55 protein-coding genes and 2 pseudogenes are annotated in these 42,006 nt (G+C 41.1%); 17 read left to right on the top strand and 40 right to left on the bottom strand.

What is annotated here, in order from left to right; translation table 11 throughout:
* On the bottom strand, positions 1-122 hold a 122-nt coding region (locus H6G83_RS30620), incomplete at its 3' end, for a nucleotidyltransferase domain-containing protein (RefSeq protein WP_390823189.1).
* 530 nt (positions 123-652) lie between these two features.
* Here H6G83_RS30620 and H6G83_RS30615 point away from each other — a divergent pair.
* A complete protein-coding gene (locus H6G83_RS30615; RefSeq protein ID WP_190479145.1) occupies positions 653-958 on the top strand; it encodes a hypothetical protein in 306 nt (101 codons plus the stop codon).
* A gap of 70 nt (positions 959-1,028) precedes the next feature.
* Here the strand turns inward: H6G83_RS30615 and H6G83_RS30610 are convergent, their stop codons facing one another.
* From H6G83_RS30610 to H6G83_RS30570, 9 genes are all read right to left on the bottom strand, one after another.
* Complete coding sequence (locus tag H6G83_RS30610) at positions 1,029-1,253, bottom strand: hypothetical protein (protein ID WP_190479143.1); 225 nt, start codon at positions 1,251-1,253, stop codon at positions 1,029-1,031.
* A 141-nt stretch (positions 1,254-1,394) separates the two neighbouring features.
* Positions 1,395-1,607, bottom strand: coding sequence for a hypothetical protein (locus H6G83_RS30605; RefSeq protein ID WP_190479141.1), 213 nt, complete (start codon positions 1,605-1,607; stop codon positions 1,395-1,397).
* Positions 1,608-1,685: 78 nt separating this feature from the next.
* Positions 1,686-1,856 (bottom strand): hypothetical protein, encoded by a 171-nt coding sequence (locus H6G83_RS30600; RefSeq protein ID WP_190479140.1) that lies wholly within the window; start codon positions 1,854-1,856, stop codon positions 1,686-1,688.
* Between the two features lie 43 nt (positions 1,857-1,899).
* Entirely contained in the window at positions 1,900-2,220 is a 321-nt protein-coding gene (locus H6G83_RS30595) for a hypothetical protein (RefSeq protein WP_190479138.1), read from the bottom strand.
* Between the two features lie 95 nt (positions 2,221-2,315).
* On the bottom strand, positions 2,316-2,996 hold the full coding sequence (locus tag H6G83_RS30590) for a hypothetical protein (protein ID WP_190479136.1): 681 nt from the start codon (positions 2,994-2,996) through the stop codon (positions 2,316-2,318).
* Between the two features lie 50 nt (positions 2,997-3,046).
* Positions 3,047-4,867, bottom strand: coding sequence for a hypothetical protein (locus H6G83_RS30585; RefSeq protein ID WP_190479133.1), 1,821 nt, complete (start codon positions 4,865-4,867; stop codon positions 3,047-3,049).
* A 12-nt stretch (positions 4,868-4,879) separates the two neighbouring features.
* A complete protein-coding gene (locus H6G83_RS30580) occupies positions 4,880-5,602 on the bottom strand; it encodes a hypothetical protein (RefSeq protein ID WP_190479131.1) in 723 nt (240 codons plus the stop codon).
* Positions 5,603-5,754: 152 nt separating this feature from the next.
* Positions 5,755-6,150, bottom strand: coding sequence for a hypothetical protein (locus H6G83_RS30575; protein WP_190479129.1), 396 nt, complete (start codon positions 6,148-6,150; stop codon positions 5,755-5,757).
* Positions 6,151-6,160: 10 nt separating this feature from the next.
* Complete coding sequence (locus tag H6G83_RS30570) at positions 6,161-6,310, bottom strand: hypothetical protein (RefSeq protein WP_190479127.1); 150 nt, start codon at positions 6,308-6,310, stop codon at positions 6,161-6,163.
* Between the two features lie 163 nt (positions 6,311-6,473).
* Here H6G83_RS30570 and H6G83_RS30565 point away from each other — a divergent pair, with 163 nt between their 5' ends.
* Positions 6,474-6,635: a hypothetical protein gene (locus tag H6G83_RS30565; RefSeq protein WP_190479126.1), complete on the top strand. Its 162-nt coding sequence runs from the start codon at positions 6,474-6,476 to the stop codon at positions 6,633-6,635.
* Positions 6,636-6,783: 148 nt separating this feature from the next.
* Here the strand turns inward: H6G83_RS30565 and H6G83_RS30560 are convergent, their stop codons facing one another.
* The 3 genes from H6G83_RS30560 to H6G83_RS30550 all read right to left on the bottom strand — a co-directional run bounded on the left by H6G83_RS30560 (position 6,784) and on the right by H6G83_RS30550 (position 8,442).
* The gene (locus H6G83_RS30560) at positions 6,784-7,497 is read right to left on the bottom strand and encodes a hypothetical protein (protein WP_190479123.1); all 714 of its coding nucleotides are present in this window, start codon (positions 7,495-7,497) and stop codon (positions 6,784-6,786) included.
* Positions 7,487-7,906: a hypothetical protein gene (locus H6G83_RS30555; protein WP_190479121.1), complete on the bottom strand. Its 420-nt coding sequence runs from the start codon at positions 7,904-7,906 to the stop codon at positions 7,487-7,489. Before H6G83_RS30555 ends, H6G83_RS30560 begins: the two co-directional genes overlap by 11 nt.
* A 203-nt stretch (positions 7,907-8,109) precedes the next feature.
* Positions 8,110-8,442, bottom strand: a complete 333-nt coding sequence (locus H6G83_RS30550; RefSeq protein ID WP_190479120.1) for a hypothetical protein — start codon at positions 8,440-8,442, stop codon at positions 8,110-8,112.
* A gap of 15 nt (positions 8,443-8,457) precedes the next feature.
* Between H6G83_RS30550 and H6G83_RS30545 the strand changes: the two genes are divergently transcribed.
* The 5 genes from H6G83_RS30545 to H6G83_RS30525 all read left to right on the top strand — a co-directional run bounded on the left by H6G83_RS30545 (position 8,458) and on the right by H6G83_RS30525 (position 10,329).
* Positions 8,458-8,616, top strand: a complete 159-nt coding sequence (locus H6G83_RS30545; protein WP_190479117.1) for a hypothetical protein — start codon at positions 8,458-8,460, stop codon at positions 8,614-8,616.
* Positions 8,617-8,865: 249 nt separating this feature from the next.
* On the top strand, positions 8,866-9,129 hold the full coding sequence (locus tag H6G83_RS30540) for a hypothetical protein (RefSeq protein WP_190479115.1): 264 nt from the start codon (positions 8,866-8,868) through the stop codon (positions 9,127-9,129).
* 59 nt (positions 9,130-9,188) lie between these two features.
* Complete coding sequence (locus H6G83_RS30535) at positions 9,189-9,521, top strand: DUF5674 family protein (RefSeq protein WP_277876457.1); 333 nt, start codon at positions 9,189-9,191, stop codon at positions 9,519-9,521.
* Positions 9,522-9,694: 173 nt separating this feature from the next.
* A complete protein-coding gene (locus H6G83_RS35655; protein WP_242044955.1) occupies positions 9,695-9,889 on the top strand; it encodes a hypothetical protein in 195 nt (64 codons plus the stop codon).
* Positions 9,890-9,963: 74 nt separating this feature from the next.
* The gene (locus H6G83_RS30525; RefSeq protein ID WP_190479111.1) at positions 9,964-10,329 is read left to right on the top strand and encodes a hypothetical protein; all 366 of its coding nucleotides are present in this window, start codon (positions 9,964-9,966) and stop codon (positions 10,327-10,329) included.
* 183 nt (positions 10,330-10,512) lie between these two features.
* Here H6G83_RS30525 and darG read toward each other — a convergent pair whose 3' ends face one another.
* From darG to H6G83_RS30505, 4 genes are all read right to left on the bottom strand, one after another.
* Positions 10,513-11,586 (bottom strand): type II toxin-antitoxin system antitoxin DNA ADP-ribosyl glycohydrolase DarG, encoded by a 1,074-nt coding sequence (gene darG, locus H6G83_RS30520; protein WP_190479109.1) that lies wholly within the window; start codon positions 11,584-11,586, stop codon positions 10,513-10,515.
* 54 nt (positions 11,587-11,640) lie between these two features.
* Positions 11,641-12,276: a type II toxin-antitoxin system toxin DNA ADP-ribosyl transferase DarT gene (gene darT, locus H6G83_RS30515; protein ID WP_190479107.1), complete on the bottom strand. Its 636-nt coding sequence runs from the start codon at positions 12,274-12,276 to the stop codon at positions 11,641-11,643.
* 35 nt (positions 12,277-12,311) lie between these two features.
* Positions 12,312-12,503 (bottom strand): hypothetical protein, encoded by a 192-nt coding sequence (locus tag H6G83_RS30510; protein WP_190479105.1) that lies wholly within the window; start codon positions 12,501-12,503, stop codon positions 12,312-12,314.
* A gap of 352 nt (positions 12,504-12,855) precedes the next feature.
* On the bottom strand, positions 12,856-13,356 hold the full coding sequence (locus H6G83_RS30505) for a GNAT family N-acetyltransferase (RefSeq protein ID WP_190479103.1): 501 nt from the start codon (positions 13,354-13,356) through the stop codon (positions 12,856-12,858).
* A gap of 336 nt (positions 13,357-13,692) precedes the next feature.
* On the opposite strand from H6G83_RS30505, the gene H6G83_RS30500 reads away from it, so the two are divergent.
* Together H6G83_RS30500 and H6G83_RS30495 are read left to right on the top strand one after the other, a co-directional pair.
* Entirely contained in the window at positions 13,693-14,220 is a 528-nt protein-coding gene (locus H6G83_RS30500; RefSeq protein WP_190479101.1) for a hypothetical protein, read from the top strand.
* 74 nt (positions 14,221-14,294) lie between these two features.
* Positions 14,295-14,381: pseudogene (locus H6G83_RS30495) on the top strand (transposase); the annotation flags it as partial.
* Positions 14,382-14,444: 63 nt separating this feature from the next.
* Here H6G83_RS30495 and H6G83_RS30490 read toward each other — a convergent pair.
* From H6G83_RS30490 to H6G83_RS30480, 3 genes are all read right to left on the bottom strand, one after another.
* Positions 14,445-14,834 (bottom strand): MerR family transcriptional regulator, encoded by a 390-nt coding sequence (locus H6G83_RS30490; RefSeq protein ID WP_199328644.1) that lies wholly within the window; start codon positions 14,832-14,834, stop codon positions 14,445-14,447.
* Between the two features lie 115 nt (positions 14,835-14,949).
* Positions 14,950-15,525, bottom strand: coding sequence for a hypothetical protein (locus H6G83_RS30485; protein WP_190479100.1), 576 nt, complete (start codon positions 15,523-15,525; stop codon positions 14,950-14,952).
* 107 nt (positions 15,526-15,632) lie between these two features.
* The gene (locus tag H6G83_RS30480; protein WP_190479097.1) at positions 15,633-16,322 is read right to left on the bottom strand and encodes a hypothetical protein; all 690 of its coding nucleotides are present in this window, start codon (positions 16,320-16,322) and stop codon (positions 15,633-15,635) included.
* 240 nt (positions 16,323-16,562) lie between these two features.
* Between H6G83_RS30480 and H6G83_RS30475 the strand changes: the two genes are divergently transcribed.
* Positions 16,563-16,895 (top strand): helix-turn-helix domain-containing protein, encoded by a 333-nt coding sequence (locus H6G83_RS30475; RefSeq protein WP_313937452.1) that lies wholly within the window; start codon positions 16,563-16,565, stop codon positions 16,893-16,895.
* An 81-nt stretch (positions 16,896-16,976) separates the two neighbouring features.
* Here the strand turns inward: H6G83_RS30475 and H6G83_RS36080 are convergent, their stop codons facing one another.
* Positions 16,977-17,105, bottom strand: coding sequence for a hypothetical protein (locus H6G83_RS36080; protein WP_277876456.1), 129 nt, complete (start codon positions 17,103-17,105; stop codon positions 16,977-16,979).
* A gap of 57 nt (positions 17,106-17,162) precedes the next feature.
* Here H6G83_RS36080 and H6G83_RS30470 point away from each other — a divergent pair, with 57 nt between their 5' ends.
* The 3 genes from H6G83_RS30470 (at position 17,163) to H6G83_RS30460 (ending at position 20,687) form a co-directional block, all read left to right on the top strand.
* Complete coding sequence (locus tag H6G83_RS30470) at positions 17,163-18,749, top strand: hypothetical protein (protein ID WP_190479093.1); 1,587 nt, start codon at positions 17,163-17,165, stop codon at positions 18,747-18,749.
* An 86-nt stretch (positions 18,750-18,835) separates the two neighbouring features.
* On the top strand, positions 18,836-19,609 hold the full coding sequence (locus tag H6G83_RS30465) for a KilA-N domain-containing protein (RefSeq protein WP_190479092.1): 774 nt from the start codon (positions 18,836-18,838) through the stop codon (positions 19,607-19,609).
* Between the two features lie 31 nt (positions 19,610-19,640).
* Positions 19,641-20,687 carry a hypothetical protein gene (locus H6G83_RS30460; RefSeq protein WP_190479156.1) on the top strand — a complete coding sequence of 349 codons (1,047 nt, stop codon included), beginning with the start codon at positions 19,641-19,643 and terminating at the stop codon, positions 20,685-20,687.
* 371 nt (positions 20,688-21,058) lie between these two features.
* Here the strand turns inward: H6G83_RS30460 and H6G83_RS30455 are convergent, their stop codons facing one another.
* Together H6G83_RS30455 and H6G83_RS30450 are read right to left on the bottom strand one after the other, a co-directional pair.
* Positions 21,059-24,100, bottom strand: coding sequence for an NACHT domain-containing protein (locus H6G83_RS30455; RefSeq protein WP_242044954.1), 3,042 nt, complete (start codon positions 24,098-24,100; stop codon positions 21,059-21,061).
* A gap of 159 nt (positions 24,101-24,259) precedes the next feature.
* A complete protein-coding gene (locus H6G83_RS30450; RefSeq protein WP_190479089.1) occupies positions 24,260-25,006 on the bottom strand; it encodes a hypothetical protein in 747 nt (248 codons plus the stop codon).
* A gap of 313 nt (positions 25,007-25,319) precedes the next feature.
* On the opposite strand from H6G83_RS30450, the gene H6G83_RS30445 reads away from it, so the two are divergent.
* Complete coding sequence (locus H6G83_RS30445) at positions 25,320-25,562, top strand: hypothetical protein (RefSeq protein ID WP_190479088.1); 243 nt, start codon at positions 25,320-25,322, stop codon at positions 25,560-25,562.
* Positions 25,563-25,610: 48 nt separating this feature from the next.
* Here the strand turns inward: H6G83_RS30445 and H6G83_RS30440 are convergent, their stop codons facing one another.
* The 6 genes from H6G83_RS30440 to H6G83_RS30415 all read right to left on the bottom strand — a co-directional run bounded on the left by H6G83_RS30440 (position 25,611) and on the right by H6G83_RS30415 (position 33,081).
* Complete coding sequence (locus H6G83_RS30440; protein WP_190479085.1) at positions 25,611-26,303, bottom strand: hypothetical protein; 693 nt, start codon at positions 26,301-26,303, stop codon at positions 25,611-25,613.
* 140 nt (positions 26,304-26,443) lie between these two features.
* Positions 26,444-27,643 (bottom strand): esterase/lipase family protein, encoded by a 1,200-nt coding sequence (locus H6G83_RS35650; RefSeq protein WP_242044953.1) that lies wholly within the window; start codon positions 27,641-27,643, stop codon positions 26,444-26,446.
* Between the two features lie 201 nt (positions 27,644-27,844).
* Positions 27,845-29,758, bottom strand: coding sequence for an NACHT domain-containing protein (locus tag H6G83_RS30430; RefSeq protein ID WP_190479084.1), 1,914 nt, complete (start codon positions 29,756-29,758; stop codon positions 27,845-27,847).
* Positions 29,759-29,776: 18 nt separating this feature from the next.
* A complete protein-coding gene (locus H6G83_RS30425) occupies positions 29,777-30,781 on the bottom strand; it encodes a pentapeptide repeat-containing protein (RefSeq protein WP_190479082.1) in 1,005 nt (334 codons plus the stop codon).
* A gap of 37 nt (positions 30,782-30,818) precedes the next feature.
* Positions 30,819-32,912 carry a pentapeptide repeat-containing protein gene (locus tag H6G83_RS30420; protein ID WP_190479080.1) on the bottom strand — a complete coding sequence of 698 codons (2,094 nt, stop codon included), beginning with the start codon at positions 32,910-32,912 and terminating at the stop codon, positions 30,819-30,821.
* Positions 32,913-32,919: 7 nt separating this feature from the next.
* The gene (locus H6G83_RS30415; protein ID WP_190479078.1) at positions 32,920-33,081 is read right to left on the bottom strand and encodes a hypothetical protein; all 162 of its coding nucleotides are present in this window, start codon (positions 33,079-33,081) and stop codon (positions 32,920-32,922) included.
* Positions 33,082-33,246: 165 nt separating this feature from the next.
* Here H6G83_RS30415 and H6G83_RS30410 point away from each other — a divergent pair, with 165 nt between their 5' ends.
* Entirely contained in the window at positions 33,247-33,420 is a 174-nt protein-coding gene (locus H6G83_RS30410; protein ID WP_190479076.1) for a hypothetical protein, read from the top strand.
* Between the two features lie 163 nt (positions 33,421-33,583).
* On the opposite strand, the gene H6G83_RS30405 is transcribed toward H6G83_RS30410, so the two are convergent.
* Both H6G83_RS30405 and H6G83_RS30400 read right to left on the bottom strand, forming a co-directional pair.
* Positions 33,584-33,907, bottom strand: coding sequence for a hypothetical protein (locus H6G83_RS30405; RefSeq protein ID WP_190479074.1), 324 nt, complete (start codon positions 33,905-33,907; stop codon positions 33,584-33,586).
* A gap of 205 nt (positions 33,908-34,112) precedes the next feature.
* Positions 34,113-35,093, bottom strand: coding sequence for an aldo/keto reductase family protein (locus tag H6G83_RS30400; protein WP_242044952.1), 981 nt, complete (start codon positions 35,091-35,093; stop codon positions 34,113-34,115).
* 183 nt (positions 35,094-35,276) lie between these two features.
* On the opposite strand from H6G83_RS30400, the gene H6G83_RS30395 reads away from it, so the two are divergent.
* Together H6G83_RS30395 and H6G83_RS30390 are read left to right on the top strand one after the other, a co-directional pair.
* Entirely contained in the window at positions 35,277-35,585 is a 309-nt protein-coding gene (locus tag H6G83_RS30395) for an HNH endonuclease (RefSeq protein WP_190479072.1), read from the top strand.
* Between the two features lie 83 nt (positions 35,586-35,668).
* Positions 35,669-36,166: a GNAT family N-acetyltransferase gene (locus tag H6G83_RS30390; protein ID WP_190479070.1), complete on the top strand. Its 498-nt coding sequence runs from the start codon at positions 35,669-35,671 to the stop codon at positions 36,164-36,166.
* A gap of 134 nt (positions 36,167-36,300) precedes the next feature.
* Here H6G83_RS30390 and H6G83_RS30385 read toward each other — a convergent pair whose 3' ends face one another.
* The 9 genes and pseudogenes from H6G83_RS30385 to H6G83_RS30345 form a co-directional block, all read right to left on the bottom strand.
* Positions 36,301-38,640: a two-partner secretion domain-containing protein gene (locus H6G83_RS30385; protein WP_190479068.1), complete on the bottom strand. Its 2,340-nt coding sequence runs from the start codon at positions 38,638-38,640 to the stop codon at positions 36,301-36,303.
* 348 nt (positions 38,641-38,988) lie between these two features.
* Positions 38,989-39,195, bottom strand: coding sequence for a hypothetical protein (locus tag H6G83_RS30380; RefSeq protein ID WP_190479066.1), 207 nt, complete (start codon positions 39,193-39,195; stop codon positions 38,989-38,991).
* Between the two features lie 287 nt (positions 39,196-39,482).
* A complete protein-coding gene (locus H6G83_RS30375) occupies positions 39,483-39,929 on the bottom strand; it encodes a hypothetical protein (RefSeq protein ID WP_190479063.1) in 447 nt (148 codons plus the stop codon).
* A gap of 28 nt (positions 39,930-39,957) precedes the next feature.
* Positions 39,958-40,320, bottom strand: coding sequence for a hypothetical protein (locus tag H6G83_RS30370; protein WP_190479154.1), 363 nt, complete (start codon positions 40,318-40,320; stop codon positions 39,958-39,960).
* On the bottom strand, positions 40,320-40,667 hold the full coding sequence (locus tag H6G83_RS30365; RefSeq protein ID WP_190479061.1) for a hypothetical protein: 348 nt from the start codon (positions 40,665-40,667) through the stop codon (positions 40,320-40,322). The genes H6G83_RS30370 and H6G83_RS30365 overlap by 1 nt, the downstream gene beginning before the upstream one ends.
* Positions 40,668-40,684: 17 nt before the next feature.
* The gene (locus H6G83_RS30360) at positions 40,685-41,032 is read right to left on the bottom strand and encodes a hypothetical protein (protein WP_190479059.1); all 348 of its coding nucleotides are present in this window, start codon (positions 41,030-41,032) and stop codon (positions 40,685-40,687) included.
* 75 nt (positions 41,033-41,107) lie between these two features.
* Complete coding sequence (locus H6G83_RS30355) at positions 41,108-41,320, bottom strand: hypothetical protein (protein ID WP_190479057.1); 213 nt, start codon at positions 41,318-41,320, stop codon at positions 41,108-41,110.
* A gap of 19 nt (positions 41,321-41,339) precedes the next feature.
* Positions 41,340-41,495, bottom strand: coding sequence for a CopG family transcriptional regulator (locus H6G83_RS30350; protein ID WP_190479055.1), 156 nt, complete (start codon positions 41,493-41,495; stop codon positions 41,340-41,342).
* Between the two features lie 82 nt (positions 41,496-41,577).
* Positions 41,578-42,006 (bottom strand): annotated as a pseudogene (locus H6G83_RS30345) (hypothetical protein); the annotation flags it as partial.

Raw genomic sequence — 42,006 nt, 5'->3', positions numbered from 1 at the left:
TCCCGTGTAATCCGATGTAATTTCGCATCAATAGCCCACCCACCCTGCAACCACAGGGGCAGATTAATTTTGTCTGAAGCCGCAAATAACTGATGTATCAACTCAATGTGCAGATCATTCATCATGACGATAAGTTATAAGGTTGCCAAGGTGAAGGTATAGGCGTTGTCGAAAGCACCCCAGAAGCTGCCAACCTGATAGCTGTCTTGCTGCAACTGGGACAAGGCAATTCGCAATTCGCAATTCGCAATTCGCAGTTATTACCTTCAACTTAAAAGTGGAGAACAAAATATTGGGGTACATTTATCTTCTCAGCAATAACTTGGGAAACTAGTTGTACTAGAAGGGAAGCTCTTCTTCTTTAAGTGAATTGGTATAAGTTTATATACTAATTAATTCTCCATATCTTCACAATTGCGAATTGCGAATTGCGAATTGCGAATTGTTGTGACAGTGCCAGCACTCGAAAATCACCCGATTTACTGGTAAATTACAGTCAAGTATTTTAACGTGTTGGAATTTTGTTGTGTCGGTTTGTGATGTCCTGGGCTTGTAAGGTTTTTTGGTTGGTTTGGTTTCCATCGCTGTCTGAAGTTGATGTCACTGACAAGTTAAACATATTATATAATCCTCACAGGGGGATTATATAAATATGCGAACAGACAAGATAGCCGAAATAATACCAGCCGCGAATAAACAGGGATTTCTCAAACCAATCCGAGAACCTAACATTTGCTTCACCGACTCGCTCAACCAAGCTAACTTCTTGCTGTGGCTGTTAAATAACGCTGGTGAGAATGGTTTGTCTACCAGCCAGATTGCTCATAAGTCTGGATTGCACAAGAATACTTGCCGATGCTATTTGCGAGAGTTTATGCAAATAGGGCTGCTTGGGAAACAATTGAAATCGCCAGAGGATGCAGTCTGGTTCCTCAAACAGAAAATATCGGTTAGATGAGAAGAAAACCTTGCAGCAAAAGCCTTTCACGATGCTAGACAGAACGTCTGTCTAGCATCCCTTTTCTTTATCACCCAACCCAGGGCTTAGACCCGTTCCGATGCAGTTCCACTGCTATGTCAAAAGCTTTCCACTTTTGGGGGCAGCGTGAGACTTCGGCAAATTCTTTGATACTTGGGTTGGCCCTATGGTGCTGGTCAGTAATTAACGATAGTTTCTGCCAGTAGTAGATGATTAGTTCAGACAAAGAAAATTCGGTTTCTTTCATGCGATCGCCTAAATCGATATCCTTCACCTTGCCTCGAACAACTTCACAAAATTTGCTGTATCTACTAAAAAATAATACCGGACAGTTGCCCGGTACTTTTATTTTAGTTATTAGTAATTGCTATGGTGGTTCATCATTGTAATATTTTGTCATTTTGCCGATTCCTCATCAGTCTAGTAGTTCAATAGATAGTTGAACAGGTCTAACAAAAACTTCAACCGCATCGTTTTGTTGGTGAAATGTTTTGATATGGCTAGAAGCCTCATTAAAAGTTGAGTATCTAGAAGCTTCATCCACGTCTACAACAGGTTTTTCTTCACCTTCAAGGTAAAAGTGGTTATTCCCATTTTGCAAAACAAACTCAATCGTAGGATTAATCATTTTGCAACAAACTCCTTACTTTGTTACAGTCAGCATTTCTTGTTCACCATCAAGGATATTGTCATTGTCAGTACCCTTTTAATCAGACACAAACCTAGAAAATCCTTCTTCAGCCTGTCCGACATTCCGATACCCCCTGTCCTCACACTCCTGCCAATAGGGTCGCTTGCGCCGGACTATTGATACCCGTTGGAAAGGTCGAATAGGTTTAGCGGCGGTTTCTACTTTGACGATTTCGAGTAGTTGCATATTTGATTATTCTCCCAATAACTAATAAATTTAAGCTGCACATTTAACTAGAGGCTATTCCTACAGGATGTACTTGTTCCTTTGTTTCACTTTTAACTCCTATAAATATCATTTCCAGACCTTCGATTTGCTCGTAAACCATGCGAATTACTATTTGTGGGTCTGCGTGAATTTTACTAATATGCCCATTGGTCAATTCACAGTAAACCTCTGATACATATTGCATTGCTAGGCTATAGTCGTACAATTCACGCTTAACTTTCTCTAGATCCAAACATCCGTTTTCGTCACAGACAATATCTCTCCAAAAGTTGTCAAATTCTTTATCAACTTTTTGCTGTAACTCTTCGCTTATATGTTCCATCTTGATAAGTCCTTAAACTTCAGAAATTATTGGTCGCTACGGGAGTACTGTCATTGTCAGTACCCTTTTTCATCAAACTTAGTTCCTGACATTTATCAGGCATGGGTAAGCACTGGCATAGGCGACCAGTGTCCAGCCGAATAGACTGCCCGGTTAACTGGAGACTCTGCGGCGATCGCGTTTATTTTCTCTATACTAAGTTTGCGGTTTTTAGGGATAAATAATGTCCGACAGATGTAATCATAGTTAGCCAAATTATCTGCACTCACAATCAAAACAAACTTCATAATTGATAGGCTAGAAAAACCAATTTCTTTACTTTCCAAGTTTAAGTTCTGCCCAATCAACCATAAATAAGCACCAGCAGAATGTCCAATGCACAGATAAGTGACAACTTGGTCAGTGAGCCAACTTTTATAATCTTTATCTTGATTGAATTTATGGAAAAGAAAAGTGGCTTCTGTAATAATTAATAATTTTTTCCCCGTGATTTGTGCAAACTCAAGAAAACAACCCTTTACCCAGTTAAATAAATCTGTTAATGATGTCTCACTAATCATGCGGGTGAAATTTCGACGGCGGACAATATCAGCACAGTTATCGTAGTAGTTTTCTTTGCAATCGGCTTTCAAGTCTATGACATATACTGTTAATGAGGGTTGCTGCTGTTTAAGAGCTTTAACCCCAAAGGATGCTAGTAAATCCTTCCCAGTCCCAATTGAACCAGCAATAAATGTGTGATGTAGTTGTGATATTTGATTGAGGATATCTTGCATAGTTTTGTCCTTTGTTGTGTGCATGGTTAAAAAAGAAAGGCTTAGAAAATTTACCCATCAAATTTGTATCTTAGATGTGAATCTTTAAGTAATTTCTCAATCCCCACACGTACTAAGTCAGCTTGAGTTCCTGACAATTTCAACTCGTTGTGAATAAATTCATCAAGTGAGGATGCACTGGTGCGTTCCAATAATGCCAGCACTCTTTGAGACTCGCTTTTCGGTGCATCTGTTGTAGCTGTAGTTTCTGCTTGCAAAGAATCGTTAATCTTTGGTTCATCCAGAAATTTCTTGTTGTCTCGGTCATAACCGGAGAAGTTCTTTAATAGAGGCATCGGTATCCATTCATTGATGCCGCCGTAGTACACGGCTCGACCTACTGGTGACGAGGAGGCAATGTCCATGACTTGCGTTGACGTAATTTTGCGATCGCTCGGAATCAGTTGCGTGGCAATCATGGCATTGTAAGCGGGGACATTATCTGGATGAACCAGAGCCACAGATGTTAGTTGCGATCGCAGTCCCCCAGAAATACCCAAATCGTCAGTGTGGGGGTTCTGCACCACAATCCAAAAATGCCAACCAGAACTATCACCACATGAACAGTAGGAGACGATTTTATCTTTGAGCCAACCAATTTCACCCTTAGCATTCTTAAACTTGGAACAAACAGCCGTCCCTTCATCCAAAATAATTAGCTTATTCCCGGTGATTAACTGAAACTCGGCAAAACAATCTTTAACCCACTTGACTGCTTCGGCGGGTGACATCTCCAGAATCTTGGCCCGTTTTAAGGTGTCAACACGACCTTTAAAATAACCAGTTTCTTTCTCATCGCCTTTGGGGTCGATGTAAAAGATATGTATGCCAGGGTGCGATCGCTTAATTGCATCAATAGCATTGCTAATGGTGATGCCCTTGCCAGAACCAGGAACACCAACCCACAGCATATTTGTCACTTTCTTAGCAATATGCCCAATAAGGTCATACTGCACATGAGGCGTTTTGGTGTAAGTGGAGATTTCCGTGTTAACAATCGTAGTTGGGTTAGGCTCATGACTAGAAACTACTGTCCCCAATGATGGGTTAGAGGTAGAAGGCAGTTCAGCTTTTGGGGTTATAGTAACAGTCTTGTCCTCTAGTTGTTGATTGACACCATTTGGTAATTCAACAAATCTTGCAGGTGGGATACCAATATTGTGCGTTTGTGTCACTTGTTGAATGGATGTCACTTGTTGGTAATTTACACGCGGGTCAATTGTCACCTGAGCTAAATGCCCGGATAATTGGTCACGGGTTGGGAATTGTCCACGCAGCTGAATAAACCAATCCAACAACCAACGGTAAGCGTAAAACCTTTTTCCCGGCTCAACGGTGCTTAAGTCTTTACACAGCACATGAGATGATTGCTTGAGCATGGCGAACTCATATTTCTCCATTGGCTCCAGATGCAGCATCAAGTCAGCAATTTCATTTTTATTAGCAAAGTATTCGTCTCGTGCAACACTATCACCCATTGCCGAGAGGAACTCAAAAAAGTCACCCCGAATAAAAGGAACTGGGGCAAATTGATGGGTATCACTGAGGTCTTGCACCACTGACCAAAGATACCCAACACCAGCGACCACTGCACCGATAGGAGCAAGTGGGGAAGTGGCATAGCAAACTGCACCAGTAGCCGCCGTTGCCAAAGTGATGAACTTGGCAAGGTTCATACCGTTACGTTCATCTCTGGCGCGGACTAATAATTGGTCTTGACGTTCCTGTAACCAAGAGGCGATGTTACCAGCTTCCAAATACTCAATACTGGGATAATCGCCACGTAACAGTGCCGTCTCTTTAGTTCCTAGCATTGGTATTTGCTGTTCCATCGCCTCTGTCTCCTACTTAGTTAACTTCCAAATGTTGTAGCCAATTTCACCAGCCATCATTGAGGCACAGTTATAAGCAAAACAACCCAAGATTGTCATTGGGTTAGTGTATTGGAAGGGCCAGCGACCTACGAAAGTAGTAGTGATATCCAGTACCCAGAAAAATAGTGCGATCGCTCCTCCGGCGTTACGTTCTTTCATGCCGGCGCGTTTGTAATCCCCCCATAATGCCACTGTCAGGTCGATATTCCCAGAGGGTTTGCTGCCCAGAACATATTGCTTGGATTCTTCAAACTCGGATCTTGCTTGGATGGGGTCTTTACCACGCAGGGTTCTTGCTTCCATCACTTGAACTAACGCAGAGATGCCAAAACTGACCCAAAACAACAGATTGAATGGTAGCTGTAACCATCCACTCCAACCAATCCATTGGGTTTCAAACCAGGGAAAAAGGGGTTTTCCTTGAAACAAAACTTGCCAAACGCTATCAGTAGAAAGAAGTGTACCAATCCAAAAACCAATCGCGCCTACTAGTTTATATCCTGGTGTGCCTGGGGTGACGAATTGTGCAACGATGTATGAGATAAAGATAACTGGGAAAGAAATTAATGCGACAATCCATCGGGCTAAAATTTCTAGGTATTGGCCTAATCCTCGTTGCGGCGGTTTATTTTCTGGGCGTGGTGGGTATGAATCGGATTGTGACCCTTTATTAGTTGGCACTAGATTACTCATAATTTAACTTCAAGTTTGAGCAGAAATTTCGGTTAAAAGAGGCAGGGGAGCAGGGCGCAGGGTGCAGAGGGGAGAGGACAAGGGCGGTTCGGAGCTTCTGAGAAAAGGGGAAAGATTCTCTCCCTTGCCCCCTGCACCCTGCACCTTGTCTTCTACATCGGCGGCGAATCATTGCAAGCACCTCTAAATCGATACTTCCATTTCCATTGGCGTTCTTCGATTCGCCCAATGCACCTTCCTGTTGAGTCATAAACAAAAACCAGTTCATCTTCTAAATAACCTGTAGTATTGGGTCTAGGATTACGCTTAGGAGTGTCTAAATAATCTTGCATCCGCAATTTGCTAAAACTGGGGCTAACTCCTAACTCATTAATTTTTTCGGATGTTGCTGCCCTTTCTTCGGCTTTAATGCGCTCTAGTTCTTCGGATTGTTGAATGGTTGTGGCCGTGTTGTAAGTTTGAAATTGTGCTGGCAGTTTTGACAACCAAGGACTAGCGATTAAACCCATTCCAAATAATCCTAGTAGCGCCTGCTTTTGGTATTTCATAGCCCAAACTTTACGCTGGTTCGTACTGTTCTAAAATCTTTCCCAAGTTATCAACTGTGTTAGCAATTGGCTCTTGCTCAACTACAACTTGTTCAACCACAGGTTCTGGTTCTAGTTGTGGAGTTTCAAAACCGATTGCGTCTAATATGTGTCTTTCCATATTGATTAGTACGTTAATTTTGTTAACTGTTTAACTATCCAAATAAGTCGCCAAAACACCACATAAAACAGCATCAACAGTCTGAGCATCCAGTTCACCCCATACCGTAGAGGGGTTTTCCAAAACAACCAAAGGTGAACTATCTCATGAGCTAAATCAGACAGTGGCACAATATCACGCACAGGTATTTCGTACTCTAGGTTGTCGTAAGTCAAATGGTGTGCGTGATTGGATTTGCACCAAGGAAGAAGTACACAATTCTGTAGTGTTAATTGTTGGCACTGTTTTGATTTGGTTTTCCACTGCGGCGAATGTATGTAGGTGAGGTATTCACTTGAATACTTGCGTTTGCTCATCTGTTATCACTTGATTTGGTGTTGAAGCTTGCAGTACACGAATGCCTACAGATAGCCCAACACAGCTTATAAAGAAAATTATCGAAATCGCCCATTTGTACTTCTCCCAAAACTTACTCACGCTGTGGCTTGATTTGGAAGTCGTTTGAATAAGTGCTGGGTCAACAAACGTAAATCCTTTATCGTCTGGGGCTTTACAGACTTTTTTTCTTCTACTGGTAAACCTAACTCCTCACAGAATTTCAATGCGTCAAACTCTGGTGTAGCAGTTTGGGTCAGTGTTTGAATTTCGCTCTGAACTTGAGATGGAGTTTTTAGCCCATGCTCAGAGATGATTTTCTTCTTGGTTTCGGGGTCTTTGAGAATTTGGTAGATCAGCGTGATTTCCTCAACGCCTGCTTGAGTGCATTCTTGTAAATATTCAACATCTAGCTCTTGCAAAGTGTCTTCCAACAACTGTGTTTTAAAGTTGTGAATCGCAAATGCTTGAGCAACAGTTGTCCCCGCCGCAATCTCTAAAAATGCCCGGAACGTTTCACCCGATATGCCTTGAGCTTTCAATTGCTCAACTGTTTTATTGATGGCTTGAGTTTCTAAATTCGTCAGACTTCCTCCAGCCCCTAATAGTTTGCCTTGGTCTATCACTGTCTGGGCTAGGTTAAATAACTTCTCCAAGCGATCGCTTACCTCCACATCAAATTCTTCACCGTCTGGATCAATGCTTGGATCTGTTTTTGCTAACTCTTGCAACCCGGCAATGATTTTCTCCGGGGGATAGCTGGCGCTTAATAACTCAAACAATTCTTCACGGGTGAATTTGTTATCCGACATTTTGCGTTTCTCCTAATGTGTTTGATGTGAATGCTATTTGCTCTTGCTCAAACTTTGCGCGGCTGTACTCGGCTTTATTTGCTTCTACAATTGCTCCCACAAGAGCTTTCTTATCGATGCCTTGGGCAACATCTGCAAACAATTCGCCAATCTTCCCTACTACCCACACCTGATAGGGTGTGATTGGTGGTGAGCGTAAGTTCTTTTCAGTCGCAAAAGTATTCATCCTGACAAGTATTAACCTATACTCTGGAATGATTTGAGCTACCCCTGTCCAGCGTTCTAATGTACGGGGGCAAATACCCAAAATCTTGATCGCTTTCGCTTTTGACATGGGTAAAACCAATGGATTTACCCCTGATTGGCTCGGTTTTTGATTAAAAAGTTGTTCTCTCCATCCTGATTCCATTCACGTTTTTTATATCCGTGTCAACAGTCTCAAAAAGATAGTCAATATGCGTATCACCTAAGTGTCAATATTGATGTCAACGTTGATGTCAATGAGTTGTGTCTGTTGACTATCTCTTGATATTTCTCCTTAACAATAAAAAGGCCGCTTGCTAAAAACAAGGGCTTTTTCGGATTTTGCAAAATTGTAGGATTTCGCGGAATTTAGCATTTCCGCGAAACCTTTTCAAAAATTTTTTCTTTTTCGTTTACCAATAAAGCGATCGCCCACTTTGGCGGCGTATCATAAAACCAACGAGAGATTGTCGCGGTCGATGGTGGCTCGACTCCTGCTTTTGCGTACCAAGCTTTGATAAATGGTTCAAGTAATCTAACCGATGTAGAGACAAACTCATAATCACCAAGTCTTACTGACAACCCAGCCAATTTAACGGCTCTAACTGCAATTTCTTCAATCTGATTCTTTGGTTGCTGTTCATCCTCTATACAAAAAAATTCATCCTGACGATTGAACTTGTTGTCTAATGCTCGTACCATGTTGAGTACCCTCCTATGGAGTTACTGTCTTTAGGAGCGGAATGGGCGATCGCAGTTCTTCACCGGAGTGCGATCGCTCCCATCATCATCTGCATAATAACTTTAATAAATTCATATTATTTTGCTTTTTCCTTTGTCTTCTATTGTTTAATACTCCTCGTAACAATGGGTTGAACTCACTTATAAATAATTATATTAATAATACTGTATTAATACAGTATTTAGATAAATTTTAGAGATACTTACTTTATACAGTAATATTAGAAGACAGAACTCGAAAGTTAGTATTCAAAAGCCGTAGAACGACAAGCACTCTTAACTTCCAATAGGAATGTCATTCGATGAGTAAAACGTTCTGGCTCCTTTGAGTAGCTCTTGATTCTGACCTATGTATTGTGTTTGTTGCGTGATGATTTACTTTTTATGCCAAATCATGGTTATCAAAATGTTTCCTTGAAGAATGAAGTTATAGCTGTGCTAGATACTATGCCAGGTAATAGTAGACCAGAAAAAATAGAGCGTATGATTAAAAGCACCAACGATGCTTTGCTGCGTGTTGGCTCACTTCCTGATGAGCCACCTGAAGCTGTCATGCAATATGTACTTGAGCAAATTCCCTCTTGGGATAGTAATAATATTTTGGAGTTAGCGATCGCTTTGCTCAAACACGTACAACAAGTTAAATAAATTCAGACAAAACCACCAACTGAAGTATATCTAGCTGAGGATTTAGTGAGGATAGTGAATTGATTCTACTGTTGCGTGATCGCGCTACACCCGAACAGATTGAACAAATGCTATTAGAACACAAGTTTTATATCAAGACCGCAGTAGATATTGAACGTCGAGTATTAGCTGGGGGTGGAAATTTACATTACGACTGCGAACAGGCTTTACTGGATGATGGTAGTCGTCAAGAAAATATCTGGGCAGCAGGCTTCATGCCATTGACGGGAAAACTGAATTTTGAGTCTATGGTCAATCTGCGCCCGCGTCAGAATCGGTCAATGGAGCTAATAGACCCTATTATTAGAGAAAGAGTCGCTCAAATTATTGTCGAGTTCCTGGGAAATGTATGATCGAAGTGACACCAGAGCAACAAATTTTCATGCAAGATGATGTCTCCACCCGTCTACATCATTTAGCCAATCACTTGTCACAAATTAATTCTCTGTGGGCTGCGGCATCTCCCGAATCGATCATCAGTCTAATCAAGGAAAGCCGATACTTTCTTGAGTGGACTGTACCTGACATGGTAAAATCCGACGACATTGACCGAGCCGGTGAATTAGTCGATTTGGGCCGTCTGTTAACTCGTTGGCTATTCCACTGGGATGATATCTGGTCTGACTCTGAGCAAAGGCATTTGGCCGCTTCCGAAACACAAAATTGGCTTAGTCGGGTTTCGGAGATAGCTGATACGCAACCTGAATCGCTCAGTGCGTAATGCTGTTGTATCTTTGATTTACGGATATAAGTATGTCAATGTGATTCACTCTTCACGAATCTATTAAAATTACTATGACTGAGACACCCAGCAGCCGATTAGACCGTATTGAGGCTATCCTAGACAGAGTAGCAGCCCAGCAAGAGATAAATACTCAGGCAATAGCTCTAAATACTCAGACAACAGCCTTAAATTCTCAAGCGATCGCTGAACTAACAACAAAGCTGGACAACCTTAGCGATAACATCAGTGAACTAACCAGTAATGTCAACTCTGTATTAGCTAGAGATGCCATTCTCAATGATGTGTTACTAGAACTGCGTGACAGTCACGAGCAACACCAGCGTAATTTTGAGGAACACCAGCGAACCACTAACGCTGCATTAAATCAGCTTGGGGCAATTTTAGTACAGCTAACAAGAGTTGACCCGCAAAATTAGAATGATGGGTTAGCAGTGCGATCGCTTAGTGCAGTCTAAATAGTATAAATACAAAGGCGAAGACAAATCCTTGCTCTTGATAACATAATTCGACGCGACTCAACACGCTACCAACCCATAAGTTTGAGTTTGGTTGATGAAAAGAAGTTCAACCAGGCTGTACTCGTTTAAAATCAGGGAAAATTACGAGTGATTTTTCATTGCATCATATTTAGTTGGATTTATGATTAACCAGTTTTGTTCATTTAGACGTTGCCAAGCTTTGCGAATATGTTCCGGCTTAAATAGTTTACGCTTACGATCGCTCCATTCATGCACCAAGGCGATCGCTTCTTCACTATTTTTGGCTGGGTTGGGGTGTTTGGTAGCTACCCAGTGAACTGTCGCTAATAATTCCATCCCATATGGCGTTTCAAACCCGTATATAAGTTTGCTAACCTGCTCTAAACGCTCAAGAGCATCTGTTTGTGTTTCTAAAAAAGTGTTTGCTGCTTCTCTACCTTCGGGCAATACATAAATGCTTGCTCTGCCAGTACCGTCACCATAACCACGAATATAGTGACCTTCTATATGTTTTAGAACTTGGTTGAGGTTGTCAGCGTAGGGGCCATAGAAATGCTTTTGATAGGGTAACTTGAGCAATTCTCCTGCTTCTTGAAGAAAATAAGCCAGTTTTTGGATTTCTAGCTTAGTTAACTCATACCCAGGGATACCATAAGCTTCCAGTAGCCGAATAATTAAGGCACGTCCACGGGTCATGTTGGGTTTTTTGGTTGCCACCTGCATTTTTGCGGCTGCGGGTGCGCCTGATGGCTCAAAAATAATTACTTGCACATGAGGCAGTTGAGAAAAGGCTGATTCTATTAAAGGCTTAACTTCTAGCCAATTTAAGCCACCGTTGCCGCATCCTAATGGGGGAATAGCAATTGAGGTAATACCTAATTTTTGTACTTCTGCAACTAAAGCTATCAATCCACTTTTAATATCTTCTATTTTGGATTTGCTTTTCCAGTGACGTTTAGTAGGGAAGTTAATGATGTATTTGGGATTAAATAGGCTACCTGTTGAGACAGTAAACATCCGTCCTGGCTGCACTTCTCCAACACGACAGGCTTTTTCGTATTGGCGGAAGTTGTCAGGATAAGCTTGCTTGAATTGCAAAGCGATACCTTTACCCATGACACCGACATTATTAACGGTGTTAACTAGGGCTTCAGCGTTTTCTTCTAATAGGTTGCCTTGCTTAAACTTAATCATCTCCCTTCACTTGCCATACATATGTACTATAATTGTACTTTTATCTCAAAATTTTTAATAGTACCATTTAGAGTAAACCCTAATAGGGGTCTGAACTTTAAAGTTTTGTAATATTTCTCTAACTTGTGCTTGAATTGTGGTGTTAATAACTCCAATTTCTTGAATTAGTTCCCAAGGGAAAAACTGATGCACTAAAAACTCGGCTTGTCTTCGGCGTTTTCTGTCACCGTCTTCTTCTGTATCAGCCCAGTAGTTAGCTTCCATAATTTCCCAGTCAATTATCCCATCTAGATACAAATATTCAATTTCATCAAAAAAAGCTGTATATTCCATAGCTGCGTGTCCATCCGCACCTACAAAACATAGTCCGGCACTGTCAACAGCTTCGGCACTGGAGACTAAATGTAAAATCGGTATTTGTCCACCGCTATATTTATCCACAGTTTTTTTGTGATTGGCATAGAGCATAGGCGAACGTGGAGCAAAATAGAACGGTACATAATCATGTAAAGTTCCACCAGCACCACAGGGAACAGGTTTCATTCCTCGCCTATCTTGGATGTGTTCATAAGCGATATCAAGGTATTTCATTTTTTCTTGCCTTAACCTACTATTTGACATCAATCCACCTGATTTGAGAATTGAGGGTAAGTTGTTGATATGGGTGATGTGGTAGATGGGAGTAGGCATTACACTATGCAGTTACATATATGGCTAAATTATTTTTAACCTGATTGATCCTTACTTTTCCAGTTAATAAGTCGTGCATTAGTCCTTTTTTGTTGAGTTTGAGTTTTTCGCCTTGAGGTTTCTTCTACATGGATACGAGTATTATGTGCTTCGAGGGTAGCTAAAATTTGGCTCTGAACTTCTGGCTCAATATCTAGCGCATTAGCGTCTATTGGTTCAATTTCCACGTTATTATTCCACTCCTCCCAAAATTACACCACTAAAGCCGTCCCTAAAAATCCCGACAATCCCACCAAAATCATTGCCATGTAGACATTCTTGCGCTCCGGGCGTAACCGCCCGCTTATGAGCGATCGCAACTGGTAACTGCGGCTGGTCGTTGGGTTAGCATTAGCGGCGCTCTATTCCTCAGCAGCCAGTTGATTTGATCCGTCTGTTAACTCGTTGGCTATTTCTCTGGGATGAAATCTGGTCTGACTCCGAGAAAAGGCAGTTAGCGGCCTGCGAAACACAAAATTGGTTACACAGAGTTATGGAAATAGCCAATATGCAACCTGAATCATTGAGTGCTTAATCCTGTTAACGCTCTATTTTATAAAGTACCCATTCTACATTGTGGAGTCGGATCTTATTTTGATAGCTCATACCTATTTTTTCCATGACTCGAAGTGATGCTAGATTATCTGGTTTAGCTAGTGCTACTAATCGCTTAAGTTGCTGGACTTGAAAACCGTAGTTCACCACGGCAATAGCCGATTCTGTTGCTAACCCCTGTCCCCAATATTGGCTTGCGAGTAGATAATTCACTTCCACTTCGTTAAGAAGCTCTATATGTTCTAGCCCACAATGCCCTATCAGTTGATCATTAGCTTTATAAATCGTTGCCCATCGACCAAAGCCGTATTGCTGCCAATGTGCTATGTAGGATTCTAAGAAAGCTTGAGTTGAAAGAAGTGAGGCTGGCTTGGGAAATAAACGATACCTCATCACTTCAGGATCGCTGTATATCTGTGCTAAGTCTTCTAAATCCGTAAGCTTCAATGGACGCAATAATAAACGTGAAGTTTCTATTGTAGTCATACTGAAAATATTTGTAATTACTCAATTTCAAGTACACTAGTGTATAACTATTATTAATTAGCAACTATTATTGCTTATTAACTTAATTGCACTGATTTAACAGACTGAACAGGGCGGCCGCATCATGTCAATAAGGCTAGCCTATTTTCAATAAACCCCAAAATCATGTCATTAATCGCTACTTATTGACAAAATTTTTAGCGTTGGCGTAGCCCGCCGCAGGCATCGCTTTGAGCCTTAGAAAATCTGACTTTTCACGGTATGTGGAAAAGGAGCGAGGGTGTGGAGTACAGTAAGATTAAAAATTTACAATTTGAGAGTTAGGAAATATCTACTATGAGCCTTGAAAATGTAAGTCTACAAATGCAAAAAAAGTTTGAAATATTAGATGAAATGATAGCAAAAGGTTATATAGAACCTGTCAAACCTCTCTTCAGTTGGCTGCCTACATTATGTCATTATCCAAATAAAACTTCTAATTTCCACAATGCGCCTCAAGAACTAAAGTACCAATTTAACTTTATGTTTTCTTGGTACGCCTTCTTTTTGGGAATATTTGCATTTACTCAAATTAGATTAGAAAAAGATTTTTTAATATATCTGAGCATTTTTACAGGAATATTTTCTCTTATACCACCGACTCAATTTGATAGAGTTATTGAAATAGGAACTAGTTTTTACTTTAGCCAAATTTTTGTCTTTAGCTACTATTATCAATATCAGACTTATGGTAGATGTGCTAGCAAAAGAAATATCTTCCAAACTATTTGTATTTCGTTGATATATCTGTTTCTTATAGTAATCGGTAGTGAGATTATTCAAACTATTCTTTATCATGACATTAAGAGGCTATTTATAAAGTAAATCTTAAGGCGAGTAAAAGGGGATGATCCGAAGGAGTAAGATACCTAATATACAGTATATTTACATAGTTGCTTATGGCACGAAAGTCTTATCCCACAGACTTAAATGATATGGAGTGGGAAATCCTGGCTCCTTTAATTCCACCACCCAAAGAAGGAGGCTGACTTTTCACGGGATGTGGAAAAGGAGAATTTGAACTATATCCGAGTTCATGCTACTTTCGATTACCCCACCAAATAGCTGATAACCTGCGGATCTATCGCCGCAATCCGCTTTTTAATTGACGCAGGTGGATTCTGCAAAAACCGTTTTAAGTCTTTACTTCTGACCTGATAACAATGAACGTAGCGCTTTTTCGCTTTGAGCCAACCCTGTTTCACCCAGTTTGTGATAGTCGTGGGATGCAAACAAAGGTTTTTCGCAATTTCACTGCAACTATAATTATCAAGGGTGGGTCTTGTTGAGTAACCCAAAGCATAAAGTTTGCAAGCGATCGCTATTTCTGTACGGTAATATCCTCGTCTTTTGAGGCGAAAGGCAATCTGTTTTACAGTGAACATTTGGGCCATTTCCTCAAGGATGGTTAACTCTTCTTCAGTCCATCTAATCCTCATGATTAATTCTCCTTTCGTCTCAGGCAAACAACAAATTAATGTGTCTTTTTGAAGAATCCAGAAGTCAGAACTTAACACCAGTAAGTTGATTAATTCTGACTTCTGGCTTTAGAATTTAGGGAAAGATATTTGAGGTAATATCAAGCTTTTGGCTATCTTCCAGCCCAGATTGCAGATAATCCAGCGCAGTTTGAGCATCACCCACAGTTAGATCCGGCTGATACTCAAATGCTAGATAATCAGGGTGTTTAGCAATTTCTCTGAGGATGACTTTAGCCCCATCAATCAGAGAGTCTAAGCTAGGGGGTGAGGAAACGGTAGATGGTTTACTGATCGGTGCAGAGTTCTGTTCCCCAGATTCAGCCACCGTCACAGTTACAGTTATGGGTACACTTGCCAGTTCAGACTTTAACTGTTCAATTTGGTCGGAGTGATAGTCAATCTCTGCCTGGAGTTGTGTCCTTAATTCCTCTGGTGTGAGCAGTTTGACCTCTTCCTCTACTTGGTGTCGTTCTTCTTCTTGATTCTTGTCAGGGAGCATAATGTAACGCCAGCCCTCACCGTATTCTTGCCCTAGAAACGTGTCTGCGGCGTAGTAGCGCATACCTATAATTGCGCCTTGTTGGGTGCGTTGACCAAAGGTAAAGCGGGGGTATTGCCAACCCGGAGGAATTGATATTGTTGCTTCCATAGTTGTAATTGGTGAATGAAGAGATGTTTGGATTAATAGGAGTCAGGAGTCAGGATTCAGAAGCCAGAATTATTCTGATTTCTGACTTCTGGCTCCTGAGTTCTAGGTTACGCTGCTGTTAACTCTGCACTATCAAGCAGATGCTTCAACTCCACGGGTAGCATTTGCTCAAGCGGTCTGTACTGCAAGTATTCATTGAGAAAGTCTGGACTCTCTGGTAATTCTGCTCTTGAAACTAACCAAACCGCATCTGACGCAGAGTTACAAAAGACACGCTGCTGTGTTGTGTCATCAGTGCGGGTGAACCACCAGATACCATTAGTTTGTCCCGCTTCACCTAGTTTGTGATCGTTGCGGTAAATGCCATCTTCTAGCAATTCCAGTCCGTGTTGCTCACAAGCATCGAAAATCTGTACCATAACTTCATTACCAGTGCTGGCTGCGGGTGTTTCTTCCCCTTCTACTGGTAATGAACCATCTTTGTGATGTGTGCAGATGTAGCGGTAGCACTTCGCCCAGGTGTTAGCGCGGAACTCTTCTTTATTGTTGACAATTACTAGCCAGGGTTGGGTTACGAAGTCGTTACTGTCGTATGCGATTCTGGCTATTAGTTGATCGTTGGCGTAGATTTCATGATCGTAGAAAGTGATTTCAACGCTACGGTAGCCTTCAGGTGCTACAGCTTGGGCTTGCTGGTTGACGTACTGATTCAGTTCAGCTTGGGCTGTAGCTTGTTCATCTATTAGAGTGCGGTTGAAGCTTTTGGGTGCTTGCTGTGTATGGGTAAAATGCGACATAATTATGATCTCCTGCCTCGTAATGGGGTTAGGTTTTCACAAAGGGCGATCGCCAAGTTTTCCAGGCTGTGAGCGATCGCCTTTTGCTATGTCTTAATATTACTAACTAGTTGATACTATATGCAATAGTTTAGTAATATCATTTATTTATAGTTAAGTGCCATCTCATAAACAATATTAATTAGTTAGCACTACTAGCTAGATGATAGTATTAACTAGATAGGAGTTGAGGAAGTGTCTGTGAAAAACAAAATCAAGCAATTCTTAGGAGAAAGAGGTATAACGGCCTATCAGTTTAGAAAAGATGTTGGAATAGCACAAAGAACAGCGTATGACTTATACAACAATCCTGAGCAGCTACCTTCATCTACGGTTTTAAGTAAAATCTGCGACACCTATGAGATTCAGCCCGGTGAAGTTTTAGAGTGGGTTCCCAAAGGTAAAAAGCCGGAAAAAGAAGATTCGACTCAAACCCCTCAATCTGAGAATCCACAAGCGAACCAAAGTGCAATTAAAAATCAAGTGCAACCATCATCCCAGTTGCAACGAACCCTGCCAAAGGAAGCCGCATAACTACCTTTGTCATCACCTTTTTTGGTAGACAGTATTGTTCCTTAGCTTTATTAAGGTAATGAAGTTTTTTCCTCATCTTTCTTAAATAAAAGCGATCGCCCGCCGGCCAGCTAGTGCGATCGCCTGCTCAAATCGTTGGGCAACAAAGTGAGCTAAATATAATGCTGACATATTTGGGGGGAAACCTACCACATCAGCATCAATGTTCACTTTGGTTATGCGTCTGTGACTGCTTTTTTTTGCATTTACCAGTAGTGGGCAATCATCATGCTGACACTAGAAACCGAAACATCACCAACCCTCCCCTACGGTGTTCTCAATGAGAGCATCAAAGAAACTTTCAAATCTCTCGACCGTTTCGAGTTGCAGGCTGTCAGTGAAGTTCTGCAAATGCGTGACGGGGAGCTTTACCTTGAAGCAGGGTACGCTGATTTCAAAGAATATTGCCAGCACGAACTATCCGCTTGGGGTGGGTTCCGACGCATCAACCAACTGTTAGGGGCGAAAAGAGTCATTGATACAGTAGGCGAGTTGGGGCAACATATCAAAAACGAACGCCAAGCCCGACCACTGCTCCGTCTAGTCAAGGAACCAGACAAGCTCCGGGAAGCTGTTGCGATCGCAGTACAGGAAAACCCCTCGCCCAGTCAATCGGATTTTGCGGCGGCCGCTCAGAAAGTGGTTCCACGAAATCCACGCCGACGCACCCTAGCCCCGGTTCAGGAACCATTGGTTCCTAAAACGAACTTCGTCAAAGTTACATCCCCGTCTCACCCCAGATGTGGAGAATCTGGAACCATTGAGACAGATCCGCCTAATCCCACAAGCCAGATAGTCACGTTTGCCGATGGTGAGAAGTTGTTGGTAAACAATACTGATTTGACTCACTTGAGTAATGACACAATTGAGTCATTTACCACAGAGCGCAAATACCCTCCAGAGTATGCAGAAGCGATCGCCGCAATCGAACAACAGTATCAGCAGAAAATAGAACGGCTAGAGCAAGAATTGAGGATTGGGCTACAGTCTGAGGCCACCGGCAGAGCCGAACAGCAAGTACAAGAACAACTAACGTCGTGGCAACAACTATACCAACAGCAGAAAGAGCAGATTATACAGATGCAACAACGCCTGGACGAGATGGAAGCGCTTAGAAAGTTGGAGGAAGAGAACGAGCAGTTAAGGCAACGGAATCAGGAGCTAGAGAACGTTGTAAAAGAAAATCCCACCCAGCAGTGGGGAAATACTCTTACCAAGCAAGCGGCGAAAGCTCTAAACAAAGAAGTTAAACGATCGCTGGAGAATACTATTGATCTGCGATCGCTGGCAGTTGAACCACCGAAGGAGAACGCCCAAGAATGTCTCAGGCTGATGGGTATCGCGCTTGGTAATCTAGCGACGGCCATGAACAATGCCCAAGCCTTGCAAGCGGCGGCTGTGCTTTTGGGAAGTGAACCAAACCCAACTGCGATCGCATATCGGGCAGAACAGCTACAACTCATACCCCAAGCAGTAAGTGATATTCGGGCGGTGCTTTCTAAGCCTGGGTGTACTTGGCAGGATTATTTAACGGTAGCGAGAGAATACGAGGTTATTGAAGAAGATTACTTAGCCCAATTAACCCCACAAGAGGTAGAGCTAATCACTGAATTAGAGAAAGCTGCACAACCCAAAATCATAGGTGTCGGGTCTATCGTTGCCCACAATGACCCGTACTTCGCTTTATACAACGCCAGAGGTGAAGTTATTCAAGACCTGGGTACTGATGTCTGGGTGGTTTGGGATCACTGGAAAGACCGAACCGAAAAATCATTCCGACATGACAAAGACGAATTGCGCCTGTTGTCGGACTAGCAACTACTAAATAGCTCAAACAACCGAATGCGGCATGGATCAACGGCTGCCGATATTTTCATGCGCCAAAAATTGGAGGAATATATATGAATGCAATCACAGTTATTTCACGCCAACTACACGGCTCACCTGTAGAACAACGACAACGCGATGGCTATATTAACGCTACGGCTTTAAGTAGTGCTTATAAATTGGCTACAGGCAAGCGGCGTGATGTTGCTCATTGGTTGGAATTAGAACGTACTAAAGAAACATTAAATCATTTGAGTTCAATCACCGGGATTCCGGTAATTGAGTTATATCAATCATTTCGGGGTTCTCCTGAGAATGGGGGTGGCACTTGGATACACCCGAAGCTGGCAGTCAGATTTGGCATTTGGCTTTCCGATGAGTTCGGCTATCAAGTCGAACAATGGGTTGAAGAATGGGTGCTAAAAGGGCAATCAACGGTGCTTGATTCCAAAGTTTTGGAATTGGAGAGCAAATTAGAAACAGCAATGCAGGCGATCGCCCAATTACAAGCCCAAGTACAAAACCTGTTGCCCCCATCATCTGATTTTATACCCCCTGGTTGGAAACCTGAAGTATGGCAATCTCTGCCTCCACAAGACAAACGCCACTTCCGTTTTTTGTACCGTCACCGTCGTTTCCGCCCCTCCCAGCAAGGTCAAGCTGAACCAGTAGCACTACCTGCCATCAGTACCGAGCAGATGAAAGAACAACAACGCTCTGAGGTGGCACAGTTAGTTGGTGAAGTATCCCCCGAAGAGAAACAGCAGTTGCAGGCTGCAAAACTCCAAGCACTTCGAGAATTTTGGTCACAGGCTCCAGAAGAAGACCAGAAAAATATGCCCTTTTAGCCAAATATGTTTTGCACACGGAAGGTAAGATATGAGCAGCATTGCCTCTGCTGAGAAATTTTCTGTCCTAGTTATTCTGCGCCGGGAATACCTTGACATTACAAACAACTACTGTGCCGCCAAGCTGATTGAGTATTTCCGGCACTGGACAAAGTGGAAGCTCAAGAACCACCGTACTCCCTGGATTTACCAGCCCCTCAAGCGAATCTACGCTGACCTGATGGGGGAGCATAGTCTTCATGTGATTCGGGCTGCGATCGCTCGGCTTGAGGAAATGGGGATTATCACCAAGCAGAAGAATCCGGGTAACGGTCAGGATAGGACTTGGCAGTATAAATTAAACTTTAATGTACTCAATGGGTTATTAGGACATCGCAAGTGCAAAACTGAACGTTCGGGATTCAATGCAGAACAACACCACAGTAACCAACCTAAAACTTCAAAACCACAACAACACAGTGCTGTTGAGCTTGAAAAAAGTGAGGAAGTGAAACCGGAGTTTTTGGAATGCGACCAGGAACCAATTTGCCAAACCCCAGAACCAGAGTTACCCCAGGTTACTCGCTACGTTGATGAACCAGAACAAGATGACTCGACTAGCGAGACAGACCATCATGAGGGCCATTCTTCCGCCGCCCCGGTTGAGTCAAATTTTCATGATAGTGATGATGATTACACCGAACCACAAGAAAAATCAGTACAACCGAGTCAGCAGGAGGTTCAGGAGGTATTGCAGCAGTTACGCGAAATTCCTTGTACTCCGCAGTTTCGGCTAAACGGGGAGATTCAGCGTACAGTCAAGCGGTATTGGGCGAATGTACCAGGGGCGATCGCTTACTTGAAGGAGGCAGTGCGGACTTGGAAGGGTATCAAGTCACCGGAAGCTGTGTTTGTTGCGGCTTGTAAGGAGGGGAGGAAGCCGGAAGCGCAGCAGGCTAAGTCTGGTGCGATCGCTTGGTTTGAATGGGCGAGGGGGCAGAGGATTGTGATTGCTATGTCAGGTGAGGTCGTGTACACGCCGGAGGGTGAGGCGGTGGCGTTGAGCGAGATGATGCGGCGGTATCCGGTGGGGGGATGAGTAGCTTTAGCTACTGATTAGTAGCATATTTCAGCAATCGTTCCCATCTTTAATGCAATATAGTATCGATTGCTTACAATGTGTCATGGTTTTGCATGGATTTGTTAATAAAATAACACAAAATTACATCACATGATTTATTATTTGAATAAAACGGTGTAAATATTGTAACTGGAATGAGACAATACCGAATATGACTCTAGCCGTGTTTATCGCTCATCTTTGTTAACATATTTGTTGTTTTTGCCTATTTGCTTAAAATAATGTATCGCTTTTCAGTTCAATTATAGAAGTTGCATTAGAGATAACAGCAAAGGAAAAAGACTTATTAGCATTGCTCGGCTACAGTAATGCTATATTGTGAAATCATCTTATCCACTGTGCCATGCTTCAAAAAAGCTGGGATAAGGCATTAGCTGGGTGCAGTACCAGATTACCTTGTAACAATCGATAAAACGAAGAATGTCACCACTTTTATCGATACTTTTATCGATTTTTTTTAATAAATAAATTTTTAATTCTTTAATAACTTCCAGGCATTGGTTTTGTAGTAGGATTTTGTTTAATGTTTCGGCAAGCATTAAATGTACAGGGTCGTAAGGGAAAGTTTGTATTAAATGGATTAAAGCTCTAAATGCAATTTCATTGCCAGGATTTATTTTACCTAAAACTCCAGCAGCCATTTGACAGATATGTTCATCTTTAGTTGTTTCAATAATCTCCTCTAATGTTTTTATCACAAGCTGATTATTAGGTTTAAGCTTACCTAAAATTTCAGCAGCAGATATACAATTTATTTCTCGATTAATATTGGAAACGTTTTGCTCTAAAATATTAATCGCAGTAGGATTATTAGGGTCAATACTTGCTAAATGTATAGCTACTCTTAACGCTATTGATTCATTTTGTGCTATCTCTTCTAGCACTTTGATTGCAATTTCTTTATTAGATTCAAATTCTCCTAAGCAAATAGCCGCTTCACAACGAGTTTGTAAAGTTTGAGATGCTTGTAGTAATTGTAGTAAAATGTGTATTACATCTTGATTATTAGGATCAATTTCCTTTAAATACAAAATAGCATTTAGCCTGTTGCCATTTTCTTTAGGAGATTGAATTATATTGACTAGTGCATTTATTGCTACTGAATTACCGGGATTGATTTTTCCTAAGCTCCAAGCTGCTATTTTACGGGTATGTTCATACTTGGCATTTTGTATTAGCTTCTTTAATACTTCATGTGCTATTTCATTTCCAGGATTGATTTTTCCTAAGCTATCTGCAACTATCCAAAGAAGAGTTTCTTCTTTAGTTATTTGAGCTAAAAACTCCAACGAGTTGACAGCAGCTTGGTTATTTATGCCAATTTTACCTAACATTCTAGCGGCTTCCTCTATAATTAAATTAGATGAATTAGCTGTGTCTTTAGGCTGCTTGTTTTGAATTAGCCAGGATAAAAGAATAATTACTCTATCGCGATCTGTCTGCTGTAAAGCTATTTTGGCTTCTTGAAATCCAAAAGGCATCAGAAAGTTACGCCATCCTTTATATATATCTGTGTAATAATGACCAAACGCAAGTATAGCAATGTTAGAAACGATTTGATTAGTATTTTCGTAGCTTAGTAACTCTGAATGACCAGGAATACCATCAAAAATATTTCGATATTTATCAAAGTCTTGAGCGAATTTGCTAGACATTAAAATATCTTTTTTAAAGGCTATTTCTCCTAAAAGAAAAGCATTTTGAATTTCGTGAAATAAGATATCATTTTGAAATTCAGCAATTGCTGCACCTGCAATAAAATATGCTCGATACTTATAAAAATTTTCCCATCCATCTTCAAATTTTACTAAAGACTTAATAAAATTGTTCTTCTGTTGCTTGGACACATCCTCTCGTCCAAACCATAGCAAAATAACCTCTCTCCATTGTGCTTCAAAAACTCTATAGCTAGCATTAGGCTCACTTGGATTTTCTGGAATGTGATTCAAAAAATAATGCCAATCATCAATCGCCAAAGCTGCAAAATACTCCTGAAAGGTAGGATGAAAAAACGCATACACTGCTTTTCTCTGATTTCCTACCTCTACCCCCACTTTATTCAACCATCCTAACCGTAAGGCTACCGCAAACAAGGAGTCTGTATCATCTGGATCATCCAAATACTCATATACAAATTCTTGCCGTAACCGAAACCGCATTGCTTCTTTATCAATAGCATCTCGCGCCAATTCACCTAAAGCCGCATTTAAACGCCTGCGTTGCTCCCTTGTCTTCGCAGATGGCTCTTTCTTCCACTTATAAAAATCTTCGACAAACTGCTCGTACAACTCCGCTTTTGTTTGGGGTAATTTTCCCTCACCTAAGTGCCAGTTGAAACACAACAATGTTAGCCGCAATGGGTTTTTTACCAAATCTCGAATCCTTTCCTTCCCTGGTTCCCTCAAAGCTGTACACAACTGTTCTCCTATCTGCGTTTCTGCTGATGGTTGGGAGCCAAACCAATTGCTAATAAATTTTTCTACTTGCTGGGGGTAAGAAAACTCCAAGGTTCGATAATTATCGAAGGAATGCAGAGGGTTAATACCACCATCCCAAAGATTTAAGCGACAAGAAAGTAGAATCCGCGACTGTTGTAGCAAACCACCTTGACAAATTTGACGCTCAATTTCTCCTAATGGGTTGCCATCGGTGACTTGCATTTCATCAACCCCATCCAGCACTAGCCATACTAACCCCTGATTAAATTGCGCTACGAAATCATTTTTAACTTGGGTAGATGCTTCTGCTTGTCCTGCTGTCCGGGCTACTGCTTGCAACCATACCTCTAACAAATATGATTCCAGGTCATGCGATCGCACCTCAGCCAGAGAAACCCAAATCACAACAGACTGTCCTACATCCTTCAATACCCATTTGGCAATCTGCTGTAACAGTGTAGTTTTCCCCGCTCCTGGTTCTCCGATAATCGCAATGCGTTTCCCCTGACTTTTGGGGCTTCGTCTATCTCTTATTACCTGCTCTAGAAACTGCTGATGCTCAAACGTTTGTGTAATTTCTGTTTCGTGATAAAGTTCGGAACCTTTCTCTGGTGAAACATCTTCTTGTCGCCGAGGTTGCTTTTTACGCTCTACAAGCCCCAACGGTACATACACCTGCTCGGTTCGGTAAGTAATCCCCTCACCAAATGTAAGCGGATTTGTTGTCAGTCGCAGATGCTCATCTAAGAGTGAGGAGCTAACTTGATGCCAGTTAATTTCTAATCTCTGGTTAGGCTGCTCATTGTAAATATTGTAGATATCCCCGCCGATTCTACCCGCATGAACATTCTCAGCATTTATAAACCCGCCGCCAAGCTGGGCATTGTGTAAGTCGTTGTTATTGACTTGCTTCGGGTCTTGGGAGTCCGGCATGACGTTGGGGTTAGCGGGTTGAGAGTGATTGTTATAAATGCTGACTACCTATTTTTTCCGTCAACAATGTTTGTATCCACTTTGCCGAGTGTAAGATAGGTTTATAATGAATTGAACGCTATTTTAATTTAAATATTTTCATCCCTCCCTAAAGTTTTGCTAATGTAGTTTAGCTTTGAGAAATTCTAAATCCTTGTCGATTGCTAGCTCAAGAATAACATCGTCAATAATCTGAGCAATAGCCACGCCATATTCTAGTAGAAATATCGCTTCTAAAAACTGCTTTTTCTTAGCTATTTTCGTTGCTTCATGCCACAACTCATGAACCCATGAAATACATTCCTGATGAGTGCTACATGAATTGACAACTGTTTCAGGTTTAACCTTTTTTAGTTTTTCAATAATATCTGCAATATTATATTTAGAAGAATTTTCATGATCTAGCACTTCCTGCTCAAAATATGTATCTGCTTCCTTGGCTAATTTTTGATTAGACTTGTATTCTGTTGCATGATTCTTGATAGCTTGCAACTGCTGTTCAATTGCATCTAGCTTTTCAGCAAGTTCCTTGAGTATACGTTCTTCTTCCTGAAGTTGTTGTTCATACTGAAACTTGCGAGATGGATCTGTCTCAATTACCCATGCGTGTCTTATGCTAGCTACTTTCTGGCTTTGGATTGTGTAAGTTTTTTCTAGTGCATCTCTTTGGGATTGCGATCGCTGCTGTTGATTTGGTGATGGGGTTGGGCTATCTGATGCCATCTGCTGCTTTCCAAGGTAAATATTGTAGACATCTCCACCAATTCTTTCTGCATTTACAGACTCGGCATTAATTAAACCACCACCAAACTGAGAGTTAGGCAAGTCGTTATTGATGACTTGATTTAGTTCTTCTGAGTCTGACATAGTTCGGTTTGGGCAGTTATAAGCGTTATCATTGTCAATATAATCACCAATCCTTTATACGTCAACAGGTGTAAAATCTGGCTTAATCCCGCCTAAGCTCCATTTGCGCGAAGTGGTCTTGCAGCAGTTTGTGGATGAAGCGGTCGCTAACGCCCAAGTGGTAAAAAATCAACATCTTGATTTCAAGTATAAAACTTAACAATACAGTGAATTATCAAGCCCATGCCTATACAACAGAAATTCGGGCAATATATTTGATCTACCTTTAATACCTTTACAAATCTTTAAAACTTTCTTCCTGAAGTTAGTCGAAATGCTTGAAAAAATTAATGGAAATTTTTATGGAGCAAAAATGTCTGAACAAAATTTGGACTATGTTGATAGATGTATCCAGTTTTTAAAACAAGAGAAAGAAAAGCTTGGAGAGACGACTCCATTTACCCAAGTTATAGATGAGGCAATTAATATATTCGAGAATTATAAAAAATCCTTACCTACTTATAAACCACCTATTAATGCTCAAAGGATGCCTCCAAAAAAAAGGATAAGTAAATAAGGAATAATATTTAATATTATAGGTAGTTTTTTATTAATCTCAATAAAACTAATTATAAATTTTTTGAAGTAGTATATTAAGATATTTGCTCACTTCCTTGGGTACTTCAGAATTATCTGTCCAATTCTCTGCTTCAATTATAAGAATATTAAAAGCAGATTCAAAAATTTCGCGTTGACAATCTCTAAAAACTTCTTTAGTTTCATCTGAAAGAGGAAGGGCAGAAAAGAAAATGATAGATTCATAAAGCCAGTCGATGCAAATAAATAAGTTGCCGCAAAAAGCTTGTATAGCTTGGTATATAAATTCGTCTTCATAAAAATCACTAATATCTATATTTTTAAGAGCTTCTGCGGTTATAGATATAGCTAAATGACATCTGACTTTAATTTTTTCTAAATACTTAGCTATTAAATAATGTGCGTAAACGGTTTGGCTATTAGAAATATATTCAATTTTGTATTCATCATTTTTACGAAACAAACTATATACGGTATTTGTATAATTTTTATTTTCTTTGAAGTAATTTATTACCTCTAGTTTTACTTTTTCAGACAAGACATCTGTTTCTATAATGGGTTTTAATACTTCTATAAGTATTTGTCTTAGTTGAATCTCATCATTTCCAATATTTATAGTATTAGTAATATTAACTGTTTCGGCATCCACAAGGCTGCCAGCAAATTGAGAATTTCTCAAGTCATTATTAGAGACTTTTTTGGTGGTTTCTGAATCAGACATAAGTAAATCTAATTTTTAAATAATTATTTGACATACATTTAATAAAAATTGTATTTTCATTAAATGTATTATTCAGAGACTAAGTTAAAACAGATATTATTTCACCTCAATCTTCACTACGCTTAAGCTAAGTTCAGCTTCTAAAATTCCCCAGTATCTTGCCAACCTTCTACAGCAGCCATAAACACATTTACCAAAGGATGGTCGATTAACTCTTTAAATGCTTTCGTTCTCCCAGACTTCAATGCACCAATCACCTCTGCTTTCAATGTCGGGTTACTCTCAATCTCATCCATTGCTCTAGCCACGACAGTCATTTTTTGCGATGTCGTAGTCGTCGGGTATATTTGACTCAGTTGGTTAAGAAGCTGCTGAATTTCTGCTGCGGCTTGGGCAAGGTTCTGCTTTTGCTCCGGGTTGTAGTTGGTGATGTTGCCACCGATTTGTCCTGCATTTACAGTGTCGGCATTGACTAGACCACCACCGAATTGAGCGCCCTGCAAATTAAAAGTAGAAGTTTTTTTACTTATTCTTTGCTCTGGTTTTTCTGTCTGTCCTTTCAAGCTCCCATCAGGCTTTGGGGTCAGAACTTCCTCTTGGAGAAAATCCTTAATAAATTGAACCAGTAACCGATGTTGTACTGCATCACTATTGGCGGGAGTTGCAATTGTACTGTGATCTGAGCCGGGAACCTTAAATGAGTTCCCAAAATACTTTGCACCAGAGAAAGGTTCAACAATTTGTTTTTTAATCAATCCTTTTCCGTATAGAGGTAAATCTTCAATCAACTCTTTGCCTCTAATCTGTAAATCCTTGTTTGTTCTGAGATTGATAAAATCTTTATCTAAATCATTGAGCCACACATTACTTTGAGAAAATCTCAGTGCGCTAGCTTGAGTATGACCCATAACACTTGATAGAAGCCCTAGCATATTTGCATAGTCAGAACCCAAAGAAGGTGATGCTACTAAAAACAGACCAATCTTGGTCAGACCTCTTTCAACTAGCATTGAGTGTTGGTTTACGAGAAACCGCCTTGTTACAATCCCTCCCATGCTATGACAAACAAATATAACCCCTGTGCTACTAATTAAGTCATCCAATAAAAAGTATTCTCTTAAAGAATCAACAATATCGCTTAAGCTATAAAAACCTGTATTTATACCAGTCCGATAAGAAAATACATAAATCCCAATATCAGCTAATTCACTTTCATCTCTGAGTAAATTAGGCCAGTAAGAGCCATTCTCATGCCTCCAACAATCCTTGCTAGAATTTATACCATGAATAAATATAATGTTGAGGCCATTTTTCGCTTTTCTTGTCCATTGCCCTTGCATCGTATTGATTCAATCCTTAATGTTTTTGTTATCTTGAATATTCTGTACTTAACCTTAACTTTGTTGCTAGGAAGGTAGATTAATTGACTTGCTTTGGTTTTTGGGAGTCTGGCATGGGTTAGTTTGTTTGAGCAAGCTTAAGCATTATTACTGTAAATAATATCACTCTCGTCTTTTAGTTCAACAGATGCAAATTCTTTCTTAATCTTGCTTAAACTCCATTTGCGCGAAGTGGTCTTGCAGCAGTTTGTGAATGAAGCGGTAGCGGCCGCCGACACGCTGTAGCAGCATACGTTCGGTGCAGTAGTTGAGGAAACGGGCATAGTTCCAAGGGATGTAGCCGTTGAGGTAAAGGATGAGGCGTAGGGTAAAGTGTTGAATTGTAGCATCTCCACCAGCAACTAAACCAAAAATCAATCCAAAAGTTATACCGATAATTACCCCTTCTATCGGGGTATGAATTATTGCTACAAAAAGTCCTATAGGTGTTCCTATAATTAAAGCTGAAAGAAAAGCATTAAGTGCAGATTGCCGAATACCTTGATTTGACATTATATTTTTTTCTATACTTTTATCAGGCTGTCCCAAAAGTAAACCTGTCAATAGAGGAAACATTATACCTATAATAATTATATAAATTTGCCCTTGATGTCTCTGTAATAATATCAATAATAATGAGCATATAAAGATTGCAATACTTATTCCCACAGCCAAACCAATCAATAATTTTCTTTTATTTAGTTGTAATAAGGATATCGTTTTTATAATAACTATTTTTTGTGAAGGCAACCAATAAGTGACATCTAAAACAATTCCTACTATTATTCCAATAATAATATTTTGATATAACAGTTTAAATATTATTGCTATAGATATACCAATAATTAATCCTAGCATAAATTTATACAATATCTTTAAAGCTTGATTGCTTAACCAAGATGGCTGTATTTCTTCAATTAAAAACTCAGTTTTTGATTCTCGCTGCATTTGCCCTGCTAACCAAACAAGCGACATTTGCGTTTTTCTAGGATTAGGAGTTTTATTGTTCAAATATGCCCTACTGTCAATATCCCGTGTCAACATCCGCCCTATATAGGCATTTAGTAAATACTGAATCCGGTCGGATGTAGAGTCCAAACGCTGCCATTGTTCAACAGCTATCTCTTGAGATGCTAGAACAGTAACGCTAAGTAATAAGGGAGTTTTAACTAACTCTAGTAAATCTAAGTCGTTACTGATAGTTGACCACAGTTCTATATAATTTATAGACGTTAGATAATCACAAATTTGAGTGTTGGTTAAAGGCTGTAAGTAGATAGCACCGTTAAGCTGTAACTGAGTTGCGTAGTTACTATATTCCTCAATCCGACTACAAACAACTAGAGAAAGCGGTCTATTTTCGCCTACTAAAAACTGATTAATTGCACGGACGCAAAATTCTTGACGCTGTGGCTCAAGTTCATCTAACCCATCAAGCAACGGTAGTAATTGGTGATTGTCTACCCATTCTTGACCAAGATTTTTTGAGACACCATAATTAGATTTAAGTTCAGCCATTAACCAATCAGTTATGGATTGTTGGCCATCTTTCCATGAAGACAAGTTAAACAACACTGGTACGGGATAATCAGGCTGTTCCTCTGCACGTTTAATTAATTCTTTAGCCAGTTCTAAGAGTGTGGTAGTTTTACCTGACCCTGGTTCACCCAAAATTAAAAGCTTACCTGCTATTTCTTGAGAGTCAAAGACTTGCAAAATTGTTGTCGTGTCTGGGAGAGGTTCAGCCGGCTTTAAACCAATTTTTATTTGTGCATCCCAAGGGCGTTTTACCTGCTGGCGTTGTGACTCCTTCCCTAAATTGATCAGCACGACATTGTGTAGAGATTGGCTTAACCGCAAAGTCACTTCTTCCTTGACTGCGCTTAGTAGTATACGCTCATTCTTTGATCTAGCAGGGTCGCCTACTGGTGTTGTCTGCTGCCCAAAGAAAAAATTCCAGATGTCCCCGCCGATTCGCCCAGCGTTAACATTCTCAGCATTAATCAACCCGCCACCAAGCTGGGCATTACGTAAGTCGTTATTATTGACTTGCTTCGGGTCTTCTGCGTCCGGCATGGGTTAGTTCGGGCAGGTTTAAGCATTGTTGTTATGAATATTACCACCTATCTGCTGTGATTCAACATTAATCGCATCCACCAGTCCACTGGCCAACTGAGAATTTATTATATTTGTGTTAGAAACTTTCCTTGGATTTTCTGCTAGTGCTTTTTGAACCGATCCTTGTTGTTCCACTATGTCAAACAGACGATTAATTTGTGCTTCTTGCCTAACAATTACTTTGTCTTTATCTTCTAGTCTTGCTTGGTACTGCGCTTCCAATGTCTTAGCCGCAAATTCATACCCCTGCATGAAGTCGTTGTAAATTTTGGCTTTATCTGCATCAGGGGCAACAGCTACTCTGACTAAAAGAACACCATCACCTTTTTTTTCAATGCTTTGGACATCCAATTGTCCACCTTGGTTTTCAACTTCTAATTTTTTGAAGGAGTAGGCGAAAGCATCCCAGTCGATACCGTTACGAAAGATTAGGTCAACAGTTTCTAAAGACTTTTGGAAAAGTTTAGCAAATTCTCCAGGGGCAAAATTACCACTGCTGGGATAGCGTTCTCGCTTCTTTTGCCGACGATAAACATAGTTACAAATCACACCATCTAATTGTGTACTGCTATTGATATGCCAGTCTTCTATACAAACGCCTGTTAAGTTTGCTCCGCTAAAATTGGTATCCAACGCTCTAGTTCTTACCATGTAAGCCCATTGAAAATTAGAACCAGTAAAATCAGATTTATTTAAAATTGCTTCATTCAAAATAGTTCGGCTAAGGTTAGCACCCATAAGAATTGATCTGCTAAAATTGGTTTCACTTAAATAAGCTTGGCTAAAGTTAGTATTATTAAAAACAGCATCAATTAGCTTTGCTCCACTTAAATCGACTTGACTAAAGTTAATCCCACTAAAGTCAAAATCATTAATTAAGGCTTCGCTTAAATCTGGCCTTATACTAGGATTTTCTCTTCTCCATCTATTCCAATAATCAATGCCTTTTTCAAATATTGCTAGATGCTCCTTATTCGCCATCGCTGGTTAACCCCTATGCTCATCTGTTGCCAACAAATTACTCCGCATCCTGCCACCCGTCGATTGATGCCAGCAGTATATTAATCAAAGGATTATCGATTAACTCCTTCAACGCTTCGGTTCCCCCAGCCTTCAACGCACCAATCACCCGTGCTTTCAACGTTGGGTTACGCTCAATTTCATCTACAGCCTTAGCCACAACGGTCATTTTCTGTGATGTCGTAGTTGTGGGGTAGGTCTGGCTTAGTTGGTTGAGAAGCTGCTGAATCTCTGCTGCGGCTTGGGCGAGGTTCTGCTTTTGCTCTGGGTTGTAGTTGGTGATGTTGCCGCCGATTTGGTTTGCGTTTACGGTGTCGGCGTTGACTAGACCGCCTGCGATTTGAGCTTGTTGTAAGTAATTGTTGACAACTCTTTTAGGTGTTTCTGACACGGCAATTAAACCTTGATTTACTGTTTTAAATGCTACTTCTAAACTTTGAATTTGCCCATCTTGTTGAGCTAATAAAAATATTAAATCTTCTTTTGGTAAAGCTTTCAGCTTGTTGTAAGTCTCAAAATACTCAGCACTCAGTTGAGACTTATCGCCAGCGATCGCTGTTTTGGCACGGAGCAAAAATTTATCTTCACCCCGCACTTCCATTCCCACAATCCGCAAATCTGCCTCTGGGTGATTTTCGGCTAGTTGCTTGAACGAGATAGCGATCGCTCTGGGGTCAACCCCTTGGCTATGGTACAAGTCGAGTGTATCGAAGATGGGCTTGATGAAATCGCCAAATTCCCCGTCTGCAAATACTTCCTGACGATTGTCAGGCTTACGATGCGGATCTGGGTTGTCTAGAGTAGGCAGGCGCATATAAACGTATTCACAGCGCACTCCGTCAAACTTGGTATCAGTCGTGATGTTCCAATCTTCAATGTATGCCCCCGTGAGAGTTGCGCCTGTGAAGTCTGTGCCGTCAAGTTGCGTTTGCACAAGCTTGGCTCTGGTTAAGTCTGCATCTTGTAGGTTCGCATGGCTCAAGTCTGCACCGATGAAGCTGGCATCTGCTAGATTAGCGCCTTGTAAGTTGACTGTGCGTAGATTTTGATAGTCAAAGTTTTGGTTCTGCCCTTGCCCTGTAACTAATAACTGCCTGATTTGTGAGTTATTAAGCCAAATTATCTTTCCAACACGAGCTAAAAATAATTTTTTAGCGTTCAACCAGATGGTACGAGTTACAACAGCCCCCGTAAAATTTGTACTTTTAAGTGTTGCTTGAGTAAAATTAGCATCTGTTAGATTAGCTCTGCGAAAGTTTGTCCCTCCCATTGTTGCAAAAAATAAAGCTATTTTTAAAATAGAATTAAAATTTTCATCTTTAAGTAAAGCTCTCCAAGATATAATTCCTCCGATTAACGCTACAAAAATAGAGCCTAAAATAGGATTACTTCCATTTTCAAACTGGATATTCTCTAATACAAATGCTAAAAAGTTATTCACTCCCATATCATCAACCATGTTGATAAAGGGCATTGTTAGAGTCCATACTGTATTGAAAAATGGAGCAATAATCACAAATAATGCCAAAATAAAAACTGTAAAGATTAATTTTCTACCTGCTACAACTCCAGCTAAAGTTAAAATAATAGATAAAAGTAGTGATATAACTACGGTTCCAATTAAGGCAGTACCTACAGTTCCCAAAGTGTTTTTAATGTGCTGATCTATCAAAAAAGGAAATACAGTTATGCTAACTATTGCAGATACAATTGCTAAACTAAATGTTAGTCCGTAATATCGGGTTATTGTAAAAAAGAAGCTTAATATAACTAAAACAGTCAAACCTGTAATTAAAGAAGCCAAAATTCCAAAAGAATCTTGTATATAAAAACTCAGCATTATTGCTGTTACGGCATTATTTCTTTGAGATACCACTCCCCACAAAATTGCTGTGAGAAAAGAAATTACGATCCACAAGCATTTCCAATGTGGTTCCAATCCAGCTTGCACACCACTGAAGTTTGCTCCTGTTAAATTTGCTCCACTAAAATTGCAAGAACGAATATCTGCACCACTAAAGTTTGCCCCAACAAGGTTTTGATTTTTGAATGAGCGACCTCTGAGGTTTTGGTGTGAGAAGTCTTTGGTCATGGCAGGATTAGTGAAAGCAAGCGTTGACGCTGGATACACTTTGAGTATCCACTTTTACGGACTGCCGCACAAGATTCTGAGCTAGAGCCATAACATTTATTGCGATCGCCTGCAAGGAATGTCCATCACTACACTCTAGTTTATGACCGTAAGCTAGGACTACAATCATCAGCCAAATTATGAAAAGTAAACCAGAAACATTTCAGAACTCGTTCCCATCCCTAACGCCGCGCAGTCTCTACCGTAATTCCTTTAGCGTTGGTAAATTGAATAAATTCTATACCTTTATCAAAAAACGTCAGCAACAAGTTGATTGCGGACAAAAAGAATACGTATGAAAAGCATTCGCCCTTTACGAGTAGCGCTAACTGTAGGAATCGGGGTGGTCTTAATATTGGCGGTGGCAACGGCTTACCGCCAATGGCAGGCTACAACACAAGGATGGTGCGTTCGCTCCACTCCTAATGGTAAGCAGCAAGTTTTGTATGGTAATGATTGTCGTGGGTAATGCGATCGCTTCGCGTGTCTTCTGCCTCCTGGTCTTTCACTGGCAGCACGACCGCCGCAGCGACTACCATCTGGGGCGATGTCGCTAGGAACACGCTTTATATTTGTAGTAATTTTCTGCGTTCATCATTATGGAGAAGACGAGACTCTCGCTTTTTCAGCGATTACAAAGCATCAGTGCGAGATATAGATTCAATCAACTCCTCAACTTCTTCTTCGTCTAGACATTGTTTTACCTGGCTGCTGAACCACTTGGATTCTTCTACTTCTGTGTCTTTGACCCGGTAAACCAATAATGTTCCGGCAACGCGGGCCAGAGTAAGAAGTGATGGAGAAAGGTGGCTCAGTAAATCACACGCATCCTGGTATATTTCCATGACAGATGATTCGTCCAAAGGAGATCCTAACTGAGCGGAAAGCTGTTTTAGGTTTTCCTGAATAGATGAATGGAAGTCTGGATCTTTGGGATGGAAAACAGAGGTACTCATGATTGTCGTTCAAATACCATTGGATTGGGACTTTAAGCAATATGTGGTGGGCTGAGTAAGGCGAAAGCAAGCCTGCTCAGGAATATAACCACAGCAGTATTAAAGAAGCAAAGTTGACAATCCCCGCACTTTTAGGGCGGGGATTCTACATTCTAAGATGAGCCGATAAAGTTTTTGAGGTTGTTTTGATAGTTAGCTGTTTTTCTTACCTTTGAACGACTGATGCCAATATTTGGTCAATAGCTGCCAATACATCAGCATCTAACTGCACGCCTGATGCCGCAGCGTTATCAACAATTTGATCTGGACGACTAGCACCAATAATGGCAGAAGAAACGCGCTCATCTTTTAATATCCAAGCCAGAGCTAATTGTGGCATACTTAATCCCAAATCTTGGGCAATTGGCTTGAGTTTCTGTACTGCTGCTAGTGTGCGTTCGTTAAACAACTCTTCCAACAAAAATGAGTTCATCTTATCGTTAGCAGCACGAGAATCTTGAGGTGGAGCTTGTCCTGGTTGATATTTGCCAGTAAGTACACCTTGAGCTAACGGCGACCAAACAATCTGACCAATGCCATTAGCTGCACATAATGGAAACACCTCAGCTTCTGGTTTACGCCACAGCATAGAATACTGAGGTTGGCTAGACACAAAGCGTTCAACATCAGGCAAATTCAGTGCAGCTTGAATTTGTGCTGGAGTCCACTCGCTAAAGCCGATATACCGAGCTTTTCCCTGACGAACGACCTCGGTCAATGTCGTCATTGTTTCCTCTAAGGGCGTGTTCGAGTCATAGCGATGGCATTGGTACAAATCAACGTAATCAGTACGCAATCGTTTTAAGGAAGCATCAATTTGTTTTCGGATTTGAGATGCTGAAAGCCCTCGGTCTGTAGCTGACATAGGAAAGAAAACTTTGGTTGCTAAAACATACTCGGAGCGCTCCACCCCTTGTAATACATCACCCAAAAAGGACTCAGCCCCTCCGGTTGCATATACATTTGCCGTGTCAATAAAGTTAATTCCCACATCAAAAGCTTTGTGTATACAAGCCTGAGCATTTTGTTGCTCAACGCCACCTCCGTAAGTTAACCAGGAACCGAGACTAATTTCGGAAATACGCAACTCGCTGTTGCCTAATTGTCTATACTTCATTTGTATTTCTCGTTTCACTGGTGTTTTCATCTTTAGACCTGCCCAAAAAGCTAGGGTATTTACACACTTTGTCCCAACCTGCCTAAGCTTTCCTCAATCAAATTGCAGATATTTTGTCTATTTATATACATCTTCAAGAAAATCTGTTAAATTGCTTGGATTTTGCGATAAGCTCTTGTAATTAACCAGCCATTTACCAGCTTCATGAGTATTATGGGTCAGCCTATGTATCCAGACAACTGGAAACAATTAGCCACAGCATTAAAAGCGGCTTCTAACTGGCGCTGTGCTAAGTGCGGTAGAGCCTGCTTACGCCCTGGTGAAAAACGCGATAATTTAACTTTTTCTGAGCGTAAAGCTCACACCTTACAAGTACACCATTGGAACAGAGATCCGTCTGATAATCGCATAGAAAACTTAGTTTGTCTGTGTAGTGGCTGTCACTTGTCCTACCACCGCTTTGGCAGAGGCAATGTTTCACCTGGGCAATTGTCGCTGTTTGGAGAACAGAAAGTTGGTTAAGTGAGTAACTTGATTGGTTTTGATGAAGTAACCCTCACCCAAACGCAAAACCCCATACCAGAAATTTACTAGAGTATCGCTGTATGTGTTCCTTTGATATTGTGATTGACCAAGCTAATGAAGCAGATGTGACAGGAATTGTGGAGTTAGCCCAAGCCAATGATCCAGAGCATGGTGGGATGTTGCTAGGTCGTCTTGAAACTGAAGCAGTCAGCACAACAATCTCGCAGATGCCCAGCATAGTTGCCCGCAAAGATCATCAAGTCGTCGGATTTTTACTCACTTGGCCAAAAGCATCAGTACAGATACCAATTATCGCCACAATGTTACAAGTCTACCCTGGCAATAAAGACGCTTATTTGTATGGCCCCATCTGCGTTGAGGAAACCATGCGAGGTCAAGGTATAGCTGCGGCAATGTTTGCTAAGTTGAAAAACTTGTTGCCGCAGCGTCAAGGGATACTATTTATTAAAGCCCATAATGAACCATCATTACGCGCTCATCAAAAGATGGGGATGTGCCAGATAGCAGAGTTTACGTATGAAAATACGAGGTTTTTGGTGTTTGCCTACGATGGCTGAGTGAGTCTTAAGCAAAGCCCGCCGCAGGTATTGCATAAGATCAAAGAAGTAGAACTTGTTGGCTAGAGGGGGCAGAAGGCGCAACTGGAATTTTGGGAAGCGCGGGAGTGAGTTAGGTAGGAGCGATCGCTTAATTAATGAGTACCACAAGATGTAGGAGCTAATGATGAGTTGCTAGATATTGTATTTGGTGCAGTGGCGACCAAAACTACATTACCATTAGCATCCACCCTCCACCCCTGAGCTTCTACTATTTGATCCGGTTGATTCACTTGTTGGACTTGCTGGTGTGATATATTTTCTGTACTTCTATCTTGTATAATGGCTGTTGTGTTTTGGCTGCTAACAGAATCATCCTTCTGCTGTGACTGTAGCGATATCCAATCTGCCAACACCGCATCAGCCATTAATGGTTCTGTGGGGTTAGAGGGGATTCCGCCACGTCCAGTTACAGTAAATTTATTCTTTGCTAGTCTTCCACTATTGCAAGTGGCAACAATTTGTCTGGATGTATCAACCACATTTACAGGTAATTCTACTAATCCTTGACTGGGGTCAACATCTGGAGAATTAATTTGTACAGTGCCATTCAATGAAGGATTTTGTTGAGAAAATGCAGTAATATCGTTGGTTGGAAGATTGCTTGGGTTTAGTTGGTCAGCTTCTTGAGTATTCAACAACTTCACTAAGTCTTCACGAGTACGCGGTACAAACCCAAAAATACTTTTAGCGTTAATTATAATTTTTCCACCAGATCCTAAGAAAGCATTCGCGGTGATATCACTATTTTCATTGGGAGCAGCAACGAGGAAACCTGACGGCGCGTTGATGGTAATGTTACCGCCATCCCCACCGGACTGTGCTGTGCCTGCGTTAGTGGATATTTGACTGTTGCGGCGCATCAGTAATAAATCCCTCACCTGTAGCGCAATATTACCTCCCTGACCTGAATAACTATCAGATGTGAGTTTTCCTTTGTTGTCTAAAAGTATAGAGCGAGCTGTTACATTTAGCTCACCTGCTTTCCCTAAATTGACTGTATTTTCTGGGTAGATGTAATTATTGTTAAATAGACTGCTAACAATCACTTCTGCTTCGTCACGAATAATCAATTGTCCTGTATTGATTGTTAGTTTTCCTGCATCCCCCGAAGTGTTAGTCGAAGCAAACAAGCCACTACCCTTACCTCTTACTTCTAAGGATTCGGAGGCAATCACAGTTAAATCTCCTCCAGTACCTCTACCAGCTATAAATTGTCCGTTCCGAAACACTGCACTAGATTCTGTTGTAATCTGTCCCCCATCTTGAATGAGCAGCCTCTTGGTGTCAATGAATATATCACCTGCTTTTCCAGCAACAGCAGTTCCACTAGATAAGGAGCTAGGGAACAAACTATTATCCGGTGAGAGAACGCTACCAATCACCTCTACAGACTCAGAAGCGTTCACAGTTAACTTTCCTCCATTCCCCGTCCCTCTAGTCGCAGTTGAGATGGCTGCACCATCCCGAACGATTAATTTCTTGGCATTAATTGTTAAGTCTCCGCCATTATTTGCACCCGTAGTTTGAGTTCTTAGGCGAACAAGATAACCAGTAAGTTCAACGGTGTTACCTTGCACTTGAATATTTCCTCCGATGCCATCTCTATTATTAGCATCTACCTGAGATGGAATCAAAGAACCTTGATAAGTGCGCGGGATTAGTTGAATGTTTTGGAAATTTTGGACAGCTTCATATCCCAATAGCCAACCTTGGTTCGTTGGTTTCAGGCTGACCAAACTATTAGCAGCGACACTTCCTAGCTCTATTCGTCCTGAAGGTGCTGTTAAATTTCCGCCTGAGAGCGTTATGTCACCTCCTACAAGTGCTAAGGTTTTACCGGGTTGTACTTGTAGACCAACAGTTGTGCCATTTGAATTTGATGCTTGGGATTGATTTTGGATAGGGCCGGCAGTTGCTCCGAATTGTAAACCAATAGGAACATTTACTGTTAGCATGGGTTGTGATTGAGTATCCGTGGCGCTAAACTTGCTTCCATCGTCAAAGTTTAGACTATTCGCTGTACTCGCTACGAATGAACCGCCAAGTTGTAAAGAAGCATTGGGGCCAAAAATAATCCCGTTAGGATTGATGAGAAACAGGTTGGCTGTGCCGTTAACTTTAAGTATACCATTAATTTCAGAAACAGATTTCCCTGTTACCCGACTTATAATATTCTGAATATCCCCAACATATTTAAACTCAGCTATGCTTCCATTATTAATTAGAGAAAACTCCTGAAAACTGTGGAACAGATTATTGCCTTTTACAGTACCACCTTCAATAATGATAGTATTTCCCTGTGTTTGAACAAGCGAATTAGTAGGTAGAGTATCATCCGGGACAATTTGAGCAATAGCAGAATTGGCAGATATAGCTATTACACTACATATTGCAATTCCTAAACTTTGAAATAAGTTACAAAAACCATTCATACCAAAAATACTCCCTTTTAAAATGATTACTAATCGCTGAATAAACGTGAATTTTTGCCTATATTTAGTTAGGCTTAACGTAGCAATTGTTATATCATTTAAAGGATAGCATATTGAAGAAGAATACATCCGTCAGAATGTAATCTACAGGTAATCAGATTAAATAGACAATGAGAGTGAAGATTTTTAATCCCTTTATTCACAACTGATTGTACAGAATTAATTTTGAATTACGAGACTGACGTATGTATTCTTTCTTAAGAAAGCATCGAGAAGATGCCACATTATTCTCCACTCAATCTAGTTTGTTAAGAACTTTAAGCTAGATTAAGTAAATAGATAATACTATTAAGACTTACAGACCCAATTTCCATCTTCATCATATCCGCAAGTTCTTTGCGAAGTATTATTAGAGGTAACTGTCATTGCAATAACCCCTTTTTTCTTCAAAACAGCATTTTTAGAATCATTGAAGTTAGGATTTGATTTATCTCGGTTATTACTCAATTCGTTCTGAACTTCATCTAGTAACTGTTGTTGTTTCTGAGAATCCATAACTGTTATTGCACTCTGGTAATTGTCTGAACTTGCTTTGTGATGTACTAATGAACATAATTTCGATTAGTACAGGTGGAGAATGAGAAAATCAAGTTTAGAGAGGGAGGAAAGGATTAAGTTTTTGATTTTTTTGTGAATGGTTACAATTGTAATTTCAGTTTGACTGGGAACGATTACGCATTGTGTAACAAAACTTCATAATAACAACCAGATGTTGACTATAAAGTTGCAAATTGATTTATACCTATGCTTGTCTTTCATAATTCCTGTCTGTGTCTATGGAATTAGGTAAAGTGTGATTGCTTTTCTTCTATATATATTAATGTTGATGCCTTATATATTAATGTTGATGCCTTTTCCCCTTGGATGTCTCGTAATCCGGGCAGTGATCCTCCTTCACCCCTTCTGGATGAATCCCACATACCAGCACCACGCCCCCGTACTTCACGCCGTGGAAATTCTGGCATCCCCGGCAAGCCTTGGGTACTTGTTGCGATGGCGTTCCGCCCAGCGAAGCTGATCGCAGTTGCCGCAAAATCCGCTCTTCTTCCTCGTCTTCCTCCACGCAGATAATCTCGTACAAACCCTTTATGCTTGCGACTTGCAGCAAGGAACCACTTAATATAAGGATTATTGCCGCCGCAGTGGTTTTCACCCCACCCCCCGTAGCCCCTCTTGCAACCGCAATTCCAAGCGTTAGCAGCAAAGCACCAGATCCAGCCATCGCACAATACTTGAACTTGGACAAGGTATTCCGCATCAGTTCCTCCTAAAATCTGGGCATTTATCCCCCTTTACGCCTTTTGGATGAATCCCGCACACCAGCATCACGCCCCCATACTCCTTGCCGTGATAATTGCAGCATCCTCGGCAAGGCTTAGGAATATCAGGCGATCGCTGAAAAAGCCGCTCAAATTCCTCCGAGGCGTAAATTGTGTGCAGTTCGGTTAACCCCCAGATTTTTAGCCTCAAACCGCCCAACACCAGAGTTATCCCCAGCGCAGTGCTTTTTATGCCGCTTGTAGTCGTGGCCCTTGCAGCGATTGTCACTCCCAAGGATACCAAGACAACGCCAGAGGCAATGAGCGCACAATACTTGACCTTGGACACAGCATTACTCATCAGTTTCTCCTAAAATCCGGGCAGTGATCCTCCTTCACCCCTTCTGGATGAATCCCACAAACCAGCATCACGCCCCCATACTCCTTGCCGTGATAATTGCAGCATCCCTTGCAAGGCTTGGGGATTTCTTTGAGTGGCTGCTGAGATATGCGGCGTACCTCTTGTTCCATGCCAGCGTAGCCAAAATCTAACAGGTTTAAGCCTATGATCAAAAGAGCGAACCCATTAACCAAGCCACTTAGACCTTCTCTCTGAAATCCTAGTAACAGCACTACCGTACCGGCGATGGCACAAATAGCTCCCCCTACCAGCATTACCGCACCCAACATTGCTGTGATTGTGTACAAAAAATATCGGAACTTCCTCACTCGTCCACCCCTCCCAAAATCCCACCAACCAAAGCGCTCCCCAAACACCCCGATAATCCCACCAACATAGCCCCCAAGCAAATGTTCTTACGCGATCGCCAATCGTAACTGCTACTGCTCGTCGGACTGGCATTAGCCGCTATAATCTCAAACCCCCAGCAGCCCAAAGCGCCCACGGCGGAAAAGCAAATACTGAACGCGAAAGCTAGTGTTACGGGGTACATCATATCTTGGAGTAGTGCGCGTGTTCTGCGGCGTGGGGTTGGGCGAGGGCGGAGTATGATTTTGTGATGATCGTACTCAGCTTGATATTGGCGGGTGGTTCTTTTTTGTTGGTGATTCATATTTATGCCTGTGTGAAAGAAAAAAAGACAGTGTTAACTGTCGTTAGAAGTGAAGCGATCGCTCTTGTTAAATATTTACGCCAACGCCTCATCTGATACTGGAATGTAATCAGGAATATCCCCTGGAAACACCAGAGCATCAAAGCCCAGTTTTCTAAGTTCCTGCGCCTTTTCTATACAGGTTTGCACCATGTAGTTACGGTAGAAGATGCACTTGCTGTCCGCAAATACAACATAAAGTGATGCACTACCGCCTGAAAAGTGATTATAGTTGCTGCTGTTGTTCACGCGATGTCTCCGACAAGGCTTACGCCAACGCCTTTGATTCCAATGTCCTTATCAGTTCCCGAATTACATCCGTCGCAGGTCTGCCAGTTGTTTGGCAATAGGTTTTTAATGCCTGTACTTCGGAGGAACTTAAATTAACTGTGATGCGCTTGACCGACCATTTTCTGTTAACCATAATTTCCTTTTGATGTTTATTTTTATGAAAAAAATAGATTTCAGCAGAAGCAATTGCCTCTACTGAAATCTGGGCTTATAAATTAGTAGGGTGCATCCTCCCAATAACCAACTTCATCGTCAAATTCTGGCTGCGGCTGCATCGACTTTAGTTTCTCAATAAAGTCATGAAATTCATATTCCGTTAATGACTGCCGACCTTTCTTTCCATACTGCTGCATAAGAAACTGTTGACCTCGTTCTGAAGTCCAGCCCAAATTTTCCACCAATCGTTGTGACTCCATCATTAAAGAGTTGCGATTACTACCCCCACTCGGAGCAACTTCTGGTTGGTTCTTAAACTGTGCCAAGCCTTTTTTCCACCAGTCAGTGATGGAATTATGCAGTACCGAGATGTCCTGTGCGATCGCTTTTCTACCAATACAATAATCCTCCCAATTTGAAACTGTGGGCTTTTCAAATCCTTGGCAGACACAAGCATCTGAGGATTGCCCATCCTTTTCACGCTGTTC

This window comes from Anabaena azotica FACHB-119 (assembly GCF_014697625.1).
Taxonomy (GTDB): Bacteria; Cyanobacteriota; Cyanobacteriia; order Cyanobacteriales; family Nostocaceae; genus Trichormus; species Trichormus azoticus_A.
The sequence above is the reverse complement of the archived record's forward strand: the minus strand, read 5'-3'. Positions and strand labels throughout refer to the sequence as shown.

Bases quoted from the DNA above. Each gene is read 5' to 3' on its own strand.
- H6G83_RS30600 (WP_190479140.1), bottom strand. From the start codon at position 1,856: ATGCAACTACTCGAAATCGTCAAAGTAGAAACCGCCGCTAAACCTATT.
- H6G83_RS30470 (WP_190479093.1), top strand. From the start codon at position 17,163: ATGCTGACACTAGAAACCGAAACATCACCAACCCTCCCCTACGGTGTT.
- darG (WP_190479109.1), bottom strand. From the start codon at position 11,586: ATGATTAAGTTTAAGCAAGGCAACCTATTAGAAGAAAACGCTGAAGCC.
- H6G83_RS30615 (WP_190479145.1), top strand. From the start codon at position 653: ATGCGAACAGACAAGATAGCCGAAATAATACCAGCCGCGAATAAACAG.
- H6G83_RS30380 (WP_190479066.1), bottom strand. From the start codon at position 39,195: ATGGATTCTCAGAAACAACAACAGTTACTAGATGAAGTTCAGAACGAA.
- H6G83_RS30580 (WP_190479131.1), bottom strand. From the start codon at position 5,602: ATGAGTAATCTAGTGCCAACTAATAAAGGGTCACAATCCGATTCATAC.
- H6G83_RS30400 (WP_242044952.1), bottom strand. From the start codon at position 35,093: ATGAAAACACCAGTGAAACGAGAAATACAAATGAAGTATAGACAATTA.
- H6G83_RS35650 (WP_242044953.1), bottom strand. From the start codon at position 27,643: ATGCAAGGGCAATGGACAAGAAAAGCGAAAAATGGCCTCAACATTATA.
- H6G83_RS30500 (WP_190479101.1), top strand. From the start codon at position 13,693: ATGAGCCTTGAAAATGTAAGTCTACAAATGCAAAAAAAGTTTGAAATA.
- H6G83_RS30550 (WP_190479120.1), bottom strand. From the start codon at position 8,442: ATGGTACGAGCATTAGACAACAAGTTCAATCGTCAGGATGAATTTTTT.
- H6G83_RS30450 (WP_190479089.1), bottom strand. From the start codon at position 25,006: ATGTCAGACTCAGAAGAACTAAATCAAGTCATCAATAACGACTTGCCT.
- H6G83_RS30370 (WP_190479154.1), bottom strand. From the start codon at position 40,320: ATGAGTAATGCTGTGTCCAAGGTCAAGTATTGTGCGCTCATTGCCTCT.
- H6G83_RS35655 (WP_242044955.1), top strand. From the start codon at position 9,695: ATGGTAAAATCCGACGACATTGACCGAGCCGGTGAATTAGTCGATTTG.
- H6G83_RS30540 (WP_190479115.1), top strand. From the start codon at position 8,866: ATGCCAAATCATGGTTATCAAAATGTTTCCTTGAAGAATGAAGTTATA.
- H6G83_RS30360 (WP_190479059.1), bottom strand. From the start codon at position 41,032: ATGAATCACCAACAAAAAAGAACCACCCGCCAATATCAAGCTGAGTAC.
- H6G83_RS30385 (WP_190479068.1), bottom strand. From the start codon at position 38,640: ATGAATGGTTTTTGTAACTTATTTCAAAGTTTAGGAATTGCAATATGT.
- H6G83_RS30585 (WP_190479133.1), bottom strand. From the start codon at position 4,867: ATGGAACAGCAAATACCAATGCTAGGAACTAAAGAGACGGCACTGTTA.
- H6G83_RS30455 (WP_242044954.1), bottom strand. From the start codon at position 24,100: ATGCCGGACTCCCAAGACCCGAAGCAAGTCAATAACAACGACTTACAC.
- H6G83_RS30460 (WP_190479156.1), top strand. From the start codon at position 19,641: ATGAGCAGCATTGCCTCTGCTGAGAAATTTTCTGTCCTAGTTATTCTG.
- darT (WP_190479107.1), bottom strand. From the start codon at position 12,276: ATGCCTACTCCCATCTACCACATCACCCATATCAACAACTTACCCTCA.
- H6G83_RS30505 (WP_190479103.1), bottom strand. From the start codon at position 13,356: ATGACTACAATAGAAACTTCACGTTTATTATTGCGTCCATTGAAGCTT.
- H6G83_RS30430 (WP_190479084.1), bottom strand. From the start codon at position 29,758: ATGCCGGACGCAGAAGACCCGAAGCAAGTCAATAATAACGACTTACGT.
- H6G83_RS30490 (WP_199328644.1), bottom strand. From the start codon at position 14,834: ATGAGGATTAGATGGACTGAAGAAGAGTTAACCATCCTTGAGGAAATG.
- H6G83_RS30545 (WP_190479117.1), top strand. From the start codon at position 8,458: ATGGAGTTACTGTCTTTAGGAGCGGAATGGGCGATCGCAGTTCTTCAC.
- H6G83_RS30595 (WP_190479138.1), bottom strand. From the start codon at position 2,220: ATGGAACATATAAGCGAAGAGTTACAGCAAAAAGTTGATAAAGAATTT.
- H6G83_RS30425 (WP_190479082.1), bottom strand. From the start codon at position 30,781: ATGGCGAATAAGGAGCATCTAGCAATATTTGAAAAAGGCATTGATTAT.
- H6G83_RS30555 (WP_190479121.1), bottom strand. From the start codon at position 7,906: ATGGAATCAGGATGGAGAGAACAACTTTTTAATCAAAAACCGAGCCAA.
- H6G83_RS30410 (WP_190479076.1), top strand. From the start codon at position 33,247: ATGAAAAGCATTCGCCCTTTACGAGTAGCGCTAACTGTAGGAATCGGG.
- H6G83_RS30570 (WP_190479127.1), bottom strand. From the start codon at position 6,310: ATGGAAAGACACATATTAGACGCAATCGGTTTTGAAACTCCACAACTA.
- H6G83_RS30395 (WP_190479072.1), top strand. From the start codon at position 35,277: ATGGGTCAGCCTATGTATCCAGACAACTGGAAACAATTAGCCACAGCA.
- H6G83_RS30350 (WP_190479055.1), bottom strand. From the start codon at position 41,495: ATGGTTAACAGAAAATGGTCGGTCAAGCGCATCACAGTTAATTTAAGT.
- H6G83_RS30390 (WP_190479070.1), top strand. From the start codon at position 35,669: ATGTGTTCCTTTGATATTGTGATTGACCAAGCTAATGAAGCAGATGTG.
- H6G83_RS30405 (WP_190479074.1), bottom strand. From the start codon at position 33,907: ATGAGTACCTCTGTTTTCCATCCCAAAGATCCAGACTTCCATTCATCT.
- H6G83_RS30485 (WP_190479100.1), bottom strand. From the start codon at position 15,525: ATGGAAGCAACAATATCAATTCCTCCGGGTTGGCAATACCCCCGCTTT.
- H6G83_RS30525 (WP_190479111.1), top strand. From the start codon at position 9,964: ATGACTGAGACACCCAGCAGCCGATTAGACCGTATTGAGGCTATCCTA.
- H6G83_RS30590 (WP_190479136.1), bottom strand. From the start codon at position 2,996: ATGCAAGATATCCTCAATCAAATATCACAACTACATCACACATTTATT.
- H6G83_RS30420 (WP_190479080.1), bottom strand. From the start codon at position 32,912: ATGACCAAAGACTTCTCACACCAAAACCTCAGAGGTCGCTCATTCAAA.
- H6G83_RS30415 (WP_190479078.1), bottom strand. From the start codon at position 33,081: ATGATTGTAGTCCTAGCTTACGGTCATAAACTAGAGTGTAGTGATGGA.
- H6G83_RS30575 (WP_190479129.1), bottom strand. From the start codon at position 6,150: ATGAAATACCAAAAGCAGGCGCTACTAGGATTATTTGGAATGGGTTTA.
- H6G83_RS30440 (WP_190479085.1), bottom strand. From the start codon at position 26,303: ATGTCTGATTCAGAAACCACCAAAAAAGTCTCTAATAATGACTTGAGA.
- H6G83_RS30480 (WP_190479097.1), bottom strand. From the start codon at position 16,322: ATGTCGCATTTTACCCATACACAGCAAGCACCCAAAAGCTTCAACCGC.
- H6G83_RS30465 (WP_190479092.1), top strand. From the start codon at position 18,836: ATGAATGCAATCACAGTTATTTCACGCCAACTACACGGCTCACCTGTA.
- H6G83_RS30560 (WP_190479123.1), bottom strand. From the start codon at position 7,497: ATGTCGGATAACAAATTCACCCGTGAAGAATTGTTTGAGTTATTAAGC.
- H6G83_RS30445 (WP_190479088.1), top strand. From the start codon at position 25,320: ATGCTTGAAAAAATTAATGGAAATTTTTATGGAGCAAAAATGTCTGAA.
- H6G83_RS30605 (WP_190479141.1), bottom strand. From the start codon at position 1,607: ATGATTAATCCTACGATTGAGTTTGTTTTGCAAAATGGGAATAACCAC.